Source organism: Peribacillus sp. NJ4, from assembly GCF_030348345.1.
In the GTDB taxonomy this organism is placed as follows: Bacteria; Bacillota; Bacilli; order Bacillales; family DSM-1321; genus Peribacillus.
Map to the genome: position 1 here is coordinate 1,752,474 of NZ_JAUCFQ010000001.1, position 57,671 is coordinate 1,810,144.

The following is a 57,671-nucleotide window of genomic DNA, read 5'->3' on the forward strand; positions in this document are numbered from 1 at the left end:
CCAAACAACAAAAGCAATCCGTGATTACTTGGACGGTGAAGGCTTCCTTGATATCGAAACACCTATCTTAACGAAAAGTACACCTGAAGGAGCACGAGATTATTTAGTGCCTAGCCGTGTACACGAAGGTGAGTTCTATGCACTTCCGCAATCACCGCAAATCTTCAAGCAGCTATTGATGGTATCCGGTTTCGAACGTTATTATCAAATTGCCCGCTGTTTCCGTGATGAAGATTTACGTGCTGACAGACAGCCTGAATTCACGCAAATCGATATTGAAACAAGCTTCATGAGCCAAGAAGATATCATTAACACCGCAGAAAACATGATGGCTAAAGTGATGAAGGATGTTAAAGGACTTGACGTAACACTGCCATTCCCTAGAATGACATACAATGAAGCGATGAGCCGTTACGGTTCCGACAAACCGGATACGCGTTTCGGAATGGAACTTAAAGATGTTTCGGAAATCGTGAAAGACAGTGATTTCAAAGTGTTCACCGGCGCTGTTGCAAACGGCGGACAAGTTAAAGCGATCGTCGTTAAGGACGGAAATGCGGACTATTCCCGTAAAGATATTGACGGATTGGCTGAATTTGCAGCGATCTACGGTGCAAAAGGCCTTGCATGGCTGAAAGTTGAAGAAGACGGAGTAAAAGGGCCAATCGCTAAATTCTTCGCAGAAGATCAACAGCAATTAGTATCCGTATTGGAAGCTGAAGTGGGCGATCTAATCTTGTTCGTGGCGGATAAAAAAGGCATAGTCGCCGATGCACTAGGAGCACTTCGTAACAAGCTTGGTAAAGAAAGAGGCTTGATCGATCGAAGCAAATTCAACTTCCTATGGGTGACGGACTGGCCATTATTTGAATATGACGAAGAAGAAGGACGCTACTATGCAGCACACCATCCATTCACAATGCCATTCCGTGAAGACATGGACAAATTGGAATCAGACCCAGCAAGCGTCCGGGCACAAGCGTATGATCTTGTCTTGAACGGTTACGAACTTGGCGGTGGATCACTGCGGATTTTCGAACGCGACGTTCAGGAAAAAATGTTCAAAGTCCTTGGATTCTCGAAAGAAGAAGCAAACGCACAATTCGGCTTCCTAATGGATGCATTCGAATACGGAACGCCACCACACGGCGGAATCGCCCTTGGATTGGACCGTATGGTCATGCTGCTTGCAGGCCGCACGAACCTTCGCGATACCATCGCATTCCCGAAAACAGCAAGCGCAAGCGACCTACTCGTTGACGCACCGAGTGCTGTAAGTGACAAGCAATTGGCCGAACTTAACCTAAGGCTTGCTGCACTAAAAAAGTAATAAAACTGGGAAAAAATATGAAAAAATACCTAGATGCTTTCTCTTGAAACGGAGTTAAGCATTATGATATGATATCTTCAACAAGTAAGAGTCCTGATGTGTTCGTTCTTTAACCTATAAGTTTTGACCGAACACTTATAGTTACCGGGAGCACTAGTTTCCTGGCCGCGTAAATGCCTCCCTCGAAGAGGACTTACAAACGCGAGGAACCGAGCACCCACCTGCGGAGAGCGGGTTCAAAACAAAGGCGTAAACGGCACAATTGGGACTCTTACATATTACAAAGCAACTCATGTTAAATAACATGGGTTTTTTTGTGCGTTAAAATAGCGTAACTTACGAGTGAATGGCGTGGATTCACGAGTAAAAGCCGAAATTCACTAGTAAGAGGCGCAAATTCACGAGTAAAAAGCCCAAACTGACGAGTAAAAAGCGCAAACTCACGAGTAAAAGGCGCAAACTCACGAGTAAATAGCCCAAACTGACGAGTAAAAGGCCAAAACTCACGAGTAAAAGGCGCAAATTCACGAGTAAAGCCCCGAATTGACGAGTAAATAGCCCCGAATTCACGAGTAAAGCCCCGAATTGACGAGTAAATAGCCCAAACTCACGAGTACAAAGCGCAAATTGACGAGTAAATACCCCAAACTCACAAGTAAGTGGCGCAAACTCACTAGTAAATCCCCAAATTCACTAGTAAGAGGCGCAAACTCACGAGTAAGTGGCGCAAACTCACGAGTAAATAGCCCAAACTGACGAGTAAGTGGCGCAAATTGACGAGTAAAAGGCGCAAACTCACGAGTAAAAAGCCCAAACTCACGAGTAAAAAGCCCAAACTGACGAGTAAAAGCCCCGAATTCACGAGTAAAGCCCCGAATTCACGAGTAAAAAGCCCAAACTGACGAGTAAATGGCCAAAACTCACGAGTAAAAAGCCCAAACTGACGAGTAAAAGGCCAAAACTCACGAGTAAGGAACAGATTCACGAATTAAACAGAGCAAACTCAGGGTAAAATGCTGATTTTCAGTTTACCAGCAGGAAAAGAGTGCATTAACAAAGAAGCTAAAGGACAAGGAGTTGATGAATGAATGCTAAAACCGTGTGAAAAGCCATTGAAAATGCTCAAACTGGAGGCATTAAGCAGGAGGCTATCACCAAACCATCCAAAACAGGAAAAGATAAGGAACGATTTCCGTAAAATCGATACAGGTTTTAACGGGGAGCGGAGTATTGGAAATGAGTTGAAGGATCTTTCAAAAGAATATCAAGTATTGCATGACTTGAGGTTAAGCAACGATGGGAGTCGTTATTTTCAAATGGATTTCCTTATAATCACCCGGAATGTCTGTATCATCATCGAAGTGAAAAACTTTGCGGGAATGCTCTACTTTGATCGCACCTATCCTCAATTGATTAGAACAAAAGATGGTCAGGAACAAGCTTATCTGGACCCGCTAATCCAGGTTGACGTGCAAAAATCCCGATTATCGGATTGGCTCGCTTTTCATAAATTCCCCGCGCTTCCGATTGAAACGCTTATAGCCAATGCAAACTCGAATACCATCATCAGGACTACCCCAGGTTTTACCCCCATTTTCAAAAGAATCACGGGAAAAGAAACCCTAATCTCCAAAATTCACACTCTTGAAGAAAAGTATCCTTCTGAGCAATTAACTCAAAGGCAGAGAAATAGACTTTCGAACACAATGATGCTAACAAACACTCCACATAATCAGGATATACTCGAATGGTATCAAATCGATGAGCAAGATCTGCTCAAAAGCGTTCAATGTCCTAAATGCTCAACTCTCCATATGCAATATCACTGGGGCAAATGGTCATGCGGTCAATGTTCTTACGCCTCCAAAGATGCCCACATACAAACTCTTCGTGATTTCGCTCTACTTATAAAACCCAAGATTACGAATAAACAAGCACGGCTCTTTTTACAAATAGATTCAATCGATATCATGCAACGAATGCTATCTGCCCTGGGGTTGCCTTATTCAGGGCAATTTAAAAATAGAGCTTATAGTCTTGAAGGATTAATTCACGAGTAAAAGCCCCAAATTCACGAGTAAAAAGCCAAAACTCACGAGTAAAAGCCAAAACTCACGAGTAAAAGCCCCAAACTCACGAGTAAATGCCGCAAACTCACGAGTAAAAAGCCAAAATTCACGAGTAAACCCCAAAAACTCTCGAATAAACTTCAAATATCCCCATTTAAGTAACATTCCGCAATATAGATTCGTAAATTATAGTAAGGTTGGAATTATAATCAGCCAATGATAGAAAGTAGTGAGGGCTTTGAAAGATTTATTGAATGCAAAGAGGAACGAAATGCTTCAATTAGTGGAGCGGCTAGTGAATATAGATAGTGGTTCTCATACGAAAAAGGGTATTGATGAAATTGGTTCGATTTTAAAAGCGAAATTTGAAAGCCTGGATTTTATTGTGAATACCGTTGAGCAGCAGAATTATGGAAATCAGCTGGTCATCCAGCATCGTGAGGCACATCAACCGCATATTCTGGTCGTCGCCCATATGGATACGGTTTTTCCAGAAGGGACAGCGCAAAAACGTCCTTTTAGAGTGAAGGGAAATCGGGCATACGGTCCTGGTGTAGCTGATATGAAGGCTAGTTTAGTTGAGCTTTTTTATGCGGTCCTTTGCTTGAAACAGACGGGGCAGACAGGCTATAAGCATATTCAAATCATTCTCAATAGTGATGAAGAGATCGGGTCTCCGTCTTCCGCTTCACTCATATCGGAAAAAGGGGCCAATAAGAAGTTCGCGTTAATTCTAGAACCGGCAAGGATGGATGGTTCACTTGTCACGGCAAGAAGGGGATGCGGTCAATTTAAAGTGGATATAGTGGGGGTGGCAGCCCACTCAGGGATTGAACCGGAAAAGGGTCGGAGTGCAATTGAAGAATTGGCTAATAAGATCATTGCCTTACACCGATTGAATGATCAACAGAAAGGTATCAGCGTTAATGTCGGCATGATTGAAGGAGGTTCTGCTGTCAATGCCATCGCTGCCCATGCGGCTGCTTTTGTGGATGTACGGATCTCGGAAAAAAAGCAAGAAGCTATCATTCTTAAACAACTGAAAAAAATCTGCGCTGAAACTTATATTCCAGGGACGAAAACGACATTAAGCGGGAAAATGGACCGGGCTCCCATGGAAAAGAACGAGAAAACGAACTTGCTTTTAGAGACTATCTGTCAGGCCGGGGAGGAAATCGGCATAAAAATCACAGATACGGCCACGGGTGGAGGTTCGGATGCATCTATTACTTCTGTATTGGGGATAGCGACAGTAGATGGACTCGGGCCCATTGGAGGGAATGCACATAGTGAAGAGGAGTATTTGGAAATTCCCAGCCTGACAGAACGGACTCTCCTGCTGGCGAACGTCATTCAGAAATTAGCAAAAATGACCTAGTACACTAATTCCGATTAGACTGCTCATATTTCGCTTGTCATAAATGATGTTTATGATATATTGTTAATTGGGAAGCTAAATAAGAACAGAATTTATTGGAGTTGAATATATATGCTGCATCAGTTTTCACGAAATGAATTAGCAATAGGCAAGGAAGGCATCGATATCCTGAAAAACACGACCGTTGCTGTCCTGGGTGTAGGAGGCGTAGGTTCTTTTTCGGCTGAAGCATTGGCACGCACGGGGGTCGGCCGTATTATTCTTGTGGATAAAGACGATGTCGACATCACAAATGTGAACAGACAGATTCATGCACTATTATCAACAGTCGGTCAACCGAAAGCGGAATTGATGAAAAATCGCATTCAGGACATCAATCCCGACTGCGAAGTGATTTCCCTTAAAATGTTCTATACAGAAGAAACGTTTGAAGAATTCTTCAGTTATGGACTGGACTATGTCATTGATGCATCCGATACGGTCATTTATAAGATGCATGTGATGAAGGAATGCCTGAAACGGAATATCAAGGTGATTTCAAGCATGGGGGCCGCCAATAAAATGGACCCGACACGTTTTCAAATTGCCGATATCTCCAAGACGCATACCGACCCGCTTGCCAAGGTCATTCGTACTAGATTGCGTAAAGAGGGCATAACAAAGGGAATTCCCGTTGTCTTCTCCGACGAAAGTCCGATTGTCATTCGTGAGGATGTCCGAAAAGAAGTCGGCAATGATGAGGCAAAAATCCGTAAGGCCCAAATGCCGCCATCTTCGAATGCTTTCGTACCATCTGTTGCAGGCTTAATTGCAGCAAGCTGGGTGATTAATGATATTTTAAAAGATATTGAAGTACGCCGTGTAAATGATTGATAAGTTGACTGACTCTATACAGGGTCAGTTTTTTTTTGTCTAATAGGAGATATTCCCTTTTAATAACTTTTTTATCCATATCATATAGACGGGGTCGAAAGAATGAGATAAACTATTTTCAGAATATTATTTTTTATTCAAATATTCTATTTATTAAAAAGAACATACAAAACAAGGGGGTTTCAAATGAAGAAGAAAAAGCTAGCAGGAGTGTTCCTATCACTTTCTTTGGTTGCAGGGGCGCTGGCAGGTTGTAGCGGCGACTCGAAAACTAGCAGTTCAGGCGGGGGTTCATCCAAATCGGGTGACACGATTAAAATTGGGGCCAACCTTGAACTGTCCGGAGGTACGGCATCATTCGGCCAATCGGCTGCCGATGGTTTGAAGCTGGCCATCGATGAAATTAATAAAGAGGGCATCGATGGTAAAAAACTGGAAATCGTCAAGGTTGATAATAAATCAGATGCAGCAGAAGCTACAAGCGGTTCGATCAAGTTAGTCAGCCAGGACAAGGTTGTGGCTGTAGTCGGATCAGCGACAAGCACAAATACATTGGCACAGGTTCAGGTCGCACAGGATAATAAAGTTCCTCTTCTCACACCAACTGCAACAAATCCCGACATCACCAACAAAGCTGGAAAATTAAACGATTATGTGTTCAGAACTTGCTTTATCGATCCATTCCAAGGTACGGTGGCAGCCAATTTCGCATCTGACGAAATAGGGGCGAAGACAGCTGCGATCTATGTGGATAGCGCAAGTGATTATTCTAAAGGATTGGCCGCCGCTTTTAAAGAAGCGTTCACTGCCAAGGGTGGTAAAATCGTGGCGGAAGAAGCTTATGTTACAAAAGATACTGATTTCCGCTCTACATTGACACGTATCAAATCCGCCAAACCAGAGTTCGTTTTCCTTCCTGGTTATTATGAAGAAGTCGGATTGATCTTAAAGCAGGCACGTGAAGACGGCATAGACCTTCCATTCATGGGTGGAGACGGCTGGGATTCCCCGAAAGTCGTTGAAATTGCCGGAGCGGAGGCTCTAAAAAATACCTACATCACGAATCACTATTCCCCTGAAGATGAAGATGCAAAAATCCAGGATTTCGTTGCAGCCTTCGAAAAGGAATACGATAAAACACCGGATGCCTTTGCAGCACTTGGCTATGATACTGGTTACTACCTGGCTGATGCCATCAAGAGATCTGGAGATGCTTCCCCTGAAAAAATCAGACAAGCGTTGGAAGAAGTCAAAGATCTTCAATTAGTTTCCGGAACGCTGAACCTTGATGAAAATCATGATCCGATCAAATCGGCGACCATCTTGGAATATGTGGATGGCAAACAAACATTCAAGACGAAAATCAATCCATAATACCTTACTTGGATAGGGGGCAAGTCCCCCCTATTCTATATTCACTTAAAAAACACCTTATCGGGGAGAGTGCAATATGGAACTGATTCAACAATTGGTAAATGGCATTTCACTCGGCAGCATTTATGCATTGATCGCGCTTGGTTATACGATGGTATATGGAATCGTCAAACTGATAAACTTTGCCCATGGCGACGTATTCATGGTTGGTTCATTTGTAGGGTTTTACGCCATTACCGTAATGGACTTATCCTTCATCCCGGCTTTATTGATTTCGATGGTCACTTGTGCTATCTTTGGCGTTTTAATTGAACGGATCGCTTATAAACCCCTTCGTAATGCAACACGGATTGCGGCCTTGATAACGGCCATCGGTGTTTCCCTTCTAATAGAAAATGGGCTGATTTACATCCGGGGCGCCCAGCCGGAAGCCTATCCAAATAATGTCCTTCCGATGGATAAACTCGATATATTGGGAGTTTCCATCAGCAGTCAATCGATATTAATCTTATCTGTATCCATCATTTTAATGATCATCCTACAATTCGTTGTCCATAAAACCAAAATCGGCAAAGCGATGCGTGCCGTTTCATTCGATTCCGAAGCCGCTAAGCTTATGGGAATCAATGTGAATAATACGATTTCAGCTACCTTCGCCATAGGTTCGGCTTTGGCAGGGGCTGCCGGCGTCATTTTTGGGATCTACTATATTAAAATCGAGCCGTTGATGGGTGTCCTTCCAGGCCTTAAAGCGTTTGTTGCAGCAGTCTTGGGCGGCATCGGCATCATTCCGGGAGCGATGGTCGGCGGTCTTCTGCTTGGAGTGATCGAGGCTTTGGTCAGTGCTGCCGGTTACTCATTATGGCGCGATGGTGTGGCTTTCGTCGTTCTTATCTTGATTTTGATTTTCTTGCCTCAGGGACTATTCGGTAAAAATAAAAGAGAAAAAGTATAGGGGAGACAAGGCGATGACTACTTTAAAGAATTCAAAGGGTTTTTGGCTCTCGATCGTGCTCGCACTTATTTTTTTCGGAATCATGCAGTACACCATTACAAACGGTATGCTCAATCCATTTTATATCAACACACTCATGTTCATAGGCATCAATATCATGCTGGCAACGAGCCTTCATTTAATCATTGGAATAACCGGGCAGTTCTCGATCGGACATGCAGGGTTTTTAGCGGTAGGTGCCTATGCTTCGGCGGTCATGACAATGAAACTGGAACTTCCTTTCATCATGGCGATATTGACAGGGGGCATCATCGCCGCAGCTGCCGGTATGGTGATCGGGATACCCAGCTTGCGTCTGAAGGGGGATTACTTGGCGATAGCTACACTAGGTTTTGGGGAAATTGTCCGAATAGTCCTCTTGAATATTGAATATGTAGGCGGGGCAAGCGGGATGCAGGTTTCCCATCTGACTACATGGCCATGGGTATTTGCCTGTGTCATGATCACCGTCATAGTCATCCGGAATTTCACCAATTCGACTCATGGACGTGCATGCATATCCGTAAGGGAGGATGAAACGGCGGCTGATGCGATGGGAATCAATACGACCTATTATAAAGTGGCGGCCTTCGTCATCGGAGCTTTCTTTGCCGGAATTGCCGGATCGCTTTATGCCCATAATTTCTATATTATCCAGCCATCGAATTTCGGTTTCCTAAAATCCTTCGATATACTGATTTTCGTCGTACTCGGCGGTCTTGGAAGTCTTTCAGGTTCGGTTTTGGCTGCCATTTTACTGACGATCGTGACGACATTCCTTCAGGATTATCCGGAAACGAGGATGATCATATACAGTCTTGTCCTGATCTTGATGATGATCTTCCGCCCGCAGGGTTTAATGGGAACAAGAGAAATCACGACATTGTTCACACATAAAAAAACGAAAGGGGGCCCAAAGGATGGAAGCCACAATACCGTTGCTTAAAGTAGATGCGGTGGGTATCCGTTTTGGCGGATTGAAAGCCGTGTCCGATGTGAACATGGAATTATTTCCGGGGGAACTTGTAGGCCTGATCGGACCGAATGGAGCTGGAAAAACGACCTTCTTCAATTTGTTGACGGGTGTGTATGTCCCTACAGAAGGGACGATTGCCTTGAACGGGGAAAATCTAAAAAAGCAGCAGCCTTATAAAATTACCCGAAAAGGGATTTCGAGGACCTTTCAAAATATCCGCCTCTTCAGTGAGTTATCTGTGATCGATAATGTGAAGGTTGCTTACCACTCGCTTGCCAAGCATATGATCCCAAGCTCCATATTCAGGCTACCGGGACATTTTTCCGGTGAAAAGGAAATGGATGAAAAGGCGTTGGAATTCTTGAGGATTTTCAAGCTTGACCATTTTAAGGATGAAAAAGCGAAGAATCTTCCATACGGACAGCAAAGGCGGCTGGAAATTGCACGTGCTCTCGCGGCAAACCCCAAACTGCTTTTACTGGACGAACCCGCAGCAGGTATGAACCCGCATGAAACGAAAGAATTGATGAATCTCATCGCTTTTATCAGGAAGGAATTCAACCTTACCGTATTGCTCATCGAACATGATATGTCACTGGTCATGGGGGTATGCGAACGGATTTACGTACTTGATCATGGACAGCTTATCGCTCATGGAAAGCCGGAAGAAATCCGCAACGATCCTAAAGTTATCGAGGCGTATCTAGGCGAGGAGGTTTCATGATGCTGAAAATAGAGGACATCAATGTATATTACGGCAATATCCAAGCGTTAAAAGGTGTTTCCATGGAGATTAACGAAGGGGAGATCGTGACTCTGATCGGGGCGAATGGAGCCGGAAAAAGCACGTTGCTCAAAACGATATCCGGGCTGTTAAAACCAAAGCAGGGAAAAGTTCTGTTCGAAGGCGATCCGATTGGAGGAAAAGCTGCACAGTCCATCGTGAAAATGGGCATATCCCATGTACCTGAAGGCCGCCGTGTCTTTGCGAACATGACGGTGGCCGAAAACCTGGAGCTTGGTGCCTATTTGAGAAACGACAAAGAGGGCATCAAAAAGGATATGGAAAAGGTCCATGAGTTATTTCCGAGGCTGCTAGAGAGAATCAAACAGCAGGCCGGCACGCTTTCAGGTGGTGAACAGCAGATGCTTGCTATGGGCCGGGCTTTAATGGCGAAGCCACGTTTATTACTGCTCGATGAACCTTCGATGGGCCTTGCACCGCTGCTGGTAAAGCAAATATTCAACATCATACAGGAAATCAGTGAAGCCGGGACAACGATCCTTTTGGTTGAGCAAAATGCCAACCTCGCTTTATCCATTGCAGATCGGGCTTATGTCGTTGAAACGGGCCGAATCGTCCTGTCGGGCAATGCCGAGGAACTAACATCAAGTGAAGAAATAAAGATGGCCTATTTAGGAGGCCACTGAACCGCCGTTTGGCGGTTTTTTTATTTGATATTGGGATATGCAAAATATACAGGAAGATAAAAAGCTCAGGAGATTCATGCATGATTTTATACATCCAATATAGTATTATTCAATTTTAATATAGGAATTAAGACTAAAAAAGCACGAAAAAACTGGGTTTAATTCCCTATCAATATACTTGTATTTTGGAAAAAATGTAATTAATAGGATGAAAAAAATAAGAGAATGAATAAAATTTTTTGATCAGTAAATAAGGAGTTTAAAATATCAAAATAATTTAATTATCAGTTTTTTCTGATTATACCGCCTATTTTCACAATATTTAAAATATATAAAGATAAAAATGATATAGTACTCCCTGTGAAAAATATCCTATTTAGCGGAATCTTCTCGCAATTATTGTATAGACGGAATGAAAATTATGCGGTAAACTATTTTTCGAAATATTAATTTAATTTGAAACATTTCATCTAATCAATTTTTTTCTGAAGCATCATGAATAAATATTCATGCATCAGAGCTTGATTACAAAATGGGGGGATTATTTATGAAGAAGAAAAAACTAGCAGGTGCATTCCTTTCTCTAACACTTGCTGCAGGAGTTCTAGCGGGTTGTTCCGGCTCCGGTTCATCAGATAAATCAAGTGGGGACGGTGATACGATCAAAATCGGTGTCAACCTTGAATTATCAGGTGGTGTAGCTTCATATGGTCAATCGATTGCGGAAGGCCTGGAACTTGCCACTGCAGAAATCAATAAAGAAGGCATTGACGGAAAAAAAATCAAACTAATAAAAGTCGATAATAAATCTGAAGCGTCTGAAGCGACTAGCGGAGCAATCAAGCTGACATCTCAAGATCAGGTTGCAGCTATCGTAGGTGCAGCGACAAGCACGAACTCGATTGCCCAAGTGCAAATTGCACAAGATAACAAAGTGCCGGTCATCTCACCTTCCGGTACAAGCCCTGAAATCACTTTCAGCAAGGATAAATTGAATGATTACATTTTCAGGACAAGCTTCATCGATCCTTTCCAAGGGACGGTAGCTGCGAACTTTGCCACTAAAGAAATCAAAGCGAAAAGTGCAGCCATCTATATTGACAGTTCAAGCGATTATTCAAAAGGGTTAGCCGCAGCCTTTAAAGAACAATTCGAAAAAAATGGCGGAAAGATTGTTGCTGAGGAAGCTTACATTGCGAAGGATACTGATTTCCGTTCCACATTGACTCGTTTGAAATCGGCAAAACCTGATTTCATTTTCCTTCCTGGTTACTATGAGGAAGCTGGTCTGATCGTGAAGCAGGCACGGGAAACTGGACTTGACGTTCCATTCATGGGCGGCGACGGCTGGGATTCTCCTAAGCTAGTTGAAATTGCCGGTGCAAAAGCTCTAAATAATACGTTCATCACGAACCATTATTCTTCAGGTGACCCTGATGAGAAAATTCAGAATTTTGTGTCAGCGTTTAAAGCGAAGTACAAAGATAAATCCCCGGATGCATTTAACGCTCTAGGCTATGACACAGGATACTTCCTTGCGGATGCGATTAAACGTGCTGGTTCAGCGGATTCAGAAAAAATCAAAGAAGCGCTGGAAAAAACGGCTGACCTTGAGCTTGTAACGGGTACATTCACATTGGATGAAAAGCATAATCCAATCAAATCTGCTACCATCCTTGAATTTAAAGAGGGAAAACAAGTATTTAACACAAAAATCAATCCTTAATTTCGGAGAACAACTCCACCCTTTCGCCGGCCCTTCATTAAAAAGAAGGTGCTGGCGAATTCTCATTTTTCAAGCATACCAGCTCGCTGAACATCCCCTAAGTGGAATGCAAAGAGCCTGGACTTATCACTTATAAAATTAGATTTTTCAAGGAGAGTCGAACATGGAATTGATACAACAGTTAATAAACGGGGTTTCACTAGGAAGTATTTATGCCCTTATCGCTCTCGGATATACGATGGTTTACGGGATTGTTAAATTGATAAACTTTGCCCATGGGGATGTCTTCATGGTTGGCTCATTCGTTGGATTTTACTCGATAACGGTTCTGGATCTGTCATTCGTGCCCGCTCTATTAATCTCGATGACGGTGTGTGCGCTCTTTGGGGTATTGATCGAGCGAATCGCGTACAAGCCATTGCGTAACGCAACTCGTATTGCCGCACTTATCACGGCCATCGGGGTTTCCCTTTTGATCGAATACGGATTCATCTACGTCCGCGGTGCACAGCCGGAAGCTTATCCGAATGATGTATTGCCGGCAGACAAGTTCAATATTTTTGGAGTTTCCATCAATAGTCAATCGGTCTTGATTTTTGGAGTGGCTGTAGTCCTGATGATCATTCTTCAAATCATCGTTCATAGAACAAAAATAGGAAAAGCCATGCGTGCCGTTTCCTTCGACGCGGATGCAGCTAAACTGATGGGAATTAATGTTGACAACACGATTTCTGCCACCTTTGCAATCGGTTCCGCATTAGCTGGGGCAGCGGGCGTCATTTTCGGTATTTACTATATTAAGATCGAGCCGCTTATGGGAGTGCTTCCGGGATTGAAGGCATTTGTTGCCGCCGTACTTGGAGGGATCGGAATCATACCGGGCGCGATGGTCGGTGGCTTATTGCTTGGTGTCATCGAGGCATTGGTCAGCGCCGCCGGTTACTCATTATGGCGTGATGCCGTAGCCTTCGTCGTACTGATTCTTATCTTGATTTTCTTGCCACAAGGCTTATTCGGTAAAAACAAAAAAGAAAAAGTATAGGGGAGACAAAGCAATGACTACAATTAAGCGAGCAAAAGGTTTTTGGCTCTCGATTTCACTATCATTGATCTTTTTCGCCGCAATTCAAGTGTTAATCGGCGGCGGATCGCTAAATCCTTTTTATCAAAATACGCTCATGTTCATCGGGATCAATATCATTTTGGCAGCGAGCCTTCATTTGATCATCGGGATAACCGGGCAGTTTTCCATCGGACATGCAGGATTCCTTGCAGTCGGTGCCTATGCTTCAGCCGTTTTGACCATGAAGCTGCAAATGCCATTTGCTCTAGCGTTGATAGTGGGCGGTTTGGCGGCAGCGTTGGCAGGATTGATCATCGGAATTCCAAGCTTACGCTTAAAAGGCGATTACCTGGCGATTGCAACCCTGGGATTTGGGGAAATCGTCCGGATCATGCTTTTGAATATCGATTATGTTGGCGGGGCGAGCGGCATGCAGGTTTCCCATTTGACCACCTGGCCTTGGGTATTCGCTTCCGTTATCGTTACGATCATCGTCATCAGGAACTTCACAAGTTCTACCCATGGAAGAGCGTGCATCTCGATCCGTGAGGACGAGACGGCTGCCGATTCGATGGGGATCAATACGACCTATTACAAAGTTGTCGCGTTTGCGATCGGTGCTTTTTTCGCCGGAATTGCTGGAGGGCTATACGCTCATAACTTCTACATCATCCAGCCATCGAACTTCGGATTCCTGAAGTCATTCGATATCCTGATCTTAGTCGTACTGGGCGGCCTTGGAAGTCTGTCAGGAGCCGTATTGGCTGCCATATTACTGACTGTGGTCACGACATTCCTCCAGGATTATCCCGAAACGCGTATGATCATCTACAGCCTAGTGCTTATCGTCATGATGATCTATCGTCCACAAGGTTTAATGGGGACAAAAGAAATAACTTCCATGTTCAAACGTAAAGGAGGCAGCAGCCATGAAAATAAAAACACCGCTGCTTAAAGTCGATTCGGTCGGCATCCAGTTCGGAGGGCTTAAAGCCGTTTCCGATGTTAACGTCGAGCTGTACCCTGGGGAATTAGTTGGCTTGATTGGTCCGAACGGAGCCGGGAAAACCACCTTTTTCAACTTGCTGACAGGGGTTTACGTCCCGACGGAGGGAACGATTTCTTTAGAAGGGGAGGACTTGAGAAAAAAGCCTCCATATAAAATTACGCAAAAAGGGATCAGCCGGACATTCCAGAACATCCGCTTATTCAGCGAACTATCCGTGATCGATAATGTAAAGGTGGCCTATCATTCCCTTTCGAAGCATAGCATTTTAAGTTCGATCTTCCGGATGCCTATCCATTTTAAAGGCGAAAAGGAAATGGATGAAAAGGCGATTGAGTTCCTGAAGATTTTCAACCTGGATCAATATAAGGATGAAAAGGCAAAGAACCTGCCATATGGTAAACAAAGGCGTTTGGAGATCGCCCGTGCACTTGCAGCCAATCCGAAACTGCTTTTGCTGGATGAACCGGCAGCGGGGATGAACCCCCAGGAGACTCACGAGCTCATGAACCTGATTGCCCTCATTCGTGAGAAATTTGATTTGACCGTATTATTGATCGAACATGATATGCCGCTTGTCATGGGTGTTTGCGAACGCATATATGTACTCGATCACGGACAACTGATCGCTCAAGGAAAGCCAGAGGAAATCCGTAACAATCCAAAAGTCATCGAGGCCTATCTGGGCGAGGAGGTTTCATAATGTTAAAAATAGAGGACATCAACGTCTATTACGGAAACATTCAAGCCTTGAAAGGAATCTCGCTTTCTATTAACGAAGGCGAAATCGTAACCCTGATCGGGGCGAACGGAGCCGGAAAAAGCACGATGCTGAAAACCATTTCCGGCCTATTAAAACCAAAACAAGGGAAAATCATATACGAAGGGCAATCCATCGGCGGAAAGGCAGCACAATCCATCGTGAAAATGGGCATTTCCCATGTGCCTGAAGGACGGCGGGTCTTCGCTAACATGACGGTTGAAGAAAACCTTCAGCTTGGGGCTTATTTACGTAAAGATAAGGCAGGCATCAAGCAGGATATGGAGAAAGTCTATGAATTATTCCCGCGTTTGCTTGAGCGCCTGAAACAGCAATCCGGAACCCTTTCCGGCGGGGAACAGCAAATGCTCGCAATGGGCAGGGCACTCATGGCCAAGCCCCGGCTTCTTTTATTGGACGAGCCATCCATGGGACTCGCCCCATTATTGGTGAAGCAAATCTTTCATATCATCGAAGAAATCAATAAAACCGGTACAACCATTCTGCTGGTCGAACAAAATGCCAACTTAGCCCTATCCATCGCGGACAGAGCCTATGTTGTCGAAACCGGCCGAATTGTCCTATCAGGCAAATCAGAGGAACTGACCGCAAGCGAAGAAATCAAGAATGCCTATTTAGGAGGACATTAAACCGCATATGGCGGTTTCGGACTGTAGACAAACTCGAAGAAAAGCGAGTTTGCCTGCAGTTTTTTTGTTTGTAAAACTCGAACGTTGATTTCCACTCCAGTCACTCGCTTTCCGCGGGCGGTCCGCCCTCGGCTTGCGCCTGCGGAATCTCCCTTGGACGCGTTTTCCCGCAGGAGTCTCGTGCCTTCCGTTCCAATCAAACTTTGTTTTAATATTTAGATAGAGCTCCATGTTGCCTGCAGTTTTTTTTGTTTGTAAAACTCGAAAGTTGATTTCCACTCCAGGCACTCGCTTTCCGCGGGCGGTCCGCCCTCGGCTTGCGCCCTCGGCTTGCGCCCTCGGCTTGCGCCTGCGGGGTCTCCCTTGGACGCGTTTTCCCGCAGGAGTCTCGCACCTTCTGTTCCAATCACCTTTGTTTTAAAATTCAGATAGAACTCCATGTTGCCTGCAGTTTTTTTTGTTTGTAAAACTCGAACGTTGATTTCCACTCCAGGCACTCGCTTTCCGCGGGCGGTCCGCCCTCGGCTTGCGCCTGCGGGGTCTCCCTTGGACTCGCTTTTCCCGCAGGAGTCTCGCACCTTCCGTTCCAATCAAACTTTGTTTTAATATTTAGATAGAACTCCATTTTGTCGACAATCTAAGACCGCTTTATAGCGGTTTTTTTGTTTTTCAAATAAGTTATTTTAACTAGTTAAAAAAGGTTAGTAAAACTAAATCACGCGGTATACAATCTAGTTAGGGATAATAGTAGAATGGGTTCATGATCAAACCTCATCCGTAGCTATTGTTAATATTATTTTTTTGGAGTGATTTCATGCACAAACATATTCAGGCCTTACTGCCGGTTTTATTGCTGTTTATGATTCTGCCAATCTGCCAGCCGGATGCTGCATCTGCAGAAGAGACCCCGCAATCAGATGGTGTCATCGTCAAATATAAAGAGACGAACGATGAGCCGATCAACGACTTGATAGAAAAGGTGGAGGTTCCTAAAGGGGAAACGACCGACAACCTGATCAAGGAACTTGAAGAACGGAAGAATGTGGAATATGCAGAGCCAAACTATCTTTTCAAGAAGATGGAAAGCCCGAACGATCCAGCCTACAATGACCAGTGGCATCATAAAAAGCTTGGTACGAATGCAGCATGGACAAAATCCATGGGTTCCAAGGAATTGATCGTCGCCATCATTGACGACGGTATCGATCGCAACCACGATGATTTAAAAGGGAAGATCGTCAAAGCCTATGATACTGTAAACAATCGGAAAAATATCATACCAAAAGGTGAACATGGAACGCATATCGCAGGCATCATTGCCGGTTCTGCCAACAACGGCATAGGTGGAACGGGAGTTGCGCCGAACATTAAACTAATGCCGATCAACGTTTTTGATGGGGAGTATGCCGATACTGCCGATATCATAGACGCCATACATTATGCCGTTGAGCAAAAGGCGAACATCATCAATATGAGTTTAGGAGACACCAGTTATTCGGAGGCTTTGAACAAGGCCGTCCAGGAAGCCTATAAAAAAGGCATACTGATCGTTGCGGCTGCCGGTAATGAAGGAGACATGGGGAAAAATGTACAGCGAGTCTACCCAGCTGCATTCAGCCATGTCATTTCCGTTGCCGCCACTGACTCAAAGGACAAGCGTCCCAGTTATTCCAACTACCATTCAACAGTCGATATTGCAGCACCTGGGGATGATATCCTTTCAACCTTACCAGGTGAAAAATACGGCTGGATGAGTGGAACGTCGATGGCCACGCCCATGGTGGCGGGTGTAGCGGCACTGATTTGGTCCCATGAGCCCAAACTCAACAAATTGGAGGTCGAATACCGCCTTTATGATTCAGCCGTGGACCTCGGTACGAAAGGGAAAGACATATACTATGGAAACGGGCGGGTCAATGCCAAGAAAGCGCTGGAAATGAAGACGCTGACCAAACCGGCCGTGACCGCGATTTCCGATAAGGAAACCAAGATCAATGGGAAAATCCCAACCGATTTCAAAACGGGGACCGTCTCCATATATACCGATAAAAAACAACTCGCCACAGTGAAGGTCAACGGCGAAAAGACGTTTACAGCGACGATCGGAAAACAACCAGCAGGCACGACCATCTCTACTAGGGTCATTGATAAATCGGGAAATAAAAGCATACCCGTTTCATTTAAAGTGGTTGATAAAACGGCTCCAGCAAGACCTTCAGTAAATTCGGTAGGTGACAATACCGTAAAAGTTACCGGAAAAGCGGAAGCGAGCACTACCGTCACTGTCAAAAATGGCAGCACGATTCTCGGTAAAGCAACTTCCAATAGTGCTGGGAACTTCACCGTAACGATATCAAAAAAACAAAAAGCCGGAAAAGTCCTATCCGTTACAGCAACGGATAAAGCAGGTAATATAAGCTCGATCAAAACAGTGACCGTCACAGACAAAACAGCACCAAGTAAACCGACGGTCAACACAGTGACGACAAAAACGACAAAAGTAACAGGCAAAGCAGAAGCCAACTCCACTGTATCCATCAAAGCATCAGGAAAAGTGATCGGTTCTGCCACAGCAACGACTAAAGGCACATTCTCGGTTAAAATCCCCAAGCAAAAAGCCGGGAAGAACCTATATACCTATGCAAAAGACAAAGCGAAAAACGTAAGTGAATCGAGGAAAGTCAAGGTTAAAAAGTGATAAAAAAACGGCGGCCCCCAATATTCGATGTGGGGGCTGTTCTTATCAATCTTTATTTCCATACATCAATTCCGTGCTTCGGCTGTAAAGTTCAATGATATTGCCGAAAGGATCTTCACAATATATTAAATAATAGGGCTTCTTCTCCCATGTACTCCATATATCGCTATGCCTTTTACCGCCAGAAGCAGTAATTTCACCAGCCAGCCTTTCAATATCATCCGCTATTAAGCAAATATGAAAAAAGCCCTCATAACCACGACACTTACTTTTCGGCATCCTTGGCTCCTCAAACTCAAAAAGCTCAATCCCCACTGAATTATCGCCATCAAATGAGCATTTCCCATCTTTTTAACAGTATCACCAAGAAGATCATTCGTCATATTATATTCATTCTCCTCACCTGCATCAAACGAATAGGGACCCGCCAATAACCTGAATCCCAACACCTGCTCATACTACTTAACCGCCGCATCCAAATCAGGTACAGCCAATCCAATATAAGTAATTGCTACCATATGTATCCCTCTGATAATTAAAATACCCTTTAAGGTGAGGGGCAAACGGTACCGTTTTGGGACAAAAAAAAGAAGCAATAGCCAATACTGCTTCTTTGATTACATATATCGACTTCACGAAATTCTTTAAATTTCACCCTCTTCAAGCCTCCTATTATATTCAACTTTACTAATTAATCCTTTTGCATTACAGGTAAGACAATCTGTATAAATATCGTAGGCACCTGTTCCTGCACAAACATGGCATTTAACATGAGTTTCCGGTATATCCTTTTGCATGAATGAAAAAAGTTTTTCAATATACTGCAGAATAATCATTACCAAAACTCCTTTTTTTTCTATCATACAACGAAAAAGAGAGAAGGAAACAGGGAATACAATAACATTACTTAAAACAAATAAAACCATTACATACTTTACATAGGGTTAAAAAATGTGCTGATGGGGAATCAAGGTGGAGCGTGTTATGTTCCGAAAATGCGCTACCTGTTCTAAATGATCACTTCTGTTTTCAGAAAAAAAGAACATCCATAAAGATGTCCCTAATGTGTAATTACTTCATTTTTCTTAAAATCCATAAGTAAGCCACTATTGAAATCCCCACAGAGACTGCTGCCATTATGTAAATGCTTATATACCCAAACAGATAGCCGATTTGTCCGAAGAGGATTGCACCGAAACCGATTCCAAGATCAAAGAAGGAATAGAAAGTGGCATTGGCCATGCCTTTTCGATTTCGGGCAGCGTGTTCAAGAGACCAAGCTTGAAGAGCCGGTTGGACAGCACCGAATCCAATGCCATAAAAAATAGCTGCCATATACAGAATCATGTTACTTGGCATCCAGGCTAGCAATAGCATCGCCACTACGATAAAAAGAGTAGATGGAATGAAGACAGCTTGATGTCCTTTTTGATCATAGATTTTTCCAGCAAACATACGTGTGAAAATAAGGGCTAAAGCGTAAAGAAAAAAGTATCCTTGAATACCTGTCAGACCTTTTTCGATTGTATAAAGCGGTAAGAAGGTAGCGATCCCGCCAAAAGATACCGTAATGAAAAAAACAAGAACGGACGGAGCAACAGCGCTTTTTTCATAAATGTCAAACCTATTAGTTTTAACTGGGGCAGGAGCATGTTCTACTTTTTTATAAGTAATTGTTGAAGCCATTATCCAAGCTGCCAGGCTTAATACCCCGCAAAATAAAAACAAATGTTGAAAGGTTAAAACATCCGCTAAGAAAAGCCCAAATGAAGGACCAAAAGCCATCGCCAAATTACCCGATAAAGTGAAGTATCCCATTCCCTCACCCCGACGCTTTGCTGGGATAAGATCGGAGGCAATCGTACCTGATGCGGTGGTCGTATATCCCCAGCCAATCCCTTGTACAATCCTCATAGCGCATAGAAGGAAAATACTCATCATAAATCCAAACGAGCCAATCGCTACAGCCAAAAGAGCTAGACCGAACAGGAAAACAAAACGTCTACCTTTTGTTTCCAAGGCCTGTCCAGCAAAGGGGCGGACAATCAGGGCAGAAAATAAAAACATGCCAGCAACTAACCCAATATACCGTTCATTTCCGCCAAGCTCTTTTACAAAAAGCGGAAGGGTCGGGGAAGTCATCTGAAAGGATAAAAAAACAAAAAAGTTAGCCAAGAAAATCATAATAAAATCACGCGACCAGATTTTATTTACAACCGAAGGTTCTTCTTTTAACAAGGGTACACCCATAATAGTTATTCTCCTTAATTGATAGTAATTATCATTCTCATTTTACTAAAGTTATAGAGAACAATCTATAAAAATTAAGTGATCACTATAAATCTAAGTAATATTGACTAATAGTTAGCCCGTATTAATTTATTTAGAAACAAAAAATCAGGTTGGAGGTCACTTTATATTCAAGAAATACAACACACAGGGTCTTAGAGCGGATTATATTATCAAATTGCTATTAGATCATGTTCCTGTCTATACAGAACCCTTCTGTAGAGGGGAAGTAACCTTGCATGAAACCACCGTGCAGTTCAAATGGAAATTAATTAATCTGCTTGGCAATTATGGTAAAACTGTCGGATTTTTGGGGGAGTTGTTAAGAAATCGTGTCATTATTATGAAATTTTAATTAAGGACCTTTTATTTACCATTTATAAGGTATATTATTTGGGAAATGAGAGATTAAAGGAGTTAATTATGGGTAGATTTACAGAGACTGTAATGGAGAGGGTAGAAGATTCTCTACATAATAGGAAGAAACCTATGGTTGTTAAACTAAATTCCGAACAACTCGAGGATTTTATACAAAAATTTCCGGAAGACGGAGAGTTTTTTGGTTTAAGCTATCACATTCATGATGATAAGACGGTCACTTTTAACTATAATTCAGATGGTAGACATCTAGAAGTATTGAATTTGGTTAAGTGATTGGTACTTTGGGGTATCCAGCAGAAATGCTGGATTTTTTGAATTTAAATATCTTAATTAGATTTAGTGCGTATCAAAGTCGAATGATATAGAAGTTAAAACAGCCTCTGTGAAACGACAGTAAATGGCAAAGCGGAATAATCGCGGCTTTTATTCCAGAAACTCAATCCCCACTTGATTATCCGCCATCAAATGAGCATTACGCAACTTTTTAATATGATCACCAAGAAGATCATTCGTCATATTATGTTCATTCTCCTCACTCGCATCAAACGAATAGGGACCCGCCAATACCCTGAATCCCAACACCTGCTCATAGCACTTAATTGCAGCATCCAAATCAGGTACAGCCATTCCAACATGAGAAATTGCTGTCATATGTATGCCCCCTGGTAATATAATACCTTGTGAGGGGCAAACTGTACCGATTTGGACAAAAAAAAGAAGCAATAGCCAATACTGCTTCTTTGCTTACATATATCGACCTCACGAAATTCTTTAAATTTCACCCTCTTCAAGCCTCCTATTATACTCAACTTTACTTATTAATCCTTTTGCATTACAGGTAAGACAATCTGTATAAATATCGTAGGCACCTGTTCCTGCACAAACATGGCATTTAACATGAGTTTCCGGTATATCCTTTTGCATGAATGAAAAAACTTTTCCAATATACTGCAGAATAATCATTCCCAAAACTCCTTTTTTTTCTATCATACAACGAAAAAGAGAGAAGGAAACAGGGATTACAATAACATTACTTAAAACAAATTAAACCATTACATACTTAACATGGGGTTAAAAATTTGATGGGAATTCGTTTTTAGTATTAGGATTTCATGCTCGCAGAGTTTGTCTCGACCAAAGCAAAATAAAAAGAGCCCTAGGGCTCTAAAATAAACTATTAAGAATTAATTTTATCCATCCAATAAAAGAAATCCATAACGGTATGCTCAAAGATGTACCAAACAAAATTCCTTTTAAGAAATTCCCTTCATTTTCACCTACCATATTGAACACACCTCTCGGCTTGGTTTTCTTGTGATTATTATAAATGAAAGCGCTTTCTTTGTATATGAGACATTTGATGCAATTACTTTACACAATTTAATCCTTAAGAGAAAGCCGAGAAGGTGAATCAGTTAGCTTTCTCATGAAATTCAAAGAATCAAAAATATTTCATACAAGGATCTTGATATGATGCTGGATTTTATAGCTTTTTCGAAGTAGCGCTAACTGTGTGTTCTCATAAAAAAGACCATCGACGGAAGATGTTGAGCATTACAAATAACTTGACACCTGTTCTTATCACTTTATAGCAGCATCCAAATCAGGTACAGCTATCCAATGTGAGTAGTTGCTATCAAATGTATCTACAATGATTATAACCTACCCTTTAAAGGCCAATGTCGAGTAATGTCGGAAAAAATTGGAAGGATATTCTTTATCGCTGAAAATTTGATAGTTATAATTAATGAGAGAAAAATAACCGAAAAAAGTGAAATAGAGCTCCAGTAGCAGTACAAAAATAAGAGTTTCAGTCTATTTTATAAGGCTTCCATGTCAGTCACTAATGTTCAATTATGGGAGGTAAAGATGAAGAAATATGGTTTAATCATTATCGCTGGAATTTGCTTAGCAGTACTGGTTTTTGGCCATCTGCATTGGAAAAACATAAGCCAGGCAGCAGGGGTAGAGGCAAGAGAAGCTGCAGCAAAAGTAAAAGAAAAGGAAAAAGAAGAAAGGGATGCATTGATACAAAGGTTAAAACCGGAAAATAATAAACAGCAGCCGCTAATAGATTACCTGCATTATAAGTCGCTTACGCAAGATAGGGTAATAGTATCCCTAGTAGGAAGTAATGCTACTTCAGGAACCGGTGCAAGTAAATTCCTCCCATAGTTGGGCAGGACGTTTAGAGAAGAGTCTGCGTTCTGATCGTGATGATTTAGAAACACTTGGTTTCATTAATCATGGACATAACGGGTATTCAACAGAGGATTTGCTGAAAGGTAAGAAAATTGAAGCGGTCATACAAGATAAACCCGATCTTATTATTTTTGAAAATTCGCTGATAAATAATCATTATCAATCATTAAGCTTGGAACAGACGCAAAAAGATTTGGAAAGCATCATGGCAAAGTTACAAAAAGAGCTGCCGAATGCAAAGATTCTAATCATTTCACCAAACCCAGTCACAAATGGTAAAACAGAGAATAGTTTAGGTTTGAATTATACTGATTATATTCAAGCATCCGAGCAGGTCATCAAAACGAATAAATGGACTTATCTGAATAGTAAAGAAGAGATAGAAAAGAAGTTAAGTAAAAAGAATATGAGATTGGCAGATATACTGACTAATGATAACATCCATCCCAATGATCAAGGGCATTACATATGGTTCGAGGTTATGGAGGAATATTTTAAGTTGAAGAAGTAGTAAAAGGGGGAAAAGTGATTATAACCACTTTTCCCCCTATTATCGTTTTGACTTATCTTAAGGAGCTAAAAGAAAGCGATTTCATAGTTTCATAAAGACATCACTTTCTATCTTGAATGAATTCGCGCATTTCCTCTTTCGATATTCCTGATCCCATAACATCCTGCATGATTTCCATCCACTCTTCATCCATGCCCTTGTCTGGTTTTTCATTCAACAGAGCATCGACCTTAATACAAAGGATTCTAGCGATTTTTTCCAAAACTAATATAGTAGGGTTTGTTTGAAGGTTTCTTTCCATTGAGCTTATATAGGATTTGGCAACACCGGATTTTGCGGAGAGTTCACTAATTGACATTTTCCTTTCTTCCCTAAGCGACTTAACACGGTAACCTATCATTTTGACCACACCTAACTATTAATATGAAAATTATATACTGAATTTTAACTATTACTTTCAGTTTACACATTTTCCTTTCATTTTTAATGATAACTAGGCACTAAAATAATTCACACAATATTATGTATAAACGGATTTTCCTGTTTTGGTAGGCATTTAGTTAGGTTCGTTTATGGAAAATGTTGTTAATTTACACAAAGACCAAATAAAATATGGTAATGGGTGTATACTTAGGTTTGATAAAATTCCAGGCGAAAATATTCTGGAAAATGGGGTATTTAGATGTGATTAATACAATATTTAAAATTTAGAAATTATTCCCTTTGAATTGCCTTTTTCTTTTTTGTAAAATTATTTTGGCATTTGAAAAGTATTCTTTCATTGTAAGTTTCATGTAAATTTCCTTGAAAATACATAATAATAGTTAATATTATGGTATAATGCAATAGGTCATTTTTAACATATCAGGAGGATGAAATGGAAGAAACTATTAGTATTAAAGATATTTTTAAAACATTAAAGAAACGTTGGAAGCTAATCATGCTGCTGACATTAATTGCCGCTTTGATTAGTGGAACAATTTCTTATTTCTTATTAACACCTGTTTACCAATCTTCAACACTGATTCTCGTTAATCAGAAACAAACGGAGAACCAATTGGACTCGACTCAAATACGTTCCAATATAGACATGATTAATACATACAGTGTGATCATAAAGAGCCCTGCCATTTTGAAGAAGGTCATTGATGAACTTAAACTAGACCAAAGCGTAGAACAACTTAGTGAAAAAATCACAATTAACAGCCAAGAAAATTCACAAGTCTTCTCTTTAACGGTCCAAGACAGTAATCCATCTCAGGCAGTAGAAATAGCAAACACGGTTTCTGAAACTTTCGAAAAGGAAATCAAGGATATCATGAACGTCGATAATGTTAGCGTTTTTGCAAAGGCAGAAATTAAGGAGAATCCTACACCCGTAAAACCTAATCCATTATTGAATATCGCTATTGCGGTGGTGGTCGGATTGATGGCCGGAGTCGGCTTGGCATTCCTACTGGAATATATGGATAATACGATCAAGGACGAGGATGATATTGAGAGACTCCTAGAATTACCTATACTTGGATCGATTCAAAAGATTACACAGGTACATAATAAAGGATAATTTGGATAAGAAGCAGTATGAAAGGAAGCGGGATTTTTGAGAAGTAAAGATAAAAAACAGGTGAACTTGATTGCACAGACTAATCCTAAGTCACCTATTACTGAACAATATCGATTAATTAGAACGAACATTCAATTCTCATCAGTTGATAAAGACATACAAACCATTGTGGTGACTTCTTCGGAGCCTAATGATGGAAAATCGACAACAGCTGCAAACCTCGCCATTGTTTTGGCACAGGAGGAGAAAAAGGTTGTGCTTGTGGATGCAGACTTAAGGAAACCATCGGTTCATTATGCTTTTAGTCTTAGTAATATAGAGGGGCTTACGAGTGTGTTAACGAAGAAAATGAGCATTGAAAAAGCACTCATGAAAACGAATGTGCCTAATCTGGAAATTCTGACAAGTGGACCAATACCTCCTAACCCTTCGGAATTATTGAATTCCAAAGCCATAGAAACAGCGATTGATGAACTAAAAGGAATATATGATTATATCATTTTTGATACACCGCCCGTTCTGGTAGTGCCTGATTCTCAGATTGTAGCCAATAAATGTGATGGCGTAATAATGGTAGTGGCGAGTGGCAAGACAAACAAACAAAGTGCAGTAAAAGCAAAGGAACTTTTGGTAAAAGCTAATACATCTTTGCTTGGAGTCGTATTGAATGGCGTTCAAACGGATAACAGCAATTATTATTACTATCAATCTTAACAAAATAAAACAATTTTCGACAAAATAACACCCTGTTTGATGACAGTTTTATATGCTACTATTAATCAGGGTATTAATTCCTATTTTTAGAGGTTAGGCCTTTTTCTCTATTCATTTTATAAAGGAAGTGTATGAATTTTGATCGACATACATTGTCACATTCTCCCAGGAGTGGATGATGGGTCCGCGGACATTAAGGAAAGCATGAACATGGCAAAGAAAGCAATAGAAGCAGGAATCACCCATATTTTTGCCACGCCACATCATTTAAATGAGAAATATGTAAATGTTAAAAGTGACATCATTGACCGTGCAGTGAGGTTAAATGAGAGTTTTCAACTAGAAAATATTCCTCTTACCATTCATCTCGGACAAGAAGTAAGAATTCACCGGGACATATTTACTTCACTTGAAAAGGGAGAAATCCTAACGTTAGACGATAATGGTACATATTTACTGCTAGAGCTCCCATCTGGAAGGGTTCCTACATATACACAAGAAGTGATTTATGAGCTGCTGCTGAAAGGAATCACACCGATTATCGTACATCCGGAGAGAAATAAAGAATTGAAAGCCAATCATAAACTATTATTTGAATTGGTCCAGGAGGGTGCGTTAACTCAAATTACCTCAGGCAGCATTACCGGAAACTTCGGTAAAAGTATTCAATCATTTTCAAAAAAGATAATCGAACATAATCTGGCTCATTTTATTGCAACAGATGCACATAATATAGGCTCTAGAGGGTTCACGTTACAACAAGCCTATGAAACAATCACAAAAACATACGGAATACAACGTACATTTTATTTCAAAGAAAACGCTGAACAGCTAATAAAGGGACAAAGCCCTACTGTCGAAAAACCATTGCCATTCAAAAAGAAAATCTTGGGAATCTTCTAGGAATATAAATGGTTAGGAAACGCTTACACCATTATAATATAATTTTTGCTTATGAAATACTATATATTTTTTTTTTTTTGATTAAAAGAGCTAGAAAGGGCTGATATCTAATGAAAAAAGTAAAAAAAGCAATAATACCAGCAGCTGGGTTGGGAACAAGATTCCTGCCAGCCACTAAGGCCATGCCCAAGGAAATGCTGCCTATCGTGGATAAACCAACCATTCAATATATCATCGAAGAAGCGGTGGCTTCAGGAATTGAAGATATTATTATTGTTACTGGAAAAGGTAAGCGTGCAATTGAGGATCATTTCGATAATGCATTTGAACTGGAAAATAATTTAATGGAAAAAAACAAATTCGAATTACTAGAAAAGGTCCAAGCTCCTTCCAAAGTTGATATTCATTACATTAGACAAAAAGAACCAAAAGGTCTAGGCCACGCAGTTTGGTGTGCAAGAAAATTCATTGGAAATGAACCATTCGCTGTTTTATTAGGTGATGATATCGTCCAAGCGGAAACACCTTGCTTAAAACAGTTAATGAATGAATATGATAAAACCTTATCTTCGGTCATTGGTGTACAAACAGTTCCTAAAGAAGAAACCCATCGTTATGGAATTGTTGATCCAAGCAACCAAAACGGACGGCGCTACGAAGTAAATAACTTTGTCGAAAAGCCAGCAAAAGGAACAGCCCCATCCGACTTGGCAATCATGGGCCGGTACATTTTCACACCTGAAATATTTATGTTCTTGGAAAAGCAAGAACTAGGAGCAGGCGGAGAGATTCAGCTGACGGATGCCATCCAAAAATTAAACGAAATTCAACGAGTCTTTGCATATGATTTTGAAGGAAAAAGATTTGATGTTGGAGAGAAATTAGGATTCATTCAGACAACGATTGAGTTTGCATTGAAAGATGAAAATCTTAAAGATGATATTTTAGAGTTTATAGAGAACCTACTGGAGAAACAAAAAATATAAAAATAAATTAGAGTAAGGGAGGAGTCAATTTGAAAGCTGTAGCAGTTGAGCAGAGGGTGGTATCATCTGACCACTTATTAACAGCAGATCAAGTAAATGCTAATTTGAGCTATTTAAGAATGAAAAGATTAATAGATATTTTTGGATCAATTATTGGACTTATCTTACTATCACCCATTTTTTTGATTGTAGCTATTTTGATCAAAATAGAAGACCCAAAAGGACCTGTTTTTTTCAAGCAGGTTCGAGTAGGGAGAGACGAAACTGAATTTCAAATGTATAAATTTCGGTCAATGGTCTCAAATGCTGAAGAGCAATTAAAAGATTTACTAGCGTTAAATGAAGTATCAGGAGCCATGTTTAAGATGAAGAATGATCCTAGGATTACGAAGATTGGGAAATTTATTCGGAAAACAAGTATCGATGAGCTACCACAATTGTTGAATGTATTAAAGGGAGAAATGAGTCTTGTAGGACCAAGGCCGCCACTCCGTCGCGAAGTTGATGAATACTTACCCTTCGATAAACAGAGATTACTAGTAACACCTGGATGTACAGGATTATGGCAAGTAAATGGTAGGAATAGTTTGGGATTTGAAGAAATGGTTAAATTAGATATCTACTATATTTATAACCGAAATATATTATTTGATATCAAAATAATTTTAAAAACTGTGAAATGCATGATTAACTCTGATGAGGCATACTAAAAAAATGGAGATGATTAGATTGAATAAAAAAGTATGTATAGTTGGCTTGGGTTATATTGGTTTACCTACAGCTGCTGTATTAGCAGACAAAGGGTTTTTGGTCCATGGCGTAGACGTTAATGAAGAGGCAATAAATTTAATCAATAATGGAGAAGTTCACATATATGAACCTGACTTAGAGAAAGTTGTAAAAAAAGTTGTAACAGCAGGGAAATTGAGTGCCGATATTGATCCTATAAAGGCAGATGTTTATATTCTAGCGGTTCCTACACCATTTAAAGAAGATCATAAGCCAGATCTAGCTTACGTTGAATCTGCAACGAAATCAATCATTCCTTATATTGAACCAGGGAATCTAATAATCCTTGAATCTACTAGTCCAATTGGTACTACTGATAAAATTGTTGAATTGATATTAAATGAAAGAACAGATTTAAGTATTGATGAAAAAAGCTCTAGTCAAATATTTGTATCTCATTGTCCAGAACGTGTACTGCCTGGGAAAATACTAAAAGAATTAATTGAAAATGATCGTATTGTCGGTGGAATAAATAAGATGTCTACGCAAAAGACAGCAGAGTTTTACGAATCATTTGTTGATGGTAAGGTCCTTCAAACAAATGCAAAGACTGCTGAATTATCAAAACTAACTGAAAACTCGTATAGAGATGTAAATATAGCTTTTGCAAATGAACTTTCTATGATTTGTGATGATTTAGATATAGATGTTTGGGAATTGATAAAATTAGCCAATCATCATCCCCGTGTTAATATTTTACAACCTGGACCAGGAGTGGGAGGACATTGTATTGCGGTTGATCCGTGGTTTATTGTTGATGCTGCACCTGAAAAGTCTAAGTTAATTCATACGGCCAGAAATGTAAATGATTCGAAGCCGATATTTGTGATTAATAAAGTAAAAGAGGCAGCTGATAAATTCAAAAGTGCAACTATAGCTTGCTTGGGATTATCATTTAAAGCAAATATCGATGATTTACGTGAAAGTCCTGCAATAGAGATTGTTAAAGAACTCTCAAAAGAATCTAATTATAATATATTAATCGCAGAGCCACACATAAGTGAACTGCCTTCTTCATTAAATAAATTAAATGTTAGTTTAGTTAGTACAGAGGAAGCTATAAAACAGGCAAATTTGATTGTTTTACTGGTTGATCATGATTACTTTAAATTGATAGATAATCTAGACTTACAAGACAAGATAGTTGTTGATACTAGAGGGATAACAAATAATGGGACAAATAAAGTAGCAAGTCTAACTTAAGATAGGAGATATTAATCCTTGAATTATACAATACTCACAAATATGTATCCGAAGGAAGAGAGTTTATATAGGAATGTTTTTATACATCGCAGGGTAATAGAATATGTTAAAAGAGGATTGGATATAGAAGTCTTTGTTTTGGACGAGGGAATAAAGGAAACAAAGATTTACTTTTTTGAGGGGGTAAAAGTAATTGAAGGCAATAAAATTACGTTTATTGAATATACTTCAAAGAAAAAACCAACCAAAATCCTTGTACATTTTATTAATCGACATATGATTGATGGAATTAATTCTATTAATGAAAAAATTGGTATTATTGTTTGGATACATCTGATGGAAGCAATTGGTTGGTATAGAAGATTATTCAATTATAAAGATGGTGGGTTTATTAAATATATTCTCCAAAATACTCGGCAAATGTTAAATTTAAGGCGATTTATAAAAAAATCAAGTAAAAGAGATATTAAATTTATATTCGTCTCAAATTGGATAAAAAATACAACCCAAAAAGATACTTTTACTAAAATTAATAATTTTGAGATTATACACAATGTTGTAGATACAAATTTATTTCAGTATGAAGAGAAAGATCTAGCATTAAGAAAAAAAATATTGTTAATTAGACCTTTTGAATCCAGGAAATATGCAAACGATGTTGCAGTAGAAGCGATAATAAAATTGAAAAAGAAAAGTTATTTTGATCAATTAGAATTTAGTATATTCGGGTCTGGTCAACTGTTTGAAAAAACTGTAAGTCCAATAAGGCACTTGGAGAATGTAAAAATCCATAATACCTATTTAAAACATAATGAGATAAAAGATCAGCATAGTAAGCATGGTATATTCTTATGCCCTACTAGACAAGATTCTCAAGGAGTCTCAATGTGCGAAGCTATGTCAAGTGGGCTAGTACCTATTACCTCAAAAAATTCTGCAATTCCTGAGTTTGTAGAACATAAATTAACAGGGTTAATTACTCAAAATGCAGAAGGTATAGTAAAAGAAGTAGATTATTTATATAATAATCCTTTAGTTTTTAGTGAAATTTCTAAAAATGCTTCTGCTTCGATGTTTACGAGATGTAGTCCAGAAAAGGTTATAAATGAAGAGGTAAATGTAATTATAAATGAGTGAAATTTATAGTCCCAAGTTATGAGGGGGAGCAAAATGCCAGGGTTTATCGGTTATATAGGTAAAAGTATGGAGGATTTATATTTTCCTGAATCAGCTAATGTGAGAGAATCCAATTTACTATTTAATGAAGCTAAAGATGATAATTATCACTTCGAAAATAGAGTGAATAAAAAATTTCAAAATGATAAAATTTTTTATGAAAATGAAAAATATATTATTATTACTGATGGAATTTTACTTAATAGTAAGCAACTCATTAACAGATATAAAAGTGAAAATCTTGTAGAGACAATAATTAAAATGTATGAATATAAAGGTGAACAATTTTTTAATGAAATTAGAGGGAGTTATTCTTGTATATTATTTGATAAAAAATCCGAAAAGTGGTTAATCTTCACAGATCAATTAGGAGATAAAAAAGTCTATTTCTCGGAGGTTAGTGAAGGTTACATAATTGGTTCTCGAGTCAATGATATTGCTACTGTATTTAAGGCTAATAAAAAACCATTAACACTTAGTGAAGATAGTTCTTTATTTATGTTAACATTTGGTTTTATGATTGATGATAATACGATGGTAAATGAAATCAAAAGGTTATTACCAGGACATTATTTAAAGATTGAAAATAATGATTTGAGAATAATTGAATATTTCCAATTTGATAACGAACCAATTATTCAGGGTACGGAAGATGAAATAATTGATCAATTAGATCAATTATTTAGGGAATCAGTAAAACTTCAATTTGAAAAAGATAAAGAATATGGTTATAAACATCTAGCTTCTATTAGTGGTGGTCTTGATTCAAGAATGGTTAATGTAGTAGCAAATGATTTAGGATATAAAGATATATTGAACTATACCTTTTCGCAATCAAATTATTTAGATGAAAAAATTGCTAAACAAATTGCTGTAGATTTAAATCATGAATTTATATTTAAATCTCTTGATGATGCAAAGTTTCTGTTGGATATAGATAGTATAGTTAAAATTAATGGTGGTACTAGTATATATTATGGTCTTGCACATTCAAAAAATAATTTGGATAGTCTTAATTTAGAACCTTATGGTCTTGTCCATACTGGACAAATTGGAGATGTTGTTGTCGGGAGTTTTTCAAAATCATCTCAGCACGAAAGCGTTGATTTTTCCAATTATGTTTATTCGACTAAATATCAATATTTGTTAAAAAACATAGCATTTGATGATTATGAAAATGATGAATTATTTAAAATGTACAATAGAGGATTTAATTTTGCGCTAAATGGTAATCTTTCATTTCAAGAACGAACAGAGTCATTTTCCCCATTCTGTAATGTTGAATTTATGCAGTTTTGTTTGAATATTCCTCTGCATTTCAGAATTAACCATAATCTATATTATAAATGGATATTAAAGAAGTATCCCTCAGCTGCAAATTATAAATACGAGAGAATAAAATCTAAAATTACGACCCCTAAATTAGTCGTTAGAAGTATGAACTTTACATTTAGATGTATAAATAAGGCGTTAAATATTTTAAAATTGCCAACTTTATATGGATACAATACTAAACGAGGAATGAACCCTTTTGATTATTGGTATAGGCAGAACCATGAATTTAAGAAATTTATAGATAAATACTATGAAAAAAATATTGTTTTATTAGATGGAAACAAGGACGTACAAGAAAAATGTAAACATATGTTTAAAACAGGAATAACAGTAGAGAAAATTCAAGTTCTTACAATTTTATCTACGGCTAAGGTGATTCTAGGTGAGGAATAAATTGTAATGAAAGAATTGATTAATAAAATAATAAAAAAAGGTTTTTTTCATATTTTTGGTTCTAATGTAATAAATAAGATAGTTCAATTTTCTAGTAGTATTTTTTTAGTAAGGTTACTAATGAAAGAAGATTTTGGGAATTATAGTTATGCACAGAATATTTTGAATATATTTATGTTATTTAATGGAATGGGAGTATTATTTGCCTTATTGCAATTCGGTAGTGAGAGTCGAAACAAAGAGAAAAGAAATTCTTATTTCAAGTATTCTTTTAAAATTGGTTTGCGATTTAATATTTTGATTTCTATAGTATTAATCATCTACAGTTTGTTTATATTGAAAGAGAATATCATGGCATCAGATTTGTTAATATTGATGTTTTTAATGCCAGTTTTTTTATTTGTTTTTGAATATATCCAAATTTATTTTCGTACAAACCTTATGAATATAGAGTTTTCTAAATTAAGTACATACAATACATTAGCGATATTTATATTGTCAGTTTGTGGAGCGTTGTTAGAAGGTGTGATTGGTGTAGTTATTGGAGTGTATATTGCATACTTCACTTCCATGCTAATCGGGTTTTACTTATTAAGAAAAGATAAGTTCTTTGAAAAGATATCAATTACTTTAACAACAACTGAAAAAAAAGAGTTGACAAATTACTCCATTATTTCTGTGTCTAACAATGTTATCTCTCAAATTACTTACCTGATTGATATCTTTTTAATTGGTCTTTTAATTAAAGATCCTAATACCGTAGCGATATATAAAGCTGCTACCTTAATTCCGTTTGCTTTGAATTTTATTCCGTTATCTATAATGACCTTTGTATATCCTTATTTCGCTAAAAATAGGGAGAATGTAAAATGGCTAATTAAAACATATAAAATATTGGTAAAATATTTATTGTTAATTAATATCTTTATAACAATAATTTTATTAATTTTTGCGCCTTTAATAATAAAATTATTGTTTGGCGAAGAATATCTAGAAGGTGTTTTAGTTTTTAGACTTTTATCTATAGGTTTTTTCTTTGCCAGTACTTTCCGTATTCCAGCAGGAAATGTATTGGCAATGGTAAAACAGGTAAAAATTTTATTTACCATAAACATTATTGTGGGCGTAATTAATATAATATTAGATTTTATTATGATTAAATATTATTCAATGATTGGTGCAGCTTTTACAACTGTTTTGATTATTGGGATATCTGCTTTGAGTTATAACGTGGTTTTGTGGCGATATTTTACAAAAAAAAAATATCATAGTCTCTAACCTTTTGTAACAGTAATTATTTAAAAAGTGAATTGTGTGGTTTTTACAGTTGTAAAAATCCCATGAACACCTGAAGATAAAGAATATTCGTCTAACGACTGCAATCAGACTAATTAAATTATTATATAAGCAAGAATTCAGTACATATTATTAATCTAACTGTGAACTAATAATATGACTTAAATGTGAAATAGGTGAAATTATTGTCGAAAATTTTATTTGTAATAATGAGTGATATACTTCCAGGTAAAAATTTTTCTGGTCCAACCGTACGATCCTTAGAGATGTTAAAAGAATTTAGATTAAAGTATGAATCTGTTGAGGTAATAATTGGTGAGAACCCTAAAGAAAGATTAAGACAGTTCCAGGGTTTAGATTCGAATCAGAATTATGAATATTGTTACATAGAATTAAAAGTCGGTGTAACGAGATTTTATGATACTCTACTCATTAGTTCTATAAGAAAAAAATTCAAAAACATTAAAATTGGAATGTATTATCGTGACATGTATTGGGCGTATAATATTAATTTTAATGAAGGGAAAATTAGGAGCTTTTTCGTACCAATTGTTAATAAACTGTATTTGAAATTTTTGGATAAAAATGCAGATATTATTTTTGGTCAAAGTGAATCATTTTCGAAAAAGATGAAAGAATATATTCCAAAATCTAATAAAACTAAATTTGCAATACTACCTCCTGGTTGTGAAACAGTAAGTATAAATGAATCGCCACCTTTAGCTGTTATATATGTTGGAGAAATAGACAATATATTTAGTGGTATTGAATTATTAATAGAATCAATGAAATTAGTTAACTTGCAAAGGGAAGTTAACTTAAATTTAGTCTGTAGAAGTAATGAATACAATAATAATAATTTTTTAATTGAAGCAAATAAACAATATAAATGGTTAAATATTCATCATGCTACTAAAGAGACTATTAATACAATATATAATAAAAGTAGTGTGGCAGTAATCCCTAGATATAAAGATGAATATACAAAAATTTGTTTGCCTATTAAACTTTTTGAGTATATATCTTTTGAGCTTCCTATCATATCAGTTGATCACGGAGAAGCTTCTCGCTTTATAACTGAGTATCAAATTGGATATATTTCTAGCAAAAAACCTATGGATCTTGCAAATAAGATTTTAAAAATGATAAATATAAAGGAAAAGGAAAATGATTATTTGCAATTTAATTTGAAAAAGTGTAAAGAAGAAAATATGTGGCAAAATAGGATAGAAAAAATTGATGAGATATTGAAATCTAATTAGAATTTAGGTGATAGTTTGATGAAGATATTACATTACTCTCTGGGGTTACCACCATATAGATCGGGTGGTCTAACAAAATACTCTCTAGATCTTATTCAAAGCCAGACTTCTCAGGGTCAGCAAGTTTTTTTACTTTTCCCAGGTAGTTTTTCTGTCAGTCAAAAAACAAAGATTAAGCCATCACTGGATTATGAAGGGATTCAAGTTTTTGAGATTATTAATCCTCTTCCTGTATCTTTATTAGGAGGAGTAATTAAGCCTCAAGCCTTTATGAAAAGAGCTAATTCTAATAATGGTTATAAATCATTTTTATCAGAAATACAACCAGACATCATTCATATCCATACTCTTATGGGAATCCATAAGGAATTTTTCATGGTTGCTAAAGAGTTAAATATTAAAATTGTATATACTACTCATGACTATAATGGAATTTGCCCCAAGGTAAATCTAATTGATGTGAATGAAGAAGTGTGTACGGACAATGAAAGTGGAAACAAGTGTGTTTCATGTAATCAGAATGCATATAGCTTACCCTTAATCTATTTAATGCAGACTAAAACTTATCGTACTATAAAAGATAAAAAGTTAGTCGAGAAATTGAGAAGAAGAAAAAATAAAAATATTAATATAAAAAATTCTAATAAATCAATACAAACGAAGAAGGTAAATCTTGTTCTAGCTGACAAATTTATTAGTTTGAGAGATTATTACTTTGAAATTTTTCGTTTCATTGATTTTTTTCATTTCAACAGTGAAACCACGAAGGATGAATTTAAAAGGTATTTAGATTTAAAAGGTGTAGTGATGTCAATATCACATAATAATATTCTTGATAATAGAAAAAAGAAAGTATATAACATAAACTCATCATTAAAGATTAGCTTTTTAGGACCATTAGATAAATATAAGGGGTTTCCACTACTTCTTGAGTCAATTAGCAAACTTTTGAGTGAAGGTTATACTAATTGGGAATTAAATGTGTACGGAAACAATACTGAGTTAGCGTTAGAACAACCTGAATGCGACCATATAACGTTTCATGGTCGTTATCAACAAGGCGAATTAGAACATATATTTGATAATACAGATGTTTTAATTGTTCCTAGTATTTGGAAAGAAACTTTTGGATTTATTGGGTTAGAGGCTTTATCTTATGGAGTCCCAGTAATAGTGTCCAATCATGTAGGATTTAAAGATTTAATAAGGGACGGGGAGACAGGGGTTATCTTTAATCCAGAAACAAAGGAGCTCGAAACAATATTAGAAAAGTTAATAAATGATAGAAATATTCTTAAAAAAATAAACCAGAATATTTGTAATGATGCTTTTCCTTTTTCTCTAGAAAAACATGCGAGTGATATTGAAGCTTTATATAAAGAAGTATTAGGAGTTTTGAAATGAAAAATATATTTATCATAGGTTCTAAAGGTATACCGGCTAAATATGGAGGGTTTGAAACTTTTGTAGAGTATTTAACTGCACGAAAGGTAAGTAATGATATCATGTATCATGTTTCTTGTTTAGGTGAAGATAATCGCGAATTCTATCATAATAAAGCGCGTTGTTTTAACGTGAAGGTACCCAAAGTAGGAAGTGCTAGAGCTGTTTTATATGACGTATTAAGTTTACAAGAGAGTATCCGTTATATTAAGGAGAATCTGCTAAAGAATTGTATTGTATATATTTTAGCTTGTCGAATTGGTCCTGTCTTTTCGTATTATAAAAATCAGTTAGAGAAGCTGGGTGTACAAGTATTTGTAAATCCCGATGGGCATGAATGGAAACGAAGTAAATGGAATTACTGGATTAAGCGCTATTGGAAGATATCTGAAAAATTAATGGTGAAAAATGCGGATTTATTAATCTGTGACTCTATCGGGATTGAGAATTATATACAAACCGATTACTCAGCATTTAAACCTAAAACAACATTTATTGCTTACGGTGCTGATATTACTCCGTCTATTTTGAGTAATGAGGATAAAAAGCTTATCGATTGGTATGAAAAGCATCAAATTCAGTCTAAAGAGTATTATTTAGTTGTTGGACGATTTGTTCCTGAAAACAACTATGAATTAATGATAAAAGAGTTTATGAATTCCTCATCAACAAAAGATTTTATTCTTATAGCAAATGTTGAGGAAAATGCGTTTTATGAACAATTGAAACAATCGACTAAATTTGAAGAGGATCATCGAATTAAGTTTGTGGGAACGGTTTATGATCAAGAATTACTTAAAAGAATAAGAGAAAATGCTTATGGTTACTTCCATGGACATGAAGTTGGGGGGACAAATCCTTCACTTTTAGAAGCATTAGCTTCCACAAATTTAAATTTACTCTTGGACGTTGTTTTCAATAAAGAAGTTGGTAAAAATGGAGCTGTTTATTTCTCGAAAGAAACTGATTCACTTTCTAGTTTAATTTATGAAGTGGAGAATTATACTCCAAGTCAGATTGAGAACCTAGGTAAAGCGGCTAAGGAAAGAATTAGAAAAGAATACTCATGGGAAAAAATCATTAATGAATATGAAACTTTATTTTCTAAAAATTAAAACCCTGCTGTATAAAGCAAGGTTTCAATGGGAGTGTGAACTATGCTAAATAAAAAACTTAAGGTAATGACTGTGTTTGGTACTAGACCAGAAGCTATAAAAATGGCTCCTCTAGTATTAGAATTAGAAAAATATAAGGAACAAATAGAATCAATAGTTGTTGTTACGGCACAACATAGAGAAATGTTAGATCAGGTATTAGATATATTTAAGATAAAGCCCCATTTCGATTTAAATATAATGAAAGCTAATCAAACCCTAGTTGATATTACAACAAGAGGATTAGAAGGATTGAATCAAGTCATACAAGAAGTAAAGCCTAATTTGATATTGGTTCATGGAGACACCACGACAACATTTATTGCTAGCTTGGCTGGATTTTATAATCAAGTAGCTATTGGACACGTAGAAGCAGGATTACGTACAGGAAATATGTTATCCCCTTATCCAGAGGAAGCTAATCGGCAATTAACAGGTGTTTTAGCCGATTTGCATTTTGCTCCAACTAAAAAAGCTGCTATGAATCTAATAAAAGAAAATAAAAATGCGGAAAATGTCTATGTGACTGGTAATACGGCTATCGATGCCCTACAAACGACTATCATAGATGACTATAGTCATCCTATTTTGGATTCTATCGGTGACAAAAGATTAATCTTAGTTACAGCTCATCGCAGAGAAAATTTGGGTGAACCGATGAGAAATATTTTCAAAGCTATTAAGAGATTAGTTGATTGCCACGAAAATACAATAGTAGTATATCCTGTTCATATGAATCCTATAGTTCAAAAAATCGCAAATGAAATACTTGGGGAACATCCTCGTATACATTTGATAGATCCGCTAGATGTAATTGATTTTCATAATTTTGCATCCAAAGCATACTTAATTATGACTGATTCGGGTGGTGTTCAAGAAGAAGCTCCCTCATTAGGTGTACCTGTGCTGGTTCTTAGAGACACAACTGAAAGACCAGAAGGAATAGAAGCGGGAACATTAAAATTAGCTGGAACAGATGAAAATGTGATATTCAATTTAGCTAATAAGTTGTTAATAGACCAAGTCGCATATGACAAGATGGCTCAATCATCAAATCCATATGGAGATGGTGAGGCATCAAGAAGAATAGTAGAAGGAATTTTACATCATTTTGGTATAAATGATAAACAACCAATAGAATTTCAAACAAATGAGGCGGTAATATGAAAGGAATTATATTAGCAGGCGGCAGTGGAACAAGGTTATACCCATTAACAACGGTAGTTTCTAAACAATTATTACCAGTATATGATAAACCAATGATTTACTACCCCTTATCCATGTTGATGTTGGCTGGTGTTAGGGATATTCTTATCATTTCTACACCTCAAGATATTGGACGCTTTGAACAATTATTCGGTAATGGTTCGAATTTAGGTTTGAATTTTAGCTATGCAACGCAGCCTCATCCTGGCGGGTTAGCAGAAGCATTCATAATTGGTGAAGACTTTATTGGAGATGATTCGGTTGCATTAGTACTCGGAGACAACATTTTTTATGGCCATGGTTTAACTGATAAGCTTCAACAATCAGCCTGCCGTAATGAGGGAGCAACCGTTTTTGGTTACTATGTGAATGATCCGGAGCGTTTTGGAGTAGTAGAATTTGATGATAACTCAATGGCTGTTTCAATTGAAGAAAAACCTGAAAATCCAAAATCTAATTATGCTGTAACTGGAATGTATTTTTACGATAATAAAGTTGTAGATATTGCGAAAGGCATTAAACCTTCTCCAAGGGGTGAGTTAGAAATAACTGATATTAATCGAGCCTATCTGGAGAACGGAAATCTCAACGTTGAAATATTAGGAAGAGGATATGCTTGGTTGGATAGTGGGACCCATGAATCCTTGTTGGAAGCATCGCAGTTTATAGAAACAATAGAAAAACGTCAAAGTTTGAAAATTGCCTGTATCGAAGAAATTGCTTTTAGAATGGGCTATATTGGACAAGAAAAACTTTTAGAGCTAGCAGAACCCTTAAAGAAAAACCAATATGGACAATATTTAATTAAAATTGCCAATCAGTTATCATCAAAACAGTTAATAGAGGTGCTATGATGGAAGTTTATAAAACAAAACTTGATGGAGTAATGGTCATCGAGCCAAAGGTTTTAGGGGATAATCGTGGCTATTTTATGGAGACATATAATAAAGCAGTCCTTAAGAACCTGGGAGTAGATCATGATTTTATTCAAGATAACCAATCTCTTTCAGCAACAAAAGGCACTTTACGTGGATTGCATTATCAATTAAATTCTAAAGCCCAAACAAAGCTTGTGAGATGTACAAGAGGTTCAATCTTTGATGTGGCTGTTGATATTCGAAAAGATAGTCCTACTTATGGTGAATGGTTTGGAATTGAGTTAAGTTCGGAAAATAAAAAACAATTACTAATTCCTAAAGGATTCGCTCATGGGTTTATGACTTTGACTGACAATGTAGAAGTTCAGTATAAGGTAGACGAACTTTATTCACCTGAGCATGATCGAGGGATTATTTGGAGTGACCCTGACATCGGTATTGAATGGCCGATGGATATTAAACCTGTGTTATCTGCTAAAGATGAAAATGCTCCATTACTAAAGGATGCTGAAATTAATTTTGTGAGTGGAGAATAAGCCATGAAAGTTTTAGTAACTGGTTATAATGGACAACTTGGCTTTGATGTGGTCAAGGAAGGTAATTGTAGAGGGCTGCAGATGTATGGTACCAGCTCTCGTGATTTAGATATCACAGATAAAGAATTCGTATCTCAATATGTTACAGAATTAAAACCTGAAGTAATTATTCACTGTGCTGCGTACACAGCTGTTGATAAAGCGGAAGATGATAAAGAAAAATGTTACGATGTGAATGTAAATGGCACCAGGTATTTGGCTGAAGCCGCAAAGGAGATAGGGGCTAAATTTGTTTATATTAGCACGGATTATGTGTTGGATGGGCAGGGAGAAAAGCCATTTAAAGAAACTGATTCCCCAGATCCTATTGGTTATTATGGTTTAACCAAATTTGAAGGGGAGAAAATCGTACAATCTCTTTTGGAAAATTATTTTATTGTACGAATTTCTTGGGTTTTCGGTGCTAATGGAAATAATTTCATTAGAACAATGCTTAGATTATCTGAATCGCGGGATGAATTAAATGTAGTGGGTGATCAATTTGGTTCTCCTACTTATACTGATGATTTGTCTCGTTTGTTATTGGATATGATTCAAACAAATCATTTTGGAATCTATCATGCTTCCAATGATGGTTTTTGTAGCTGGGCAGAATTTGCACGAGAAATCTTTAGACTCGCAAATAAAAGAGTAAAGGTAAACTCGATCACTACAGAAGAATATCCAACTAGGGCAGTGCGGCCAAAAAATTCTAGAATGTCTAAAAATAAGTTAACAGAATTTGGATTTGTTACCTTACCTAAATGGGAAGACGCGTTAGACCGTTATTTAACTGAATTAAAACAAGAGGTGAACTGACATGAGAAAACAAAAAATACTAGTGACGGGCGGAGCAGGATTCATTGGTGGGAATTTTGTTCAATTTATGGTGAATAAGTATCCACAGTATGACATATATAATTTAGATTTATTAACTTATGCAGGGGATTTAACGAAGCATCAGGAGATAGAAAATAAACCAAACTATCATTTCGTTAAAGCAGACATTGCGGATCGAAAGTCAATCATGTCTTTGTTCGAGCGAGAGAAATTTGATTATGTAGTTCATTTTGCAGCTGAAAGCCATGTGGATCGCTCGATAACGAATCCGGAGATTTTTGTATTGACGAATGTACTAGGCACACAAGTATTATTAGATGCCGCAAAGGAACATAAGATTACTAAATTTGTTCATGTATCGACAGATGAAGTATACGGAGAATTAGATTTTAACCCTACAACTTTCTTTACAGAGGAAACTCCCCTTCAACCGAATAGCCCATATAGTGCTAGTAAGGCATCTTCTGATTTATTGGTACGGGCTTATTACGAAACATTCCAATTGCCGGTTAATATTACTCGCTGCTCGAATAACTATGGTCCATATCATTTTCCGGAAAAATTAATACCATTGACTATCTCCAGAGTAGTCAATGACCAAAAGGTGCCTGTTTACGGTGATGGAAAAAACATCCGTGACTGGTTACATGTTATTGATCATTGTGCAGCAATTGATTTAGTTCTTCATAAAGGTATGAATGGTGAAGTATATAATGTGGGTGGGCATAACGAACGAACCAACTTAGAGGTGGTGAAAGCTATTATTAATACTCTGGGTAAATCGGAAGAATTAATTGAATTTGTAGAGGATCGCCTTGGTCATGATAAGCGATATGCAATTGATCCTACTAAATTGGAACAATTGGGTTGGAAACCGACTTATGACTTTGAGACAGGTATTGCCCAAACTATTCGATGGTATCTTGATAATAACGAATGGTGGGAAAAAATTATTAGCGACGTGCATAAAGAATAGTTCGTAATTTAATACAAAAGATGAAATTTTGTTTGTTTAATAAAATAAAATACAAGAAATGAATCAAAAAGGATACTTTTAATAATGAGAATTTCCATAGAGTGAAAAGGAATAATACTATCCCGAATTTACTCAGGAAAATGTTTATGAGATTTTTTAGTTCATTTCTTATAAACTCTAATTCATCATATTCCATTGCATTGATGTCTATGATTAAAAATGAAGAAATGAAATATAAGGTGGTTAAAGGTTGAAAATAGTAAAGTTTTCGTATATATATTTGTTTTTTTCTTATATTTTATTTTATATTTTTGCTAATGGTTTAACGCAAGCAATAAAGTGGTCTAGTATATTTTTTCTATTAATTATATTATTATATTGTGTAAAAGAAGGGATTCCTCGTAAAGATATGCCAGGAATGAATTCCTGGATTTTTTTATTTTTCTTTAATATTTTATGTTTAATAACCTCTATGGGTGCTATAGACTTTAATTCGAGTATCAAAACTTTAGTAGGTTTAAATTTGTATTTCGTAATTTACTATCTCGGAGCTTATAAAATTGGTGTTTCAAAAAAAGAAATAGTTGCTTTCAATAATATTTTGATAATAATAAGTTTACTTTTTATCTTCTATGCTTTCTTAAACAATCCTTCTCTTACAAACAGCCAGTTTCATACTTATTTTTATGAAAGAATAAGGGTCTTCGGAACTTTTATACACCCTAATTATCTAGGGGGAGTATGTTTTGTAAACTTGTTAGCCAGTTTTATAAATTGGAGATTAGTTTATAGTAAGAGAAGTTGGTATGTTTTTTCCACAATTTTATTTGCTTGTTTCTTAGTGCTTTCAGATTCAAGAGGAGGCTTATACTCTTTTCTTATTTTTTTAGCTGTTTTTTACCTCCAACAAGTAATATTTAAAATTAGGGGAAGTTTATTAAAAGTTTTTATTATTGTTATTTCAGCGGGGATTCTGATAGGACTGGTTCCTTTAGTGTATAATTTCTTAGATGCAATCATTGGGAATAGAAAGCTTCTCAATTCATTTACTAGTGGCAGGATAGATAACTGGGATTATATTCTGCATACTTTTATACTTAGTGATAGGTTTCAATTCTTTTTTGGGCATGGTTTATCATCCGTTCAACATTTGGTTAATATGAAAGTTAACACAGACAACGGATTTTTAGTTATGCTTTATGAAATTGGATTATTTTCCTCTATCCTAATAATATTTTTGTTAATTTATTTGTTAATAAGAAATTTAGTTAATAATAATTGGAGAATTTTCGGAATTCCGGTTTTTTGTAGCTATATTACCTATTCATTTTTTGAAAATTTTCTGTTGAACTTTGGCCATATTGTTTCATTCTATTGTTGGTCTCTACTCTTTATAGGTCTTCTTAAGTCATCAAAGGAACAATGAAAATTGAATCCCGTAATTTCAACTTATAGACTAAGCCCCTTTGGGTCCAAGTCTATAAGTTTTTTATATAATAACGATTTAAGGGGGAATATCATTAAAACAATTAGAAAACTATTAGAATAGAAAGTTTCGATGGATTTTACAAATCTATTCGGAAAAAGGATATTTGTATAATCTTTCTAGAAGATTCACTATCCCTTTTTTATATAAAAATATTTAAAAAAGTATTTTTATTCTAAAATTTAAACCAATACAAAAAGGATTATGATGGTTTTATTGTCTTCCTCCAAGCCCATAAAAAAGGACGTAATGGAAAATATAAAAAATGAAATAGTCCTGGCAACATTAATGTCTTTGCATCGGCTTTGCTTGGATAAAAAAGTATTAACATAAAAATAAATTTCTGTTGGTTTGATTTTAATGAATATAAATAACGTTTATAGTACTTAGTAGACATAATAGTATCTAAAGATTCCATGCCATTAATAAAGTATATAGACTTTTGTGCCAACTTTTCTGAACGATTATTGTTAATTAATATTTTCATTTCTTCTTGAATTGGAGTATTTAGTAACTGTGAAGCCAAAATTATTGCTTGACCTACTATATGAACGTTATTATAGCTCTTCGATAATAGTTTAACTTTTGTGAAATTGCCCATTTTTCTCATGCTTTTATCAATATCTAACAGCCAACGAATACGAAACCAACCATGACGAGCGCCATGAGAGACCAGATATAAGAACAAATCCTCTTCTCCCAAAAAATAAACTGGATAAGCTGTAAGTTTACTTATCCTTTTACGTTCCCATAGTTCATTAAAGCTTGGTTCCTTAGAGGGCAGGCGTTGCATTCTCCAATGAATCTCAAGAAGAATATTTTTTTGAGGGTGGAAGTAAGCAAAGTGATGTTCTCTATATTTCCACTCATTCATTAAACTTGTTTCTTTCTCTCTCTCGAATCCATATTTTAAAAGAAGTTTATCCGCTTTTTTCAGATTGTCTATTGGAATGAGAATATCTAGATCTCTGGAAGTCCGGAGAGAAATATCTCCATAAAGATCTGCTGCGATTACTGGACCTTTTAATAAAAGAAGAGGGATATTATTTTCTAAAAACAATTTACTTATTTGTTCCATTTCGCTGGTTAGGTGAAGCATTCGCAAAGTATTTTCTTTATGTAAATTACGTATACATTTAATAACCTGTAAAGGAATAACTCCTTCATCCAGGTTTCTAAACCTTGAAGAAATTAATGAATAAACACGATGATGGCATACTAAATCGAGAAATATTTCCCAATCAATCTCTTTCAATTCTGTTTTGGATATATGTGTACTATCTTCCTCCATCTTGAGTAAATCTATTAACAAACCTAATTCATTAGATAAAAGTTCCGAGTCCAGATTAAAATTGTTATCCATATCTTCTCCTTATACATATTATTAATTAGCATTACTATGTAGTCCTTCTAAATACAGGGGATTTCGCCCCCACATAAGGGGACCAGGTGTATCTTTATGGGCAACTTTTCTTGATTTGCACCTCCAATATGACATCTTAATTGCATATTCTTGTAAAAGATAAAAAGGTAAACTGATGTAAAAAAACCATGAAAATGGTAGTTCCCTGACTAGCTTTTAAGGGCTCCCCTTAGGGGGAATAATAAACCAAAATATTCCTTAAGTAAAGACTTGATTAAGCATTTTTCCTACCTAATGCTAAGACTTTGAACGTATAAAGCATTAGCTTAAAGCAATGAGAGATTTTTTTATTACTAAATTTATTGAGATAAAAGCTAGTTTCATGGATTCATCTTAAAATTCATATTTACATTCCTTTAAAGGTGAATATTGGAATCATATGCTTCATACCTCACTCTTATTTAAAAATAGAACAAGTAAAACAAATTATAGAAACTATATTGTTTCCTGAATTTGAAGCGAATCAAATATTATTAACTTTTTAGAAGGTTAATTAATAGAAAAGAATTAATGGTAATATATAAATTATAAAATTAAATAGGGAGGGATATGTTTTGGATCGAAGAAATTTTTTTCGTAATTTTTTGCTTTTTATTTTTGCTTTCATTTTTGGCTATACAATAAAAAAGGATGGAGAAAATACGGTATTACAGCGAATCGATTCTACCATTGAGAATGACGGTAAGTCGATTGCTGATGAAATTAAAATTTTAAAAGAACGAAATAAGGAGAATGCAATAAAAATTGAAGATATTGTTATAAATGTAAAAAGTTTTGGAGCAAAGGGGGATGGTGTAACAGACGACACTAAAGCAATTACTTTAGCTATGAATTATGCAAAATCATATTCAAACAATAAAAAGTTGCCCATTTACTTTCCACCGAATGGTACATATAAAACATCTGCTCCTTTATCTCTTTATAGTGGGCTATTTTTTCACTCTCACCCTAATAACTCTGAATTTGGTAACAAAGCTATTATTAGCAATACCAATACCGATATATTTAATTTTCCAAATGGAGATGTAACTGATATTAGTTTAATTGGAATAGAATTTCGCGGAAACCCTATTACAAAATCTACGAATGTTTTTCAAAAACAATCGCACGAAAAAACAGGATTTATTTTAAAATATTCTTTAATAGCAAATTGCGGGTTTAATTACTTTAGACAAGTAATTAAAGGAAGGGTACTAGGGGTGAAAATTCAAAGAAACTATATTAATAATGGCTTGGGATCTTTTGTTTTATCGGGTTCTGACAGTATTTTATCCGAAAATTTTATAGATAACAATTCTTCTATACAAAAAAAAGATTTTTTAGTCATATTTAAGAATCTTTCTCTATCCAAATTTGAGAATAATTATTTAACTGGTTCCACCCAAGAAGGAAAAGGTTGTATTCCTTTTATGATGGAAGGGGGACAAGGTAATATTATCTCTCGAAATTGGTTTGATTATTCAGAGGGAAGTGGGATGTATTTGGTTAATACCGAAGGTCACACAATAAGAGATAATTTCTTTCGAGGAAACATCCGAAATCCCTTCGACCTACATACCGCAATTATTACGATAATTGACACAAGAAACATATACTTTGGTGGAAATCTATTTATTGACCAATTATCAGATGCTAATACTTTCGCTTTTAGAAAATCAAAAATAGGAACAGATAATATTACTATTCGCGATAATGTGTATAAAAGTGGATATGATTTGAAACTGCATGCCCCTGAGGGGGAATCGACTAATATCTTTATTGACGAACCTACAACTAACTATAATAAAGGGAAAATGTGGTTGGGTACAAAATGGGATATACCAATTGGGAGAAAGGTCTTTTCTGATTTATCTTTAAAATTTGAAACACTTGAAATTGTTAAAGCTCAAAATTCAAATGTTTATACTGTCATACTATCTCAGAGTATACCTGCATTATCTTTAAAGGAAATTGTTTTTTCACAAACGACTCCTCTTGAGGCTGGGATTGTTTGCGAAGTAATGACAGATGGGACGGAATTTTTAAAAATAAAATTTACAAACATACAAGGATCAAATATTACACTGAGCGACAAAATATTTAGTCTTTTTGTGATGTATTAATTATTGTGTTATGTTAAAAAGTCCATAAATTTACAAGTGTACCTTAAATGTGGTATGTAGCTATACCAGAAAAAAATAATTAGTTATAACTTAAATGGGGTGTTATATTTACCTACAAAAGTAAGCATGATATGTCATGGGCAAATTTTTATTACAAATTTGTCATCCATACATTTCATGTTTTTTTGCTTTCTTGCTTTCTGGACAGATGGACCTATACTTTTTTGAAACCCCTTATGGTAAGTGGTATTGTCTATGGCATACTAGCTGGAATACTTGTACGGTGAGATAAGGATCTTTTAACAAGTATCAGCAGAAAAGTTTTGTCCTATTTAATTAAAAAAACGAAGTATCATTTTTAAACAAATTTTCCTGGGTTAAGCTAGCAGATTGTTTACAATGCTTTTTATTTTATCTTGGCTTCTAGAATGAAATACTTTCATAAAGGATAAATATATAATATTTTTTTAATTAACTATTTTTCTTTCCTACTGCAAATATAAAAAATTAGTATAAAATCATTTTTTTCATTCTGAATCTCTAAAAATATATCGAATTAGACCTACCCTAATTCTGCTTAATATTTTCGACTTTATATTTAGTCTCCTCCAATAAAAAAAATAACTTAAAAATTATGAGATCATAATCACTTTACCTATACTTCGTAATCCCTTTTTGAGTACTATATAACAACTATTAGTTTCCTCAACTTTTTTAAAGTATAAAAGAGACTTAAGTAAACTACACTACACGTATAAGAACTTACTAACTGATTTTACTAAAAGGTGAAGAAGGAAACTCACGCTCTAATGCTAGGATTAGGCTTATACTTAAACAAGATATTATCCTCATTAGGTGGAAAAGGAGGAAGTTTTATGAACATAGAAGGGATAGTAAATGTAAATCACTTTTCTTATTTGGTTAAAAATGATAATTGGACATCGGCTGTAAAAGAGGCAATAAATAAAGCCAAAAATAGTGTGTTAGGGAAAATCCTTCCTATTTTTTTTCCACCACATGGAACATATACGTTAACGGAACCTATACCTTTATATAGTGGGCTATTTTTTTATTCCACAATGAACAATTCAGAATTTGCAAATAAAGCAATCATAAAAAACGAAGTTTCGGATATTTTTACATTTCCTAATGGAGATGTAAATGATGTAAATTTTATAGGTATAGAGTTTAGGGGGAATGCTATAACAAAATCGACACGTTTTATACAATCGCAAAGATTAGATAATGGGCATATTCTCAAATATTCTGCTATCTCGCATTGTGGATTTAATTTTTTTCTAGATGTTATTCAAGGGAGATTACTTGGTACTAAAATCGAACGTAATTTTATAAATAATGGCCTAGGCTCTTTTGAAATTTCAGGTTCAGATTGTATAATTTCCCATAACTTTATAGACAATGCTTCGGCTATAGGAAAAAATAGCTTTTTGGTATCTTTGAGAGGATTATCATTATCAAAGTTTGAAAATAATTTCATGACAGGATCTATTGAAACAGGAAAAGGTTGTATGCCATTAATGATAGAAGGTGGAATGGGTTTAGTTATCACTAGTAACTGGTTTGATTTTTCAGAAGGAAGTGGATTATATCTACTTAATACAGAATGTAACGTCTTCCGTGATAACACCTTTAGAAAGAATGTAAGAGCACCTTTTGATCAATATACAGCTATTATTACAATGTTTGATACGAGAAATTGCTTATTTACGGGAAATCAATTCATTGACCAACCAATAGGAGCAAAAACATTTTCATTTCGAAAAAAAATAGGTGGCACGAAAAAAATTACCGTTAGAGATAATGTCTATGGAACAGGTTATGACCTAATTATTGAAAAACCAGTAGGAGAGTCTTCGGATATATTTATTGATGAACCTACTTCGACATATCTCAAAGACAAGTGATATCGAAAATAAACCATAATTAGCGGTGGGAATGATTCTGCGGCGATCAAGAAGCAAAATGGAATATACAAAAAAGTAATTCCAGTATAATGACGCCTCTATTCATTCCTTTTAATGAGTTTTAAAGTTTATACGGAAAAATATATAAATATTGGACTAGGCATTTAGAAATAAGGGATCATATAAATTATATTTAGATAATCTAATGGATAACTCTGCTATGATCCTTATAACTGGCTTCTTGTTTAATTTAGTAGCTAATCTAAATTTAACTATAACAGGCTCTCAAATTTATATGGGTTTATACCATGTTTAATATGATATATCGAGGGAACAGAATATATTTGGCTATACAAATAGAAAATATTTTGTTTTTTTATTAAGAAAAAATAACGACATCCAATAGGGAATTTTAATAAATCGTACAATGGGAGATTCCGTAAATAGTAAAACATGTAACTTTAAATATTAAATTTGGACATTTGAGATAGTTTTGTCTAATAGTAATTTTATGCTAAAAGGTCAATTTTCTAACAGCCATGGAAGTGGTGTTCTATTTGAATTAATAACAACAGGCAACAATCTTAAAATTAATATTTAATAACTTTAAAAACTGATGGGAGTTATGTTGATAAGACATTTTTGGTAATCGCTTTGTATTAAAAGAATCCTCTGCTTAAACAGCGGAGGATTTAGATCTACTTACTATTTCTGCCGGAATACCGACAACTGTAACATTACTAGGGACATCTTTAATGACGACAGCTAAGGCCCCAATTTTAACATTGTCACCTATTGAGATGTTTCCTAATATTTTAGCTCCAACACCTATATCGACGTTGTTACCTATAGTGGCACATTTTGAACCCCCTTTGAAAGTCTTACCGATTATTACCTGTGGCCGGATTATTACATTATCACCAATAGTTGCATCATCAATAATTACACCATTTCCGTGATGAGGTAATTGAAGGTTTTTTCCGATTTTAGCTTTAGGGTAAATTTCAGCATTAAACAGCATCTTAGAAACAGTAAAGAATAGAAATTTATAAGGAATGTTAAAGATAAAACGGATTATAGGGTTTTTTATGTAGAAAACCCAATGCCCATAACGATAGATCGAGAATATGATATTTTTCCGAAATTTAAACACTAATTAACTCACCCTCCATAAAGATATATATATTCACTTTGAAATTGTAACATATTTCAAAAGATTTTAAATTTAAATTTTCGAAAAGAGGCATAGCTATTGTGGTTGATATGTACCAAAGACATTGAATAATGAGTGGTCTAGTTAAATTATACTGCGGATGCATCCTCAAAACAGTCATAGAAATATATTTCGTTTTTAAGATACTAATATTAGGATTAAAGTGTCTACTACCCTATTGAGGGTGAGTTAGCAGATAGAAACTAAAGTTCGCCTAAGAAAATAAAGAAGCATAGATTTTTTCAAATTGAGTTAACTGAAAGAGTTGATCAAATAAAATTAGAAAGGTGATCGTAAACCAAAAAAGATTTATGAAATTGAAAATCGAGTTACTCAAAATTAGATTACCAAACACATATACAAATCAGGAGATTGTTTAATACTTCTTTACAAAAATTTTTGGGTTGTTTTTGGGTGAGAAGTTATTGACATAGGTTAAAATAGGTGGTAATTTTAGCTTATATAATTCGCTATAAAGAACAAATTGTTGCGTTAAAAGATACATAATGATATTCAAACAGAGAGAATTTTCCTCGGAGAATTATTAAGCATAAAAATAGAAAAAATAATTTGTTGAACAATCTCTGGATTTTTTTTGTTTTTTTTAGAAAATGAAAACTTATTAACCTTAGCTTTTGTGAGGTTCATATTAAGGGTTAAATTACTGGAACGTAATGAGTTAAGGACACAATCTTAAATGCAGCCCATGTCAACTAGGTTACTATAGAAAGGATGAATTTTAATGCCTCTATTACTAATGAAAGAAATATGGACACCCTTAAAATTAGTTGGGGTGAAATTTTTTAAATCAGATGATAGAAGTATTTTCATTAAAGTTTTTAACAATCATCGAAGGAAGCTAATGTAATATTCATTCACATAACAAAACAATCAGGGGGAAAACATGAGTGCTATAGCCGGTATTTATCATTTTAATGAAGAGCCTATAAATCTTCAACAATGTCATAATTTGATGACGGCTTTACAAAAGTACCCTGCTGATTCTATCCAAATGTGGCATACAGAAAAGATTTTTCTCGGTTGTCATGCTCAATGGATCACGCCTGAATCTGTTGGTGAGCAGCTCCCACTTTATGATTTTGAAAGGCGCTGTACAATCACTGCTGATGCTATTATTGATAACCGTGATGAGTTATTCCAGAGGTTACAAATTAAGCCATCCGATCAAAATGGCATGACGGATAGTGAGCTGATTCTTCTTTCCTACTATAAGTGGGGTGAAGAGGCCCCGAAGTTCTTGGTAGGGGATTTTGCTTTCGTCATTTGGGACGAAAAGAAACAGAGGTTATTTGGGACAAGGGATTTTTCGGGAAGCAGAACCCTTTATTACCATCAAAACTCTCAGAAATTTGCCTTTTGCACTACAATGGATCCACTTTTGTCATTACCTTTTATTGAAAAAAAATTGAATGAGCAGTGGCTTGCTGAGTATTTGTCGGTATCTGGAATGATTGATGCGGTTGATTCATCATTAACGCCGTATACAACCATATATCAGATACCACCATCCCATAGTTTAACAATAGAGAATAATAGGTTTACTTTAAAACGATATTCCTATTTAACTCAAGAAGATAAGTTAAAACTAAAATCGAATGAAGATTACATAGATGCATTTCAAAGTGTCTTCCAGGAAGCTGTAACATCAAGACTTAGGACACATCGGAAAGTTGGCGCCCAGTTGAGTGGTGGGTTGGATTCTGGGGCTGTTGTTGGCTTTGCGGTGAATAAATTGCAGCGTAAAAAGAATGCACTATATACATATAGTTATATTCCTCCCGAAGATTTTAAAGATTTTACTCCTAAATACTTTTTGGCGGATGAGCGGCCTTTCATCAAATCGACGGTAGGTCATGTTGGTGGCATTATTGATCATTATTGTGACTTTAAGGGAAAAGACTCCTATTCTGAAATGGAAGACTTTCTTGACATCATGGAGATGCCTTATAAGTTTTTTGAAAATTCTTTCTGGTTGAAAGGGATGTTTGAAAAAGCGAATGAGGATGACATAGGTGTTTTGCTTAATGGAGATAGAGGGAACTTTTCAATTTCCTGGGGATTCCCCTTAGAGTATTACTCTCTCCTTTTAAAAAGGTTAAAGTGGGTTCGTCTATATCAAGAATTGGACCAATATAGGAGAAATGTTGGCGGATCTAGATTGCGAAAGGTGAAAGCAATTGCTAGAATCGGCTTTCCAATCATTGATCGGATCTTTCCGGAAGGTTCACCATATAAAATTCCTTCGTTAATCAATCCAAGATTTGCAGAAGAAATAGGTGTATATGACAAATTTAAAGCATTCGGCATGGATGAAACAGGCTGGTATTCAAATTCTGATATTTTTAATGAAAGAAAAAAGCATTTTGAAGATATCTTTCAATGGAATGCAGGGAATACGCTTTCCACAAAGCTCTCCTTACGATATAAGTTGTGGAAGCGAGATCCGACGAATGATATCCGTGTTATTCGCTTTTGTTTATCACTCCCGGAAAGTCAATATGTACAGAATGGGATGGATCGTGCCCTGATTCGAAATGCTACAGTGAATTTCTTACCTGATAAGGTAAGGCTAAACCAACGGTACAGAGGTGTGCAAGGAGCAGATTGGATTCACCGTATGCTTCCTAAATGGGGTGAATTCATAGAGGAGATTGAGCAGCTAAGCACAGATGATAAAGCCCTGAAATTCCTGGATGGTCAAGCGATTAAGAATGCTTTAGTAACGATTAAAAAAGAAACTCGACCCGAACTTGCTACAAATCCAGAACATAAATTCCTAATGAGGTGTTTAATCGTGTATAGATTTTTAAAACGATTCAATTAAAAGGAGGTGAATAATATGAAAAAGGAATGGAAAAAACCTGAATTGGAAATTCTTGATGTTAATCAAACGATGCTAGGAACTGAAGGGGAATTTACAGATGCTGCTTTCCCATCAAATACACCTAAAGGTGACATAACTTTCAGTTAAACTTTTTTACCAAGTCTATTAGGATTCCCCTAAGCCCCTATTTATCCAGTTAATAGGGGTATGACTTCAAGAATAACAAAGTATTAAGCATTAGACCTGTCTAATTAAGAGACGTTATTTATGTGCGGGGGTATTTAAATGATCGGTATCAAAACAAAGACTGTTTATGAAGCGTATGGTTTAACCGTTTCAAGTGATATAGCTTTGCCTGAATTGCTTCCTATTAATATAGTGGATGATAAAACGGATATTGTTATTGAAAATGCGGATCTCCATACATTATGGTCTGAGCATTCAGTTCCTAATGATGATTTTGTCATTAAGAAAGACTGGATTATGTTCCATGTTTCCAAAACGGCAATTTTCTTGATCCAAAGCGGAAATAGAATAGAATTTTCCCCTATTGATGCGGCACAAGAAGATGAGATTCGTCTTTATATCCTTGGAACTTGCATGGGAGCTATTTTGATGCAAAGAAAAATCCTTCCTTTACACGGAAGTGCGGTTGCCATAGATGGAAAGGCATATGCAATTGTAGGTGATTCTGGAGCTGGGAAATCCACTCTTGCTTCAGCTTTTTTAAAAAGGGGCTATAAGCTCATGAGTGATGATGTCATACCAGTAACACTAAATAATGAAAATATACCAATTGTAACACCTTCATATCCACAACAAAAATTATGGATGGAAAGCTTAAATCATTTTGAAATGGATTCAAATAACTATCAGCCACTCATTGTTAGAGAAGATAAATTCGCTGTTCCTGTTCAAGATCAGTTTATTACTGAACAACTCCCGCTCGCTGGTGTATTTGAATTGATTAAGGGTGAAAATTCCGAGATAGATATTAAGCCTATACAATCTCTTCAAAGATTTTATAAATTGTATCATCATACATACCGTAATTTTTTTATACAAAAATCTGGATTGATGGACTGGCATTTTAATACTTCTGCCAAAATGATTAAGAAAATCGAGTTTTTCCAATTACGTAGACCAACGAATCGCTTCACTGCGCCAGACTTATCGGAAATAATTTTAAATGTATTAAAAAGGGAGGAAAGAGTTCATGATTATTAATCAACTTGATACGAAATATAGCCAAAGTCCAGGAAACATAGTAAGTGACATGGATGGGGAAAAAGTCATGTTAAGCGTTTCTAACGGAAAATATTATAATTTAGGTGAACTGGGCGGGGAAATATGGGAGTTAATGAAGGAACCCATCACGATTCAAGAGTTAGTTACAACATTACAGTCACAATACAATGTCGATCAAACCGATTGTAAGGCACATGTCACTGACTTTTTAAGTCAATTGCTAGAACAAGGCTTAGTTAGCATCCATTCCTAGTATCATGAAACTTTAGTCTAGGAGGCAAAAATAATGAATATCGTAAAGAAAGCACATACTTTTCTTCGATTAAATTTCAAGACAAAGCTGCTGTATATTGAAGCTTTTTTACATTTAGGCAGGGCCCGTTATCTTAAAAGCATTTCCTTTTCAAAAGTTGCCCCAACACTTGGTGAACAGATGAAAGAGTCATCATATGACTTGAATGAAGCAGCTGATAAAGAGGTTTTAGCAAATGTATCGCGGGCTATAAATATCATGAGCCGCTACACCATCTGGGAAAGCCAGTGTCTTGTAAAAGCAATGGCGGCTATGAAGATGCTGGAAAAACGAAAGATGGATAGCACTCTTTATTTAGGTACAGCCAAAGATGGGAATGGAGAGCTCATTGCACATGCCTGGCTACGCAGTGGATCTTTTTATATAACCGGAGCAGAAGTGATGGATAGGTTCACTGTTGTGTCTAAGTTCTCCAAAGAGAACGAAATTGATGCTCTGAAAGAACAAGAATCTAGTTAACAATCTGAAAACATTCTATTTGAACTAAATAAATCCTCAAAGATTTATCCAGGAGTCCACGCGTCACCACCCCACCCATACTATCTTCATTGTGAATAATTTTAGAAAAGTGAATACCAATACCTTTCCTTCCATTTTCGCGCTTTACATGAAGGAAAACGATTAAATATGGCCTGCGAATGGAGGATATGGTAATGAAGCATCTTTTACTTTTTACGAAACAAATACATGACTATTCGGGAAAAATACTATATATCAACCTTATTTGTATGATTTTAATAGGCTTTTTAGAAGGCGTAGGAATTTTCTTATTGATCCCATTGATTGGATTGACCGGTGTAATGGATATAAAAACGGATGACGTTCCTTTCTTAAGCTGGGTTAATGAATTATTCATAGGAATTCCGGAAACGTTCAGCCTTTTTATAATACTTGGCGTTTATGTGATATTAATGACAGGACAAAGTGTATTTAAGCGGAATCAAACAATCCTGGGAGTGAAAATCCAACAAGGTTTTGTGAGAAAGCTAAGGGATGAGGCGTATGGCAGTCTGCTGCAGGTCAATTGGGGATTTTACTTAAAAAAGAGGAAATCCGATATTATCAATATCATGACAAATGAAACCTTCAATGTAAGTGCAGGGATAAATTTATTTTTACAGTTTATATCCTCCCTTATATTTACTTTGATTCAAATTGGTATAGCTTTTTATTTATCTGTTCCAATGACGAGTTTTATAATAGTCTTTGGGTTCATTTTAATATTTTCGTCACGGAAATTTGTGAAAAAGTCTCAGTCTATTGGAAAAGAAACCTTTCAGCTACAACAAACCTATTTAGCGGGTATGACTGATCACCTTAACGGAATGAAAGATATCAAAAGTAATTCACTAGAGGACTCTCATTTGAATTGGTTTCTGTCTTTAAGTGAGAGAATGGAAAAAAACAGAATCAAGTTAACGACTTTAAATACGACGTCCCAGATGATTTTCAAAATTGTATCTTCTTTCTTAATTGCAATATTTGTGTTTTTTTCAATAAAGATGTTCATGGCCCAGCCAGCCCAATTAATGCTGATAATGGTTATTTTTTCAAGGTTATGGCCAAGGTTTACTAGCATTCAATCCAATTTAGAGCAAATAGGATCTACGCTTCCATCTTTTAAAGCATTGTCGGATTTACAAAACGAATGTAGAGATGCAAGAGAGTTATATGAATCTGATTATAAAAATATTAAGCCTGTTGAAATTAAAAGAGGGTTAGATTGCCGTAATGTTTATTTTAGTTATGATCAAAATGAGAGCACTTATGCCCTTGAAAATATAAGCATACACATTCCCTCTAACCGTATGACAGCTATTGTCGGCCGATCGGGTGCCGGAAAAAGCACATTAATAGATATTTTAATGGGGTTGAATCATCCTAATAGGGGCGAAGTCAAAATAGATAATATTCCCCTTACTAATGACCGGTTATTATCACTGCGGAGGTCCATTAGTTATATCCCGCAAGATCCATTTCTCTTTAATGCAACTATACGGGAAAATTTGATGATTATTGACCCTAATGCAAGCGATGAATCCGTTTGGGAGGCCCTTGAATTCGCTGCTGCTGCTGATTTTGTCAGTAAGCTTCCACAAGGTTTGGATACACTCATCGGCGATCGAGGTGTGCGACTATCGGGAGGAGAAAGGCAGCGTCTAGTGTTAGCCAGAGCGATTTTACGTAAACCGGCCATCCTGGTATTGGATGAAGCGACGAGTGCTTTAGATACAGAGAACGAAGCGAAGATTCAATCCGCTATTGAAAGATTAAAAGGAAAAATGACCATCATCGTCATAGCTCATCGATTATCGACGATTCGCAATGCTGATCAAGTGTTGGTTATGGATCAGGGAGAAATCATTCAGGTCGGTGAATATAACCAATTAGCTAATGAAAAAAGAGGGATGTTTAGCAATTTACTAGGTATCCAAATAGAATCCAGTATGTGATTCTCTAATTAAATCCGATTTGCTGACCTTTCTTTATAACATTGGGTAGACACTATATGAAAATGAAATTAATTAACATTACAATAAAAAATGGTATTTCCAGCATTTTTTATTGTTATAAAGAACGAAAGGTTCGTTGATGTTATGAAGTAACCAGCTTTTTTCTTATGAATAGGTTTAACATCAGGGTTATATGACATAACAATGCATAAGTTAAAAAAGAATAGAAATAAAAAAATGAATTTCTATTATGTGG

56 protein-coding genes and 1 other RNA gene (1 of these 57 only partly in view) are annotated in these 57,671 nt (G+C 36.4%); 45 read left to right on the forward strand and 12 right to left on the reverse strand.

Annotated features, from left to right (window positions below):
* Both aspS and ssrS read left to right on the forward strand, forming a co-directional pair.
* A protein-coding gene (aspS, locus tag QUF94_RS08765; protein WP_289315516.1) for an aspartate--tRNA ligase crosses the window boundary here: on the forward strand, nucleotides 1–1,330 show its 3' portion. The gene continues 440 nt to the left of window position 1, outside the view; only the last 1,330 of its 1,770 coding nucleotides appear in the window; its start codon lies off the left edge, out of view; it ends in the stop codon at nucleotides 1,328–1,330.
* Between the two features lie 87 nt (nucleotides 1,331–1,417).
* Nucleotides 1,418–1,603, forward strand: a non-coding RNA gene (ssrS, locus tag QUF94_RS08770) — 6S RNA.
* An 84-nt stretch (nucleotides 1,604–1,687) separates the two neighbouring features.
* On the opposite strand, the gene QUF94_RS08775 is transcribed toward ssrS, so the two are convergent.
* Together QUF94_RS08775 and QUF94_RS08780 are read right to left on the reverse strand one after the other, a co-directional pair.
* Nucleotides 1,688–1,900, reverse strand: a complete 213-nt coding sequence (locus QUF94_RS08775; protein ID WP_289315517.1) for a hypothetical protein — start codon at nucleotides 1,898–1,900, stop codon at nucleotides 1,688–1,690.
* 103 nt (nucleotides 1,901–2,003) lie between these two features.
* Nucleotides 2,004–2,315, reverse strand: a complete 312-nt coding sequence (locus tag QUF94_RS08780; protein WP_289315518.1) for a hypothetical protein — start codon at nucleotides 2,313–2,315, stop codon at nucleotides 2,004–2,006.
* A gap of 103 nt (nucleotides 2,316–2,418) precedes the next feature.
* Here QUF94_RS08780 and QUF94_RS08785 point away from each other — a divergent pair, with 103 nt between their 5' ends.
* Entirely contained in the window at nucleotides 2,419–3,390 is a 972-nt protein-coding gene (locus QUF94_RS08785; protein ID WP_289315519.1) for an NERD domain-containing protein, read from the forward strand.
* Here QUF94_RS08785 and QUF94_RS08790 read toward each other — a convergent pair.
* Nucleotides 3,376–3,564, reverse strand: coding sequence for a hypothetical protein (locus QUF94_RS08790; protein ID WP_289315520.1), 189 nt, complete (start codon nucleotides 3,562–3,564; stop codon nucleotides 3,376–3,378). The genes QUF94_RS08785 and QUF94_RS08790 overlap by 15 nt on opposite strands.
* Nucleotides 3,565–3,670: 106 nt before the next feature.
* Here QUF94_RS08790 and QUF94_RS08795 point away from each other — a divergent pair, with 106 nt between their 5' ends.
* The 12 genes from QUF94_RS08795 to QUF94_RS08850 all read left to right on the forward strand — a co-directional run bounded on the left by QUF94_RS08795 (nucleotide 3,671) and on the right by QUF94_RS08850 (nucleotide 15,630).
* Complete coding sequence (locus QUF94_RS08795; protein WP_289315521.1) at nucleotides 3,671–4,777, forward strand: M20 family metallopeptidase; 1,107 nt, start codon at nucleotides 3,671–3,673, stop codon at nucleotides 4,775–4,777.
* 111 nt (nucleotides 4,778–4,888) lie between these two features.
* A complete protein-coding gene (locus QUF94_RS08800; protein WP_230155021.1) occupies nucleotides 4,889–5,650 on the forward strand; it encodes a tRNA threonylcarbamoyladenosine dehydratase in 762 nt (253 codons plus the stop codon).
* A gap of 186 nt (nucleotides 5,651–5,836) precedes the next feature.
* Nucleotides 5,837–7,024: an ABC transporter substrate-binding protein gene (locus tag QUF94_RS08805; protein WP_289315522.1), complete on the forward strand. Its 1,188-nt coding sequence runs from the start codon at nucleotides 5,837–5,839 to the stop codon at nucleotides 7,022–7,024.
* A 76-nt stretch (nucleotides 7,025–7,100) separates the two neighbouring features.
* Nucleotides 7,101–7,979: a branched-chain amino acid ABC transporter permease gene (locus QUF94_RS08810; protein ID WP_098369668.1), complete on the forward strand. Its 879-nt coding sequence runs from the start codon at nucleotides 7,101–7,103 to the stop codon at nucleotides 7,977–7,979.
* 13 nt (nucleotides 7,980–7,992) lie between these two features.
* Nucleotides 7,993–8,964 carry a branched-chain amino acid ABC transporter permease gene (locus QUF94_RS08815; protein WP_289315523.1) on the forward strand — a complete coding sequence of 324 codons (972 nt, stop codon included), beginning with the start codon at nucleotides 7,993–7,995 and terminating at the stop codon, nucleotides 8,962–8,964.
* Nucleotides 8,939–9,718: an ABC transporter ATP-binding protein gene (locus tag QUF94_RS08820; RefSeq protein WP_289315524.1), complete on the forward strand. Its 780-nt coding sequence runs from the start codon at nucleotides 8,939–8,941 to the stop codon at nucleotides 9,716–9,718. The genes QUF94_RS08815 and QUF94_RS08820 overlap by 26 nt, the downstream gene beginning before the upstream one ends.
* Entirely contained in the window at nucleotides 9,718–10,425 is a 708-nt protein-coding gene (locus tag QUF94_RS08825; RefSeq protein WP_289315525.1) for an ABC transporter ATP-binding protein, read from the forward strand. The genes QUF94_RS08820 and QUF94_RS08825 overlap by 1 nt, the downstream gene beginning before the upstream one ends.
* A 547-nt stretch (nucleotides 10,426–10,972) precedes the next feature.
* On the forward strand, nucleotides 10,973–12,151 hold the full coding sequence (locus QUF94_RS08830; protein WP_289315526.1) for an ABC transporter substrate-binding protein: 1,179 nt from the start codon (nucleotides 10,973–10,975) through the stop codon (nucleotides 12,149–12,151).
* Nucleotides 12,152–12,314: 163 nt separating this feature from the next.
* Nucleotides 12,315–13,193, forward strand: a complete 879-nt coding sequence (locus QUF94_RS08835) for a branched-chain amino acid ABC transporter permease (RefSeq protein WP_289315527.1) — start codon at nucleotides 12,315–12,317, stop codon at nucleotides 13,191–13,193.
* A gap of 13 nt (nucleotides 13,194–13,206) precedes the next feature.
* The gene (locus QUF94_RS08840) at nucleotides 13,207–14,169 is read left to right on the forward strand and encodes a branched-chain amino acid ABC transporter permease (RefSeq protein WP_289315528.1); all 963 of its coding nucleotides are present in this window, start codon (nucleotides 13,207–13,209) and stop codon (nucleotides 14,167–14,169) included.
* The gene (locus tag QUF94_RS08845; RefSeq protein ID WP_289315529.1) at nucleotides 14,144–14,923 is read left to right on the forward strand and encodes an ABC transporter ATP-binding protein; all 780 of its coding nucleotides are present in this window, start codon (nucleotides 14,144–14,146) and stop codon (nucleotides 14,921–14,923) included. The genes QUF94_RS08840 and QUF94_RS08845 overlap by 26 nt, the downstream gene beginning before the upstream one ends.
* Entirely contained in the window at nucleotides 14,923–15,630 is a 708-nt protein-coding gene (locus tag QUF94_RS08850) for an ABC transporter ATP-binding protein (RefSeq protein WP_063232914.1), read from the forward strand. The genes QUF94_RS08845 and QUF94_RS08850 overlap by 1 nt, the downstream gene beginning before the upstream one ends.
* A gap of 215 nt (nucleotides 15,631–15,845) precedes the next feature.
* Here the strand turns inward: QUF94_RS08850 and QUF94_RS08855 are convergent, their stop codons facing one another.
* Nucleotides 15,846–16,118 (reverse strand): hypothetical protein, encoded by a 273-nt coding sequence (locus QUF94_RS08855; RefSeq protein ID WP_289315530.1) that lies wholly within the window; start codon nucleotides 16,116–16,118, stop codon nucleotides 15,846–15,848.
* Between the two features lie 326 nt (nucleotides 16,119–16,444).
* Here QUF94_RS08855 and QUF94_RS08860 point away from each other — a divergent pair, with 326 nt between their 5' ends.
* Nucleotides 16,445–18,328, forward strand: coding sequence for a S8 family serine peptidase (locus QUF94_RS08860; protein WP_289315531.1), 1,884 nt, complete (start codon nucleotides 16,445–16,447; stop codon nucleotides 18,326–18,328).
* 45 nt (nucleotides 18,329–18,373) lie between these two features.
* Here QUF94_RS08860 and QUF94_RS08865 read toward each other — a convergent pair whose 3' ends face one another.
* The 3 genes from QUF94_RS08865 to QUF94_RS08875 all read right to left on the reverse strand — a co-directional run bounded on the left by QUF94_RS08865 (nucleotide 18,374) and on the right by QUF94_RS08875 (nucleotide 20,578).
* On the reverse strand, nucleotides 18,374–18,607 hold the full coding sequence (locus QUF94_RS08865; protein ID WP_289315532.1) for a VOC family protein: 234 nt from the start codon (nucleotides 18,605–18,607) through the stop codon (nucleotides 18,374–18,376).
* Between the two features lie 365 nt (nucleotides 18,608–18,972).
* Nucleotides 18,973–19,191, reverse strand: coding sequence for a hypothetical protein (locus tag QUF94_RS08870; protein ID WP_289315533.1), 219 nt, complete (start codon nucleotides 19,189–19,191; stop codon nucleotides 18,973–18,975).
* 208 nt (nucleotides 19,192–19,399) lie between these two features.
* Entirely contained in the window at nucleotides 19,400–20,578 is a 1,179-nt protein-coding gene (locus QUF94_RS08875) for an MFS transporter (protein WP_289315534.1), read from the reverse strand.
* 462 nt (nucleotides 20,579–21,040) lie between these two features.
* On the opposite strand from QUF94_RS08875, the gene QUF94_RS08880 reads away from it, so the two are divergent.
* The gene (locus QUF94_RS08880) at nucleotides 21,041–21,271 is read left to right on the forward strand and encodes a hypothetical protein (RefSeq protein WP_289315535.1); all 231 of its coding nucleotides are present in this window, start codon (nucleotides 21,041–21,043) and stop codon (nucleotides 21,269–21,271) included.
* 150 nt (nucleotides 21,272–21,421) lie between these two features.
* Here the strand turns inward: QUF94_RS08880 and QUF94_RS08885 are convergent, their stop codons facing one another.
* Together QUF94_RS08885 and QUF94_RS08890 are read right to left on the reverse strand one after the other, a co-directional pair.
* Nucleotides 21,422–21,649 carry a VOC family protein gene (locus QUF94_RS08885; protein ID WP_289315536.1) on the reverse strand — a complete coding sequence of 76 codons (228 nt, stop codon included), beginning with the start codon at nucleotides 21,647–21,649 and terminating at the stop codon, nucleotides 21,422–21,424.
* A gap of 120 nt (nucleotides 21,650–21,769) precedes the next feature.
* Nucleotides 21,770–21,988: a hypothetical protein gene (locus QUF94_RS08890; RefSeq protein ID WP_289315537.1), complete on the reverse strand. Its 219-nt coding sequence runs from the start codon at nucleotides 21,986–21,988 to the stop codon at nucleotides 21,770–21,772.
* 879 nt (nucleotides 21,989–22,867) lie between these two features.
* Between QUF94_RS08890 and QUF94_RS08895 the strand changes: the two genes are divergently transcribed.
* Together QUF94_RS08895 and QUF94_RS08900 are read left to right on the forward strand one after the other, a co-directional pair.
* Entirely contained in the window at nucleotides 22,868–23,173 is a 306-nt protein-coding gene (locus tag QUF94_RS08895; RefSeq protein ID WP_289315538.1) for a hypothetical protein, read from the forward strand.
* The gene (locus QUF94_RS08900; protein WP_289315539.1) at nucleotides 23,151–23,711 is read left to right on the forward strand and encodes an SGNH/GDSL hydrolase family protein; all 561 of its coding nucleotides are present in this window, start codon (nucleotides 23,151–23,153) and stop codon (nucleotides 23,709–23,711) included. The genes QUF94_RS08895 and QUF94_RS08900 overlap by 23 nt, the downstream gene beginning before the upstream one ends.
* A 100-nt stretch (nucleotides 23,712–23,811) precedes the next feature.
* Here the strand turns inward: QUF94_RS08900 and QUF94_RS08905 are convergent, their stop codons facing one another.
* Nucleotides 23,812–24,111 (reverse strand): helix-turn-helix domain-containing protein, encoded by a 300-nt coding sequence (locus tag QUF94_RS08905; RefSeq protein WP_289315540.1) that lies wholly within the window; start codon nucleotides 24,109–24,111, stop codon nucleotides 23,812–23,814.
* A 477-nt stretch (nucleotides 24,112–24,588) separates the two neighbouring features.
* On the opposite strand from QUF94_RS08905, the gene QUF94_RS08910 reads away from it, so the two are divergent.
* The 18 genes from QUF94_RS08910 to QUF94_RS08995 all read left to right on the forward strand — a co-directional run bounded on the left by QUF94_RS08910 (nucleotide 24,589) and on the right by QUF94_RS08995 (nucleotide 43,833).
* A complete protein-coding gene (locus QUF94_RS08910; RefSeq protein ID WP_289315541.1) occupies nucleotides 24,589–25,278 on the forward strand; it encodes a YveK family protein in 690 nt (229 codons plus the stop codon).
* A gap of 36 nt (nucleotides 25,279–25,314) precedes the next feature.
* Nucleotides 25,315–25,992 (forward strand): CpsD/CapB family tyrosine-protein kinase, encoded by a 678-nt coding sequence (locus QUF94_RS08915; RefSeq protein ID WP_289315542.1) that lies wholly within the window; start codon nucleotides 25,315–25,317, stop codon nucleotides 25,990–25,992.
* Nucleotides 25,993–26,130: 138 nt separating this feature from the next.
* Nucleotides 26,131–26,895 carry a tyrosine-protein phosphatase gene (locus QUF94_RS08920; protein WP_289315543.1) on the forward strand — a complete coding sequence of 255 codons (765 nt, stop codon included), beginning with the start codon at nucleotides 26,131–26,133 and terminating at the stop codon, nucleotides 26,893–26,895.
* Between the two features lie 110 nt (nucleotides 26,896–27,005).
* On the forward strand, nucleotides 27,006–27,881 hold the full coding sequence (gene galU, locus QUF94_RS08925; protein ID WP_289315544.1) for a UTP--glucose-1-phosphate uridylyltransferase GalU: 876 nt from the start codon (nucleotides 27,006–27,008) through the stop codon (nucleotides 27,879–27,881).
* Nucleotides 27,882–27,910: 29 nt separating this feature from the next.
* The gene (locus QUF94_RS08930; protein ID WP_483313644.1) at nucleotides 27,911–28,591 is read left to right on the forward strand and encodes a sugar transferase; all 681 of its coding nucleotides are present in this window, start codon (nucleotides 27,911–27,913) and stop codon (nucleotides 28,589–28,591) included.
* 19 nt (nucleotides 28,592–28,610) lie between these two features.
* Entirely contained in the window at nucleotides 28,611–29,873 is a 1,263-nt protein-coding gene (wecC, locus tag QUF94_RS08935) for a UDP-N-acetyl-D-mannosamine dehydrogenase (RefSeq protein ID WP_353957745.1), read from the forward strand.
* Nucleotides 29,874–29,891: 18 nt separating this feature from the next.
* Nucleotides 29,892–31,010: a glycosyltransferase family 4 protein gene (locus tag QUF94_RS08940; protein ID WP_289315545.1), complete on the forward strand. Its 1,119-nt coding sequence runs from the start codon at nucleotides 29,892–29,894 to the stop codon at nucleotides 31,008–31,010.
* Nucleotides 31,011–31,043: 33 nt separating this feature from the next.
* On the forward strand, nucleotides 31,044–32,777 hold the full coding sequence (locus QUF94_RS08945) for an asparagine synthetase B family protein (protein ID WP_289315546.1): 1,734 nt from the start codon (nucleotides 31,044–31,046) through the stop codon (nucleotides 32,775–32,777).
* A 6-nt stretch (nucleotides 32,778–32,783) separates the two neighbouring features.
* A complete protein-coding gene (locus QUF94_RS08950) occupies nucleotides 32,784–34,055 on the forward strand; it encodes an oligosaccharide flippase family protein (RefSeq protein WP_289315547.1) in 1,272 nt (423 codons plus the stop codon).
* A 227-nt stretch (nucleotides 34,056–34,282) separates the two neighbouring features.
* On the forward strand, nucleotides 34,283–35,335 hold the full coding sequence (locus tag QUF94_RS08955; RefSeq protein ID WP_289315548.1) for a glycosyltransferase: 1,053 nt from the start codon (nucleotides 34,283–34,285) through the stop codon (nucleotides 35,333–35,335).
* 18 nt (nucleotides 35,336–35,353) lie between these two features.
* Nucleotides 35,354–36,739, forward strand: a complete 1,386-nt coding sequence (locus QUF94_RS08960) for a glycosyltransferase (RefSeq protein ID WP_289315549.1) — start codon at nucleotides 35,354–35,356, stop codon at nucleotides 36,737–36,739.
* Entirely contained in the window at nucleotides 36,736–37,893 is a 1,158-nt protein-coding gene (gene cps2T, locus QUF94_RS08965; RefSeq protein WP_289315550.1) for a beta 1-4 rhamnosyltransferase Cps2T, read from the forward strand. Before QUF94_RS08960 ends, cps2T begins: the two co-directional genes overlap by 4 nt.
* Nucleotides 37,894–37,935: 42 nt before the next feature.
* On the forward strand, nucleotides 37,936–39,099 hold the full coding sequence (gene wecB / locus QUF94_RS08970; protein WP_289315551.1) for a non-hydrolyzing UDP-N-acetylglucosamine 2-epimerase: 1,164 nt from the start codon (nucleotides 37,936–37,938) through the stop codon (nucleotides 39,097–39,099).
* Nucleotides 39,096–39,992 (forward strand): glucose-1-phosphate thymidylyltransferase RfbA, encoded by an 897-nt coding sequence (rfbA, locus tag QUF94_RS08975; RefSeq protein WP_289315552.1) that lies wholly within the window; start codon nucleotides 39,096–39,098, stop codon nucleotides 39,990–39,992. Before wecB ends, rfbA begins: the two co-directional genes overlap by 4 nt.
* Nucleotides 39,992–40,552, forward strand: coding sequence for a dTDP-4-dehydrorhamnose 3,5-epimerase (gene rfbC / locus QUF94_RS08980; protein ID WP_289315553.1), 561 nt, complete (start codon nucleotides 39,992–39,994; stop codon nucleotides 40,550–40,552). The genes rfbA and rfbC overlap by 1 nt, the downstream gene beginning before the upstream one ends.
* A 3-nt stretch (nucleotides 40,553–40,555) precedes the next feature.
* Nucleotides 40,556–41,410 (forward strand): dTDP-4-dehydrorhamnose reductase, encoded by an 855-nt coding sequence (rfbD, locus tag QUF94_RS08985; protein ID WP_289315554.1) that lies wholly within the window; start codon nucleotides 40,556–40,558, stop codon nucleotides 41,408–41,410.
* A gap of 1 nt (nucleotide 41,411) precedes the next feature.
* Entirely contained in the window at nucleotides 41,412–42,407 is a 996-nt protein-coding gene (gene rfbB, locus QUF94_RS08990; protein ID WP_289315555.1) for a dTDP-glucose 4,6-dehydratase, read from the forward strand.
* Between the two features lie 250 nt (nucleotides 42,408–42,657).
* Nucleotides 42,658–43,833 (forward strand): O-antigen ligase family protein, encoded by a 1,176-nt coding sequence (locus tag QUF94_RS08995; protein WP_289315556.1) that lies wholly within the window; start codon nucleotides 42,658–42,660, stop codon nucleotides 43,831–43,833.
* 262 nt (nucleotides 43,834–44,095) lie between these two features.
* Here the strand turns inward: QUF94_RS08995 and QUF94_RS09000 are convergent, their stop codons facing one another.
* Nucleotides 44,096–45,256, reverse strand: a complete 1,161-nt coding sequence (locus tag QUF94_RS09000; protein WP_289315557.1) for a nucleotidyltransferase domain-containing protein — start codon at nucleotides 45,254–45,256, stop codon at nucleotides 44,096–44,098.
* 614 nt (nucleotides 45,257–45,870) lie between these two features.
* Between QUF94_RS09000 and QUF94_RS09005 the strand changes: the two genes are divergently transcribed.
* Complete coding sequence (locus QUF94_RS09005; protein WP_289315558.1) at nucleotides 45,871–47,418, forward strand: glycosyl hydrolase family 28-related protein; 1,548 nt, start codon at nucleotides 45,871–45,873, stop codon at nucleotides 47,416–47,418.
* A gap of 875 nt (nucleotides 47,419–48,293) precedes the next feature.
* Nucleotides 48,294–49,343: a right-handed parallel beta-helix repeat-containing protein gene (locus QUF94_RS09010; protein WP_289315559.1), complete on the forward strand. Its 1,050-nt coding sequence runs from the start codon at nucleotides 48,294–48,296 to the stop codon at nucleotides 49,341–49,343.
* Between the two features lie 676 nt (nucleotides 49,344–50,019).
* Here QUF94_RS09010 and QUF94_RS09015 read toward each other — a convergent pair.
* Complete coding sequence (locus tag QUF94_RS09015; RefSeq protein WP_289315560.1) at nucleotides 50,020–50,496, reverse strand: serine O-acetyltransferase; 477 nt, start codon at nucleotides 50,494–50,496, stop codon at nucleotides 50,020–50,022.
* 964 nt (nucleotides 50,497–51,460) lie between these two features.
* On the opposite strand from QUF94_RS09015, the gene QUF94_RS09020 reads away from it, so the two are divergent.
* From QUF94_RS09020 to QUF94_RS09045, 6 genes are all read left to right on the forward strand, one after another.
* Entirely contained in the window at nucleotides 51,461–53,401 is a 1,941-nt protein-coding gene (locus tag QUF94_RS09020; RefSeq protein ID WP_289315561.1) for a lasso peptide isopeptide bond-forming cyclase, read from the forward strand.
* Nucleotides 53,402–53,416: 15 nt separating this feature from the next.
* On the forward strand, nucleotides 53,417–53,548 hold the full coding sequence (locus tag QUF94_RS09025; RefSeq protein WP_137023888.1) for a paeninodin family lasso peptide: 132 nt from the start codon (nucleotides 53,417–53,419) through the stop codon (nucleotides 53,546–53,548).
* A 138-nt stretch (nucleotides 53,549–53,686) separates the two neighbouring features.
* Complete coding sequence (locus QUF94_RS09030; protein WP_289315562.1) at nucleotides 53,687–54,628, forward strand: HPr kinase/phosphorylase; 942 nt, start codon at nucleotides 53,687–53,689, stop codon at nucleotides 54,626–54,628.
* Nucleotides 54,618–54,902 carry a lasso peptide biosynthesis PqqD family chaperone gene (locus QUF94_RS09035; RefSeq protein WP_289315563.1) on the forward strand — a complete coding sequence of 95 codons (285 nt, stop codon included), beginning with the start codon at nucleotides 54,618–54,620 and terminating at the stop codon, nucleotides 54,900–54,902. The genes QUF94_RS09030 and QUF94_RS09035 overlap by 11 nt, the downstream gene beginning before the upstream one ends.
* A 33-nt stretch (nucleotides 54,903–54,935) precedes the next feature.
* A complete protein-coding gene (locus QUF94_RS09040; RefSeq protein WP_289315564.1) occupies nucleotides 54,936–55,421 on the forward strand; it encodes a lasso peptide biosynthesis B2 protein in 486 nt (161 codons plus the stop codon).
* 194 nt (nucleotides 55,422–55,615) lie between these two features.
* On the forward strand, nucleotides 55,616–57,415 hold the full coding sequence (locus QUF94_RS09045) for an ABC transporter ATP-binding protein (protein ID WP_289315565.1): 1,800 nt from the start codon (nucleotides 55,616–55,618) through the stop codon (nucleotides 57,413–57,415).
* The last annotated feature ends 256 nt before the right edge of the window (nucleotides 57,416–57,671 follow it).

What these genes read in the sequence shown, in the direction of transcription:
- QUF94_RS08785 (WP_289315519.1), top strand. Translation starts at nt 2,419, where the DNA reads ATGCTAAAACCGTGTGAAAAGCCATTGAAAATGCTCAAACTGGAGGCA.
- QUF94_RS08790 (WP_289315520.1), bottom strand. Translation starts at nt 3,564, where the DNA reads ATGTTACTTAAATGGGGATATTTGAAGTTTATTCGAGAGTTTTTGGGG.
- QUF94_RS08795 (WP_289315521.1), top strand. Translation starts at nt 3,671, where the DNA reads ATGCTTCAATTAGTGGAGCGGCTAGTGAATATAGATAGTGGTTCTCAT.
- QUF94_RS08800 (WP_230155021.1), top strand. Translation starts at nt 4,889, where the DNA reads ATGCTGCATCAGTTTTCACGAAATGAATTAGCAATAGGCAAGGAAGGC.
- QUF94_RS08805 (WP_289315522.1), top strand. Translation starts at nt 5,837, where the DNA reads ATGAAGAAGAAAAAGCTAGCAGGAGTGTTCCTATCACTTTCTTTGGTT.
- QUF94_RS08810 (WP_098369668.1), top strand. Translation starts at nt 7,101, where the DNA reads ATGGAACTGATTCAACAATTGGTAAATGGCATTTCACTCGGCAGCATT.
- QUF94_RS08815 (WP_289315523.1), top strand. Translation starts at nt 7,993, where the DNA reads ATGACTACTTTAAAGAATTCAAAGGGTTTTTGGCTCTCGATCGTGCTC.
- QUF94_RS08820 (WP_289315524.1), top strand. Translation starts at nt 8,939, where the DNA reads ATGGAAGCCACAATACCGTTGCTTAAAGTAGATGCGGTGGGTATCCGT.
- QUF94_RS08825 (WP_289315525.1), top strand. Translation starts at nt 9,718, where the DNA reads ATGCTGAAAATAGAGGACATCAATGTATATTACGGCAATATCCAAGCG.
- QUF94_RS08830 (WP_289315526.1), top strand. Translation starts at nt 10,973, where the DNA reads ATGAAGAAGAAAAAACTAGCAGGTGCATTCCTTTCTCTAACACTTGCT.
- QUF94_RS08835 (WP_289315527.1), top strand. Translation starts at nt 12,315, where the DNA reads ATGGAATTGATACAACAGTTAATAAACGGGGTTTCACTAGGAAGTATT.
- QUF94_RS08840 (WP_289315528.1), top strand. Translation starts at nt 13,207, where the DNA reads ATGACTACAATTAAGCGAGCAAAAGGTTTTTGGCTCTCGATTTCACTA.
- QUF94_RS08845 (WP_289315529.1), top strand. Translation starts at nt 14,144, where the DNA reads ATGAAAATAAAAACACCGCTGCTTAAAGTCGATTCGGTCGGCATCCAG.
- QUF94_RS08850 (WP_063232914.1), top strand. Translation starts at nt 14,923, where the DNA reads ATGTTAAAAATAGAGGACATCAACGTCTATTACGGAAACATTCAAGCC.
- QUF94_RS08860 (WP_289315531.1), top strand. Translation starts at nt 16,445, where the DNA reads ATGCACAAACATATTCAGGCCTTACTGCCGGTTTTATTGCTGTTTATG.
- QUF94_RS08865 (WP_289315532.1), bottom strand. Translation starts at nt 18,607, where the DNA reads ATGCCGAAAAGTAAGTGTCGTGGTTATGAGGGCTTTTTTCATATTTGC.
- QUF94_RS08870 (WP_289315533.1), bottom strand. Translation starts at nt 19,191, where the DNA reads ATGATAGAAAAAAAAGGAGTTTTGGTAATGATTATTCTGCAGTATATT.
- QUF94_RS08875 (WP_289315534.1), bottom strand. Translation starts at nt 20,578, where the DNA reads ATGGGTGTACCCTTGTTAAAAGAAGAACCTTCGGTTGTAAATAAAATC.
- QUF94_RS08880 (WP_289315535.1), top strand. Translation starts at nt 21,041, where the DNA reads ATGGGTAGATTTACAGAGACTGTAATGGAGAGGGTAGAAGATTCTCTA.
- QUF94_RS08885 (WP_289315536.1), bottom strand. Translation starts at nt 21,649, where the DNA reads ATGACAGCAATTTCTCATGTTGGAATGGCTGTACCTGATTTGGATGCT.
- QUF94_RS08890 (WP_289315537.1), bottom strand. Translation starts at nt 21,988, where the DNA reads ATGATAGAAAAAAAAGGAGTTTTGGGAATGATTATTCTGCAGTATATT.
- QUF94_RS08895 (WP_289315538.1), top strand. Translation starts at nt 22,868, where the DNA reads ATGAAGAAATATGGTTTAATCATTATCGCTGGAATTTGCTTAGCAGTA.
- QUF94_RS08905 (WP_289315540.1), bottom strand. Translation starts at nt 24,111, where the DNA reads ATGATAGGTTACCGTGTTAAGTCGCTTAGGGAAGAAAGGAAAATGTCA.
- QUF94_RS08910 (WP_289315541.1), top strand. Translation starts at nt 24,589, where the DNA reads ATGGAAGAAACTATTAGTATTAAAGATATTTTTAAAACATTAAAGAAA.
- galU (WP_289315544.1), top strand. Translation starts at nt 27,006, where the DNA reads ATGAAAAAAGTAAAAAAAGCAATAATACCAGCAGCTGGGTTGGGAACA.
- QUF94_RS08945 (WP_289315546.1), top strand. Translation starts at nt 31,044, where the DNA reads ATGCCAGGGTTTATCGGTTATATAGGTAAAAGTATGGAGGATTTATAT.
- QUF94_RS08950 (WP_289315547.1), top strand. Translation starts at nt 32,784, where the DNA reads ATGAAAGAATTGATTAATAAAATAATAAAAAAAGGTTTTTTTCATATT.
- QUF94_RS08955 (WP_289315548.1), top strand. Translation starts at nt 34,283, where the DNA reads ATGAGTGATATACTTCCAGGTAAAAATTTTTCTGGTCCAACCGTACGA.
- QUF94_RS08960 (WP_289315549.1), top strand. Translation starts at nt 35,354, where the DNA reads ATGAAGATATTACATTACTCTCTGGGGTTACCACCATATAGATCGGGT.
- cps2T (WP_289315550.1), top strand. Translation starts at nt 36,736, where the DNA reads ATGAAAAATATATTTATCATAGGTTCTAAAGGTATACCGGCTAAATAT.
- wecB (WP_289315551.1), top strand. Translation starts at nt 37,936, where the DNA reads ATGCTAAATAAAAAACTTAAGGTAATGACTGTGTTTGGTACTAGACCA.
- rfbA (WP_289315552.1), top strand. Translation starts at nt 39,096, where the DNA reads ATGAAAGGAATTATATTAGCAGGCGGCAGTGGAACAAGGTTATACCCA.
- rfbC (WP_289315553.1), top strand. Translation starts at nt 39,992, where the DNA reads ATGGAAGTTTATAAAACAAAACTTGATGGAGTAATGGTCATCGAGCCA.
- rfbD (WP_289315554.1), top strand. Translation starts at nt 40,556, where the DNA reads ATGAAAGTTTTAGTAACTGGTTATAATGGACAACTTGGCTTTGATGTG.
- rfbB (WP_289315555.1), top strand. Translation starts at nt 41,412, where the DNA reads ATGAGAAAACAAAAAATACTAGTGACGGGCGGAGCAGGATTCATTGGT.
- QUF94_RS09000 (WP_289315557.1), bottom strand. Translation starts at nt 45,256, where the DNA reads ATGGATAACAATTTTAATCTGGACTCGGAACTTTTATCTAATGAATTA.
- QUF94_RS09010 (WP_289315559.1), top strand. Translation starts at nt 48,294, where the DNA reads ATGAACATAGAAGGGATAGTAAATGTAAATCACTTTTCTTATTTGGTT.
- QUF94_RS09020 (WP_289315561.1), top strand. Translation starts at nt 51,461, where the DNA reads ATGAGTGCTATAGCCGGTATTTATCATTTTAATGAAGAGCCTATAAAT.
- QUF94_RS09025 (WP_137023888.1), top strand. Translation starts at nt 53,417, where the DNA reads ATGAAAAAGGAATGGAAAAAACCTGAATTGGAAATTCTTGATGTTAAT.
- QUF94_RS09030 (WP_289315562.1), top strand. Translation starts at nt 53,687, where the DNA reads ATGATCGGTATCAAAACAAAGACTGTTTATGAAGCGTATGGTTTAACC.
- QUF94_RS09035 (WP_289315563.1), top strand. Translation starts at nt 54,618, where the DNA reads ATGATTATTAATCAACTTGATACGAAATATAGCCAAAGTCCAGGAAAC.
- QUF94_RS09040 (WP_289315564.1), top strand. Translation starts at nt 54,936, where the DNA reads ATGAATATCGTAAAGAAAGCACATACTTTTCTTCGATTAAATTTCAAG.
- QUF94_RS09045 (WP_289315565.1), top strand. Translation starts at nt 55,616, where the DNA reads ATGAAGCATCTTTTACTTTTTACGAAACAAATACATGACTATTCGGGA.